The sequence below is a fragment of the Lysinibacillus sp. A1 genome (genome assembly GCF_000801965.1).
GTDB classification, from domain to species: domain Bacteria; phylum Bacillota; class Bacilli; order Bacillales_A; family Planococcaceae; genus Lysinibacillus; species Lysinibacillus fusiformis.
The window spans coordinates 1-57,321 of sequence record NZ_JSZM01000010.1 but is presented as its reverse complement, the minus strand read 5'-3'; the positions used below and the strand labels follow the sequence as shown (position 1 = coordinate 57,321).

At 37.2% G+C, this 57,321-nt stretch carries 65 protein-coding genes and 1 other annotated feature (1 of these 66 only partly in view); of the genes, 17 read left to right on the top strand and 48 right to left on the bottom strand.

Annotation, left to right across the window (positions count from 1 at the left end; translation table 11 throughout):
* From PI85_RS07500 to PI85_RS07415, 18 genes are all read right to left on the bottom strand, one after another.
* Positions 1–512, bottom strand: partial view of an ABC transporter permease gene (locus PI85_RS07500; RefSeq protein WP_036125620.1) — the 5' portion only. Its footprint begins 301 nt before the window's first position; only the first 512 of its 813 coding nucleotides appear in the window; its start codon is at positions 510–512; its stop codon lies off the left edge, out of view.
* Positions 509–1,477, bottom strand: a complete 969-nt coding sequence (locus PI85_RS07495; RefSeq protein WP_036125618.1) for an ABC transporter permease — start codon at positions 1,475–1,477, stop codon at positions 509–511. The genes PI85_RS07500 and PI85_RS07495 overlap by 4 nt, the downstream gene beginning before the upstream one ends.
* Complete coding sequence (locus tag PI85_RS07490) at positions 1,467–3,053, bottom strand: ABC transporter substrate-binding protein (RefSeq protein ID WP_036125616.1); 1,587 nt, start codon at positions 3,051–3,053, stop codon at positions 1,467–1,469. Before PI85_RS07490 ends, PI85_RS07495 begins: the two co-directional genes overlap by 11 nt.
* A 28-nt stretch (positions 3,054–3,081) precedes the next feature.
* Complete coding sequence (locus tag PI85_RS07485; RefSeq protein WP_036127906.1) at positions 3,082–3,888, bottom strand: urease accessory protein UreD; 807 nt, start codon at positions 3,886–3,888, stop codon at positions 3,082–3,084.
* Complete coding sequence (gene ureG / locus PI85_RS07480; RefSeq protein WP_008174842.1) at positions 3,881–4,510, bottom strand: urease accessory protein UreG; 630 nt, start codon at positions 4,508–4,510, stop codon at positions 3,881–3,883. Before ureG ends, PI85_RS07485 begins: the two co-directional genes overlap by 8 nt.
* Positions 4,511–4,527: 17 nt before the next feature.
* Positions 4,528–5,268, bottom strand: a complete 741-nt coding sequence (locus PI85_RS07475) for an urease accessory protein UreF (protein ID WP_235213713.1) — start codon at positions 5,266–5,268, stop codon at positions 4,528–4,530.
* The gene (locus PI85_RS07470) at positions 5,210–5,656 is read right to left on the bottom strand and encodes an urease accessory protein UreE (RefSeq protein ID WP_008174845.1); all 447 of its coding nucleotides are present in this window, start codon (positions 5,654–5,656) and stop codon (positions 5,210–5,212) included. Before PI85_RS07470 ends, PI85_RS07475 begins: the two co-directional genes overlap by 59 nt.
* Positions 5,657–5,708: 52 nt before the next feature.
* Positions 5,709–7,424, bottom strand: a complete 1,716-nt coding sequence (gene ureC / locus PI85_RS07465) for an urease subunit alpha (protein WP_008174846.1) — start codon at positions 7,422–7,424, stop codon at positions 5,709–5,711.
* A complete protein-coding gene (locus PI85_RS07460) occupies positions 7,421–7,789 on the bottom strand; it encodes an urease subunit beta (RefSeq protein ID WP_008174848.1) in 369 nt (122 codons plus the stop codon). Before PI85_RS07460 ends, ureC begins: the two co-directional genes overlap by 4 nt.
* 14 nt (positions 7,790–7,803) lie before the next feature.
* The gene (gene ureA, locus PI85_RS07455; protein ID WP_012294325.1) at positions 7,804–8,106 is read right to left on the bottom strand and encodes an urease subunit gamma; all 303 of its coding nucleotides are present in this window, start codon (positions 8,104–8,106) and stop codon (positions 7,804–7,806) included.
* 468 nt (positions 8,107–8,574) lie between these two features.
* Complete coding sequence (locus PI85_RS07450; protein ID WP_036125612.1) at positions 8,575–9,819, bottom strand: methyl-accepting chemotaxis protein; 1,245 nt, start codon at positions 9,817–9,819, stop codon at positions 8,575–8,577.
* Between the two features lie 160 nt (positions 9,820–9,979).
* The gene (gene aspA, locus PI85_RS07445; RefSeq protein ID WP_008174855.1) at positions 9,980–11,401 is read right to left on the bottom strand and encodes an aspartate ammonia-lyase; all 1,422 of its coding nucleotides are present in this window, start codon (positions 11,399–11,401) and stop codon (positions 9,980–9,982) included.
* A 280-nt stretch (positions 11,402–11,681) separates the two neighbouring features.
* Positions 11,682–12,311, bottom strand: coding sequence for an NAD(P)-dependent oxidoreductase (locus PI85_RS07440; protein ID WP_036125609.1), 630 nt, complete (start codon positions 12,309–12,311; stop codon positions 11,682–11,684).
* A 71-nt stretch (positions 12,312–12,382) separates the two neighbouring features.
* On the bottom strand, positions 12,383–12,796 hold the full coding sequence (locus tag PI85_RS07435; RefSeq protein WP_025117200.1) for an Rrf2 family transcriptional regulator: 414 nt from the start codon (positions 12,794–12,796) through the stop codon (positions 12,383–12,385).
* A gap of 113 nt (positions 12,797–12,909) precedes the next feature.
* Positions 12,910–13,116, bottom strand: a complete 207-nt coding sequence (locus PI85_RS07430) for a hypothetical protein (RefSeq protein ID WP_036125607.1) — start codon at positions 13,114–13,116, stop codon at positions 12,910–12,912.
* Positions 13,117–13,160: 44 nt separating this feature from the next.
* Positions 13,161–13,349, bottom strand: coding sequence for a hypothetical protein (locus PI85_RS07425; protein ID WP_036127901.1), 189 nt, complete (start codon positions 13,347–13,349; stop codon positions 13,161–13,163).
* Positions 13,350–13,531: 182 nt separating this feature from the next.
* Entirely contained in the window at positions 13,532–14,509 is a 978-nt protein-coding gene (locus PI85_RS07420) for a thymidylate synthase (protein ID WP_008174863.1), read from the bottom strand.
* A gap of 81 nt (positions 14,510–14,590) precedes the next feature.
* A complete protein-coding gene (locus PI85_RS07415; protein WP_036125605.1) occupies positions 14,591–15,511 on the bottom strand; it encodes a hypothetical protein in 921 nt (306 codons plus the stop codon).
* Positions 15,512–15,700: 189 nt separating this feature from the next.
* On the opposite strand from PI85_RS07415, the gene PI85_RS07410 reads away from it, so the two are divergent.
* The 3 genes from PI85_RS07410 (at position 15,701) to PI85_RS07400 (ending at position 18,928) form a co-directional block, all read left to right on the top strand.
* Positions 15,701–17,899, top strand: a complete 2,199-nt coding sequence (locus PI85_RS07410) for a sensor histidine kinase (protein WP_036125603.1) — start codon at positions 15,701–15,703, stop codon at positions 17,897–17,899.
* Positions 17,874–18,500 carry a response regulator transcription factor gene (locus tag PI85_RS07405; protein WP_036125601.1) on the top strand — a complete coding sequence of 209 codons (627 nt, stop codon included), beginning with the start codon at positions 17,874–17,876 and terminating at the stop codon, positions 18,498–18,500. The genes PI85_RS07410 and PI85_RS07405 overlap by 26 nt, the downstream gene beginning before the upstream one ends.
* A 227-nt stretch (positions 18,501–18,727) precedes the next feature.
* On the top strand, positions 18,728–18,928 hold the full coding sequence (locus PI85_RS07400) for a cold-shock protein (protein ID WP_012294314.1): 201 nt from the start codon (positions 18,728–18,730) through the stop codon (positions 18,926–18,928).
* A 577-nt stretch (positions 18,929–19,505) separates the two neighbouring features.
* Here the strand turns inward: PI85_RS07400 and ccsB are convergent.
* Together ccsB and PI85_RS07390 are read right to left on the bottom strand one after the other, a co-directional pair.
* Positions 19,506–20,675: a c-type cytochrome biogenesis protein CcsB gene (gene ccsB, locus PI85_RS07395; RefSeq protein ID WP_036125599.1), complete on the bottom strand. Its 1,170-nt coding sequence runs from the start codon at positions 20,673–20,675 to the stop codon at positions 19,506–19,508.
* A gap of 86 nt (positions 20,676–20,761) precedes the next feature.
* Positions 20,762–21,523, bottom strand: a complete 762-nt coding sequence (locus PI85_RS07390; protein WP_036125596.1) for a CPBP family intramembrane glutamic endopeptidase — start codon at positions 21,521–21,523, stop codon at positions 20,762–20,764.
* Positions 21,524–21,714: 191 nt separating this feature from the next.
* On the opposite strand from PI85_RS07390, the gene PI85_RS07385 reads away from it, so the two are divergent.
* Positions 21,715–22,452 carry a bifunctional 2-polyprenyl-6-hydroxyphenol methylase/3-demethylubiquinol 3-O-methyltransferase UbiG gene (locus PI85_RS07385; protein WP_036125595.1) on the top strand — a complete coding sequence of 246 codons (738 nt, stop codon included), beginning with the start codon at positions 21,715–21,717 and terminating at the stop codon, positions 22,450–22,452.
* 17 nt (positions 22,453–22,469) lie between these two features.
* Here PI85_RS07385 and PI85_RS07380 read toward each other — a convergent pair whose 3' ends face one another.
* From PI85_RS07380 to PI85_RS07370, 3 genes are read right to left on the bottom strand one after another with little or no spacing between them, the layout of a single operon-like run.
* Complete coding sequence (locus tag PI85_RS07380) at positions 22,470–22,898, bottom strand: GNAT family N-acetyltransferase (protein WP_036125591.1); 429 nt, start codon at positions 22,896–22,898, stop codon at positions 22,470–22,472.
* Entirely contained in the window at positions 22,895–23,383 is a 489-nt protein-coding gene (locus PI85_RS07375; RefSeq protein ID WP_036125588.1) for a GNAT family N-acetyltransferase, read from the bottom strand. Before PI85_RS07375 ends, PI85_RS07380 begins: the two co-directional genes overlap by 4 nt.
* The gene (locus PI85_RS07370; protein WP_036125586.1) at positions 23,383–23,967 is read right to left on the bottom strand and encodes an SMI1/KNR4 family protein; all 585 of its coding nucleotides are present in this window, start codon (positions 23,965–23,967) and stop codon (positions 23,383–23,385) included. The genes PI85_RS07375 and PI85_RS07370 overlap by 1 nt, the downstream gene beginning before the upstream one ends.
* Before the next feature lie 179 nt (positions 23,968–24,146).
* Between PI85_RS07370 and PI85_RS07365 the strand changes: the two genes are divergently transcribed.
* Entirely contained in the window at positions 24,147–24,701 is a 555-nt protein-coding gene (locus PI85_RS07365) for a GNAT family N-acetyltransferase (RefSeq protein ID WP_036125584.1), read from the top strand.
* Between the two features lie 163 nt (positions 24,702–24,864).
* On the opposite strand, the gene PI85_RS07360 is transcribed toward PI85_RS07365, so the two are convergent.
* Positions 24,865–25,422, bottom strand: a complete 558-nt coding sequence (locus PI85_RS07360; RefSeq protein WP_036125582.1) for a histidine phosphatase family protein — start codon at positions 25,420–25,422, stop codon at positions 24,865–24,867.
* Between the two features lie 905 nt (positions 25,423–26,327).
* Here PI85_RS07360 and PI85_RS07355 point away from each other — a divergent pair.
* On the top strand, positions 26,328–26,498 hold the full coding sequence (locus tag PI85_RS07355; RefSeq protein WP_025117185.1) for an aspartyl-phosphate phosphatase Spo0E family protein: 171 nt from the start codon (positions 26,328–26,330) through the stop codon (positions 26,496–26,498).
* A 160-nt stretch (positions 26,499–26,658) separates the two neighbouring features.
* Positions 26,659–27,129: a hypothetical protein gene (locus tag PI85_RS07350; protein WP_036125579.1), complete on the top strand. Its 471-nt coding sequence runs from the start codon at positions 26,659–26,661 to the stop codon at positions 27,127–27,129.
* A 109-nt stretch (positions 27,130–27,238) separates the two neighbouring features.
* Here PI85_RS07350 and thrS read toward each other — a convergent pair whose 3' ends face one another.
* The 8 genes from thrS to PI85_RS07310 all read right to left on the bottom strand — a co-directional run bounded on the left by thrS (position 27,239) and on the right by PI85_RS07310 (position 33,246).
* Positions 27,239–29,152, bottom strand: coding sequence for a threonine--tRNA ligase (gene thrS, locus PI85_RS07345; protein ID WP_036125576.1), 1,914 nt, complete (start codon positions 29,150–29,152; stop codon positions 27,239–27,241).
* A gap of 598 nt (positions 29,153–29,750) precedes the next feature.
* Positions 29,751–30,107 (bottom strand): hypothetical protein, encoded by a 357-nt coding sequence (locus tag PI85_RS07340; RefSeq protein ID WP_036125574.1) that lies wholly within the window; start codon positions 30,105–30,107, stop codon positions 29,751–29,753.
* Between the two features lie 12 nt (positions 30,108–30,119).
* Positions 30,120–30,710 (bottom strand): hypothetical protein, encoded by a 591-nt coding sequence (locus PI85_RS07335; protein ID WP_036125573.1) that lies wholly within the window; start codon positions 30,708–30,710, stop codon positions 30,120–30,122.
* Between the two features lie 133 nt (positions 30,711–30,843).
* Entirely contained in the window at positions 30,844–31,353 is a 510-nt protein-coding gene (locus tag PI85_RS07330; RefSeq protein WP_036125571.1) for a hypothetical protein, read from the bottom strand.
* A 134-nt stretch (positions 31,354–31,487) separates the two neighbouring features.
* On the bottom strand, positions 31,488–31,952 hold the full coding sequence (locus PI85_RS07325; RefSeq protein WP_036125569.1) for a hypothetical protein: 465 nt from the start codon (positions 31,950–31,952) through the stop codon (positions 31,488–31,490).
* A 51-nt stretch (positions 31,953–32,003) separates the two neighbouring features.
* The gene (locus PI85_RS07320; RefSeq protein WP_036125568.1) at positions 32,004–32,486 is read right to left on the bottom strand and encodes a GNAT family N-acetyltransferase; all 483 of its coding nucleotides are present in this window, start codon (positions 32,484–32,486) and stop codon (positions 32,004–32,006) included.
* A 14-nt stretch (positions 32,487–32,500) separates the two neighbouring features.
* Complete coding sequence (locus PI85_RS07315; RefSeq protein WP_025117177.1) at positions 32,501–32,848, bottom strand: DUF3147 family protein; 348 nt, start codon at positions 32,846–32,848, stop codon at positions 32,501–32,503.
* Complete coding sequence (locus PI85_RS07310; RefSeq protein WP_025117176.1) at positions 32,848–33,246, bottom strand: MarR family winged helix-turn-helix transcriptional regulator; 399 nt, start codon at positions 33,244–33,246, stop codon at positions 32,848–32,850. Before PI85_RS07310 ends, PI85_RS07315 begins: the two co-directional genes overlap by 1 nt.
* A 300-nt stretch (positions 33,247–33,546) precedes the next feature.
* Here PI85_RS07310 and PI85_RS07305 point away from each other — a divergent pair, with 300 nt between their 5' ends.
* The gene (locus PI85_RS07305) at positions 33,547–33,882 is read left to right on the top strand and encodes a hypothetical protein (RefSeq protein WP_036125567.1); all 336 of its coding nucleotides are present in this window, start codon (positions 33,547–33,549) and stop codon (positions 33,880–33,882) included.
* Between the two features lie 173 nt (positions 33,883–34,055).
* Here the strand turns inward: PI85_RS07305 and PI85_RS07300 are convergent, their stop codons facing one another.
* Positions 34,056–34,700 (bottom strand): class I SAM-dependent methyltransferase, encoded by a 645-nt coding sequence (locus PI85_RS07300; RefSeq protein WP_036125565.1) that lies wholly within the window; start codon positions 34,698–34,700, stop codon positions 34,056–34,058.
* Positions 34,701–35,086: 386 nt separating this feature from the next.
* On the opposite strand from PI85_RS07300, the gene PI85_RS07295 reads away from it, so the two are divergent.
* The gene (locus tag PI85_RS07295; RefSeq protein WP_036125564.1) at positions 35,087–35,374 is read left to right on the top strand and encodes a hypothetical protein; all 288 of its coding nucleotides are present in this window, start codon (positions 35,087–35,089) and stop codon (positions 35,372–35,374) included.
* Positions 35,375–35,811: 437 nt separating this feature from the next.
* A complete protein-coding gene (locus PI85_RS07290) occupies positions 35,812–36,465 on the top strand; it encodes a FusB/FusC family EF-G-binding protein (RefSeq protein WP_036125563.1) in 654 nt (217 codons plus the stop codon).
* Positions 36,466–36,846: 381 nt separating this feature from the next.
* Here PI85_RS07290 and PI85_RS07285 read toward each other — a convergent pair whose 3' ends face one another.
* The 8 genes from PI85_RS07285 to PI85_RS07250 all read right to left on the bottom strand — a co-directional run bounded on the left by PI85_RS07285 (position 36,847) and on the right by PI85_RS07250 (position 43,709).
* Positions 36,847–37,056, bottom strand: coding sequence for a hypothetical protein (locus PI85_RS07285; RefSeq protein WP_025117169.1), 210 nt, complete (start codon positions 37,054–37,056; stop codon positions 36,847–36,849).
* Positions 37,057–37,272: 216 nt separating this feature from the next.
* Positions 37,273–38,271, bottom strand: a complete 999-nt coding sequence (locus PI85_RS07280) for a hypothetical protein (RefSeq protein ID WP_036125562.1) — start codon at positions 38,269–38,271, stop codon at positions 37,273–37,275.
* Entirely contained in the window at positions 38,258–38,608 is a 351-nt protein-coding gene (locus tag PI85_RS07275; RefSeq protein WP_036125561.1) for a PadR family transcriptional regulator, read from the bottom strand. Before PI85_RS07275 ends, PI85_RS07280 begins: the two co-directional genes overlap by 14 nt.
* 320 nt (positions 38,609–38,928) lie before the next feature.
* On the bottom strand, positions 38,929–39,852 hold the full coding sequence (locus PI85_RS07270) for a phosphotransferase (RefSeq protein WP_235318466.1): 924 nt from the start codon (positions 39,850–39,852) through the stop codon (positions 38,929–38,931).
* 475 nt (positions 39,853–40,327) lie between these two features.
* The gene (locus PI85_RS07265) at positions 40,328–41,140 is read right to left on the bottom strand and encodes a protein phosphatase 2C domain-containing protein (protein WP_036125559.1); all 813 of its coding nucleotides are present in this window, start codon (positions 41,138–41,140) and stop codon (positions 40,328–40,330) included.
* The gene (locus PI85_RS07260) at positions 41,133–41,585 is read right to left on the bottom strand and encodes an HIT family protein (RefSeq protein ID WP_036125557.1); all 453 of its coding nucleotides are present in this window, start codon (positions 41,583–41,585) and stop codon (positions 41,133–41,135) included. The genes PI85_RS07265 and PI85_RS07260 overlap by 8 nt, the downstream gene beginning before the upstream one ends.
* A 166-nt stretch (positions 41,586–41,751) precedes the next feature.
* Positions 41,752–41,960 (bottom strand) — a binding site (T-box leader).
* Between the two features lie 542 nt (positions 41,961–42,502).
* A complete protein-coding gene (locus PI85_RS25190; protein ID WP_144422590.1) occupies positions 42,503–42,751 on the bottom strand; it encodes a hypothetical protein in 249 nt (82 codons plus the stop codon).
* 103 nt (positions 42,752–42,854) lie between these two features.
* Positions 42,855–43,709 carry a leucine-rich repeat domain-containing protein gene (locus PI85_RS07250; RefSeq protein ID WP_235318465.1) on the bottom strand — a complete coding sequence of 285 codons (855 nt, stop codon included), beginning with the start codon at positions 43,707–43,709 and terminating at the stop codon, positions 42,855–42,857.
* A 107-nt stretch (positions 43,710–43,816) separates the two neighbouring features.
* On the opposite strand from PI85_RS07250, the gene PI85_RS07245 reads away from it, so the two are divergent.
* Positions 43,817–44,164 (top strand): hypothetical protein, encoded by a 348-nt coding sequence (locus PI85_RS07245; RefSeq protein ID WP_036125552.1) that lies wholly within the window; start codon positions 43,817–43,819, stop codon positions 44,162–44,164.
* Positions 44,165–44,229: 65 nt separating this feature from the next.
* Here the strand turns inward: PI85_RS07245 and PI85_RS07240 are convergent, their stop codons facing one another.
* The gene (locus PI85_RS07240) at positions 44,230–45,243 is read right to left on the bottom strand and encodes a S66 peptidase family protein (RefSeq protein WP_036125550.1); all 1,014 of its coding nucleotides are present in this window, start codon (positions 45,241–45,243) and stop codon (positions 44,230–44,232) included.
* 599 nt (positions 45,244–45,842) lie between these two features.
* Between PI85_RS07240 and PI85_RS23845 the strand changes: the two genes are divergently transcribed.
* Entirely contained in the window at positions 45,843–45,935 is a 93-nt protein-coding gene (locus PI85_RS23845) for a YjcZ family sporulation protein (RefSeq protein WP_080709335.1), read from the top strand.
* Between the two features lie 712 nt (positions 45,936–46,647).
* On the opposite strand, the gene PI85_RS07235 is transcribed toward PI85_RS23845, so the two are convergent.
* Positions 46,648–47,277, bottom strand: coding sequence for a LysE family translocator (locus tag PI85_RS07235; protein WP_036125548.1), 630 nt, complete (start codon positions 47,275–47,277; stop codon positions 46,648–46,650).
* Between the two features lie 271 nt (positions 47,278–47,548).
* On the opposite strand from PI85_RS07235, the gene PI85_RS24635 reads away from it, so the two are divergent.
* The gene (locus PI85_RS24635; RefSeq protein ID WP_200878311.1) at positions 47,549–47,722 is read left to right on the top strand and encodes a hypothetical protein; all 174 of its coding nucleotides are present in this window, start codon (positions 47,549–47,551) and stop codon (positions 47,720–47,722) included.
* A gap of 118 nt (positions 47,723–47,840) precedes the next feature.
* On the opposite strand, the gene PI85_RS07230 is transcribed toward PI85_RS24635, so the two are convergent.
* Positions 47,841–48,458 (bottom strand): FMN-binding negative transcriptional regulator, encoded by a 618-nt coding sequence (locus tag PI85_RS07230; RefSeq protein ID WP_036125546.1) that lies wholly within the window; start codon positions 48,456–48,458, stop codon positions 47,841–47,843.
* Between the two features lie 156 nt (positions 48,459–48,614).
* On the opposite strand from PI85_RS07230, the gene PI85_RS07225 reads away from it, so the two are divergent.
* A complete protein-coding gene (locus PI85_RS07225) occupies positions 48,615–50,021 on the top strand; it encodes a PLP-dependent aminotransferase family protein (protein WP_036125544.1) in 1,407 nt (468 codons plus the stop codon).
* Positions 50,022–50,548: 527 nt separating this feature from the next.
* On the opposite strand, the gene PI85_RS07220 is transcribed toward PI85_RS07225, so the two are convergent.
* Together PI85_RS07220 and PI85_RS07215 are read right to left on the bottom strand one after the other, a co-directional pair.
* A complete protein-coding gene (locus PI85_RS07220; protein WP_036125542.1) occupies positions 50,549–50,971 on the bottom strand; it encodes an ester cyclase in 423 nt (140 codons plus the stop codon).
* Between the two features lie 238 nt (positions 50,972–51,209).
* Positions 51,210–51,446 carry a DUF3953 domain-containing protein gene (locus PI85_RS07215; RefSeq protein WP_082011551.1) on the bottom strand — a complete coding sequence of 79 codons (237 nt, stop codon included), beginning with the start codon at positions 51,444–51,446 and terminating at the stop codon, positions 51,210–51,212.
* Positions 51,447–51,637: 191 nt separating this feature from the next.
* Between PI85_RS07215 and PI85_RS07210 the strand changes: the two genes are divergently transcribed.
* Positions 51,638–52,006 carry a DUF4180 domain-containing protein gene (locus PI85_RS07210; protein ID WP_036125539.1) on the top strand — a complete coding sequence of 123 codons (369 nt, stop codon included), beginning with the start codon at positions 51,638–51,640 and terminating at the stop codon, positions 52,004–52,006.
* Positions 52,007–52,924: 918 nt separating this feature from the next.
* On the opposite strand, the gene PI85_RS07200 is transcribed toward PI85_RS07210, so the two are convergent.
* Positions 52,925–53,110, bottom strand: a complete 186-nt coding sequence (locus PI85_RS07200) for a hypothetical protein (protein WP_036125535.1) — start codon at positions 53,108–53,110, stop codon at positions 52,925–52,927.
* Positions 53,111–53,498: 388 nt separating this feature from the next.
* On the opposite strand from PI85_RS07200, the gene PI85_RS07195 reads away from it, so the two are divergent.
* Entirely contained in the window at positions 53,499–53,945 is a 447-nt protein-coding gene (locus PI85_RS07195) for a helix-turn-helix domain-containing protein (RefSeq protein WP_036125533.1), read from the top strand.
* 343 nt (positions 53,946–54,288) lie between these two features.
* Positions 54,289–54,441 (top strand): YjcZ family sporulation protein, encoded by a 153-nt coding sequence (locus tag PI85_RS23840; protein ID WP_081937001.1) that lies wholly within the window; start codon positions 54,289–54,291, stop codon positions 54,439–54,441.
* A 596-nt stretch (positions 54,442–55,037) separates the two neighbouring features.
* On the opposite strand, the gene PI85_RS07190 is transcribed toward PI85_RS23840, so the two are convergent.
* Complete coding sequence (locus tag PI85_RS07190; protein WP_036125532.1) at positions 55,038–57,119, bottom strand: serine hydrolase; 2,082 nt, start codon at positions 57,117–57,119, stop codon at positions 55,038–55,040.
* Between the last annotated feature and the right edge of the window lie 202 nt (positions 57,120–57,321).

Genomic DNA, 57,321 nt, shown 5'->3' with positions numbered 1-57,321 from the left:
GTGCGGAACATTTTCGCCATCTGCACAAATTCTTGTTCCTTTAATCGGATAAACTCAGAGCGGACGATACGGGCCGTAACAAACCATCCAGTGATCCCCATAATCATCGCCATTCGCCACACACTGCCCTGCATAATTGCCTGTAGAGCTAAGACGATCACTAATGAGGGAATGGTTAAAAGGGCTTCGAGAATACGCATCATTACAGCATCAATGACACCGCCGAAATATCCGCTTATGCCCCCATAAATGATGCCAATTATGCTAGATAGCACAACGGACACAGTGGCAATGAGGAGCGTCACCTTTCCTCCGACTAATAAGCGCGAAAGAACATCTCTCCCTAGCTGGTCAGTCCCCAATAAATGGATAGCATTCGGTGCTTGATAAATTTGATTCATATCCATCACATTCGGCTCAAAAGGAGCTAATAATGAGGAAAAAATAGTCGTTGTACAAATGAGAGCTAAAAGCACAAGCCAAAAGATCGGGTACTTTCGCTGTTTTCTCATACAAATCCCCCTCTTCTTAATCGAGGGTTCAAGCCAATCATCAGAATATCAATGACGAATAAACAGATGACCACAACCACACCTATGATCAATATAGCTCCCATCAAAACGGGGAAATCCTTGAGCATGACGGATTTTACTAAAAGCTGTCCTAAGCCTGACCAACCAAATAATGTTTCGACCACAATGGAGCCTCCGAAAAATGATGGGATGGTCACACCAACATAGTTGATATAAGGAATGACAGCATTTCGTAAAATCATAGTTCGAATTTCACGTTCAGATACTCCATTCGCACGTGCCACTTGTACATAGTAGCTATGATTCTCTACTTTCACACTATCCTGCAAAAAACGGGCAAATATGCCAACATGGGAAATAACGAGGACTGTTAGCGGGAGTACCATATGATATAAACGATCCACGAACCCTCCATCACCTCGCACATCATTCATTCCCGAAGACGGAAACCAACCTAATGTTATGGAAAAGACCATAATAAATAATATGCCTAGCCAAAATGGGGGTATCGCGGAGCTAGCAATACTAAAGATAGAAAGTCCTCGGTCGAGTAATGAGCCCTCCCTCATGCCAGCCTGTAAGCCAAGCCAAATAGAGGCAATGGTTACTACGACTAACGTTAAAATAACGAGCTGTAGCGTATTCGGTAACCGCTCAAGTAAAATCGTCAAGACAGGTCTTCCTTCTTTAGCTGAGTACCCTAAATTACCTTGTAATGCTTCCCCCAACCAAGTCCCATACTGTAAGAGTACGGGTTGATCGAGTCCAAAGGCTTGTTCAATACGTTCCTTCTCAGCTGTCGTTAATGTTTGGGCATTACCTCCATAATAAGCTGCTGCGGGATTGCCAGGAGCGGCATGCATCATGAAAAAAGAGAGGAAGCTCACAATAATGAGGACAATTGTCCCCATTATCACTCGCTTCCCAAGCCATTTAGCGATCATTCCATTTCCACTCCTCGACATTCCATAAGAAGCCTGCTCCATGGTGACCTAAAATTCGCTCTTTAACACCGCTAATCTGTTTATCGATACCATAGACAGCATCCACATAAGCAAAGTAGGCAAACGGTGGGTCTTGAGCTAGCTCCTCCTGCAATGCCATATAGACCTTCTTACGTTGCTCAGGATCCACCGTAGTTCGACCTTCTTCTAGCAATGCGTCTACTTTTGCATTGGCATAGCTGCCGTAATTATAGCCAGCACTCGTGAGACTGGATTCTCCAGAATGGAAAAGGCTGTACGTATGATGGTCTGCATCATATGGACTTCCCCATCCAACCATAAAGGCTTCTGTTTCTTCAATGACAATATTGCTCCAATCCAGTGCAGCCACTTTCACATCTGCCCCAACAGCTTTATAGCCCTCCGCCACATAATTGGCCATATTCACACGCACAGTATCAGTAATCGGCGCGGTAATGGTAAATGTTAATTTTTGACCATCCTTATAGCGGAAACCGTCATCAGCTAATTGCCAGCCAGCTTGCTCGAGCAGCTCATTTGCTTTTTTTACATCGTAAGTATAATGTTCGATTTTTTCATTCACAAAATTATGTTTTTGTAGTGGCGAATAAGCTTCTGTGCCGTAGCCATGTAAAATACCTTTTACGATGCCTGCACGGTCCGTTGCATAGCTAATCGCCTTTCTTAGTGAAACATCCTTCCAAATCGGATACTTCATATTGAATAGAACGCCGCGATAGTCAGCGGATTCAACCTCGTACATTTTTAAATGTTCTACTTTTGATAGTTCCTCAACCTGATTTGGATCAAGTAATGCAATATCCACCTCACCCGATTTTAGCTGTAAGGCACGCACATTGCTATCAGGAATAAATTTAAAAATGACTTGTTCAATTGAAGCTATTGTACCATAAAAAGTAGGAAATGCTTTGAGTGTCAAGCTTGTCCCTTTATCCCATTGTTCAAACATATAAGGACCGGCACCGATTGGTTGTTGATTAAATGATGCAGTTCTCATTTCCTGTCCTTTGAAGGCATGCTTTGGCAAAATTGGCACAGTTAATTTGTCTAGCATCGGCGTAAATGGTTCATCTAATTGGAGGGTCATTGTCGTGTCGTCGATTTTTTTCATGCCCGTCACATGGATAAAATCAGATTTTAAATAGGAGCCGTTTGCATCGTCAAGAATACTTTCGATGGTGAAAATAATATCGTCGACTGTTAAAGCCTGCCCATCATGAAATGTCACATGATCATTTAACACAATTGTATAAGTCATCTGGTCATCTGATATATTAATACTTTTAGCAATATCAAATACAGGTACATTTTGTTCATCGAAACGCATCAAACCTCTAAATAAAAAGGCATCCAAATTCGTTTCCTCTAAAAGAGGGTTTAAACCTGCAAACTCTGACTCAGAAGCAAAAACAAGCTCATTCGCCTGAGAAGCTGTCGAAGCAGATGACTGTTTCTCCTCGCCTTGACTGGACTCTTTTGTACAGCCTGCAAGACAAAGTATTATTAGAAGTATCCATACTGAAAACTTTTTCAAATCACTATCTCCTTTATCACAACAGAAATTACAGTAATGCTGTCATATGTTCAAACATACGGTTTATTTCCTTGTGAAGTGTTCGTTGCTCTTTGGCGAGCCATCTACAATGAATCGCCTGATCTGTTAGCTTTGTTACACTTGCCTGAAGAGATTGCTCCTGTTGAATCAAAGCCTGTAAATCTCTCATGTTTATATTATTCACAAGTGGTGACACAATCCATAAGGAACCGATATAGAGTGCCTTTTCGAGCAAGCCAAGTGCTGCAAAATTCATTTCCTGTGGTTTAAAATGGATGGAATCAAATGCAATAAGTTTATTTTCTACATAAACCTTATATTTAGATTGGTAGTCTTGATAATCAAAGACTTCTCCCCGCATTTCTCGGCCAGGTGCAATAATTTCACCCCAAATTAATGTCGAGCTCTCCTTCATGTGAATAGTTGCATCCGTTTGAAACTTGGCTCGTTCAAAAGGAATAGTCACTTCAGGAAGCCATTCTAGCCGTGCCTTATCAGCAATTTCAACCGTAATAGCCTGGGTACAATGATCACCTGTATGCGAAGGGTAGATTTTCAATGCTGATTGTTGCTTAAGCCTTACTCGGCTTTCGGGTGCCAGTTTGACATTGATTTCATTGCGGTCTCCCGCTACCATTCCGCCAGAGGATTCCATCAAAAATACTGTGGCAGTTGGATCACTACCTTCATATAATTCACGGCTAGCCTTTAAGGGAGGCTGCTGATACACATGAACTAGTCGTGTATAGCCCCTCCTAGGCTCAAAGGCCATTTCTAATTTGCCGAAATGATTGATCTTTTGTTGATTAAGCATGGTTGTCAACAGCTTCGGCACCTTCAAGTAGCATATGGTGCTGAATCCATTCAACCACCTTATCTACATTCGTTTGTGAACGAACATCTGCAAAAATATAGGGACGGCCACCACGCATTTTTTTCACATCCTGATCCATTATTTCTAGATCAACCCCAACATGAGGCGCCAATGATGTTTTATTGATTAGTAGTAAGTCTGAACGCGTTAGCGCTGGACCGCCTTTACGTGGGATATCCTGTCCTTCTGCCACATCAATTACGTAAATATAGCCATGCACTAGCTCAGGACTAAATGTTGCAGATAGATTATCGCCACCACTTTCAATGAAAATAATATCTAAATCTTGGAAGCGTTTATTTAAATCATCAATCGCTGCAAAATTCATCGATGCATCCTCACGAATAGCTGTATGAGGACAACCACCTGTTTCCACCCCAATAATACGCTCTTCCTCTAAAACACCATTCGTTATTAAATATTGAGCGTCTTCCCTTGTATAAATATCATTTGTGATAACCGCTACATGATAATGCTCATGCATCACACGTGTTAATTGATCTACTAAAGATGTTTTTCCTGACCCAACTGGGCCGCCGATACCAATACGGATTGGTTTCATTGTTATCCTCTCTCTTTCTATGAAATAAATAATCTGGAATATAAAAACTCATGTTTCATGGATGCCAATTCAATCCCTAACGCATTATTCGTTAAATCATCCATCGTTAATGACATCACTGTTTGCGCTGCTTCTTCTACCGAAATCAATAGCTCATTCAATGCTTGGACACCTGTATTCTGACCAAACGGTACTGCACGTACAGCATTTTGTACTAGGCCGCTAATTGATGCATACATAAAGGTCATCACTGCGTGAAAGACATTGACACCTAGCGCCTCGCAATAGATTCCATAAAGCACGGCGTAATGTCCCTTTACTTCTTCACGCTCGATTCTCTCCTTCCACTGCGATAAAAAGGGGTATTCCATAAGCGGTGTCACAGTTCGTACAAATTGCTTCCCTACATTGACACTCGCCTCTTTAGATTCCTTAGCAAGTTTCATAGCCCCACAAAGTTCATCGAGCTCTGTAAGACGAGCAATATCTCTGTCTTTTGCTGCATGGAATGCTTCTTGAATAAGAATCGCATCTCCGTGCACTAAATTATGAAATAAATAGCCCTGACAAAATTCGATTAATTGTTCCTTTGTGCAAATGAGATCTTCTTGAATATACGTTTCCATACCATAGGAATGTGTATATGAACCTATTGGGAATGCCGAATCATGAATTTGTAAAAGTTGCAGTATCGATAAATTAGTGAGAGTGTCCACGGTATTTGAATGGCTGCTTGAAACGTCTTTCTGTTGTTTCATAGTGCACCCCTATTTCATCTAATAATGGATTTATCGTATGATCTGCTCGTACGATGATTTCATTGTTTTCAATTAGGCAAGGCGTATGACGATTTCCTAATTCGAAAGCTGATTTTCCCATTTCATGCATGTCTTTGGGCGTAATAACAATGACAGGCTCTAATTTTGTACGAATTGCTATACGAAGGTGATCATCCTCAAATAATAAATCACCATATTTTAATGGTTCATCGCCTTCTAGTCGTAAAGCAATGTCTGTACCTTGATCTGTTTCTGTGCGAAGAATTCGTTTGCTTAATTCCTCCCATTCTAGCTCAATCCATTCTGTTGTCTTTTGCTGATGTTCTTCTTCGTGGGCAATATTCCCAATAATTTTTTCGATTAACATATGTTTAGCACCTCATTGTCTTTTTATTGGCTGTTACTCTCACTTTAATTGCTTAGAATAAGAAATATCGTTGAGCCATTGGTAGTACATCTACAGGCTCGCATGTTGCTAATTCACCATCAATTTTTACTTCATATGTTTCTGGGTTCACATCAATTTCTGGCGTCTCATTATTAAGCTTCATGTCAGATTTACGAATATTTCGGCAATTCGAAACCGTCCCAATCATTCGTTTTAAGCCTAATTTTTCTGGCAATCCTTCTTCTACCGCAATTTTCGGTAAAAATGTCATGCCACAATTTTGAGGACCTTGTCCGTAAAAGCCATAAGTCTGACGCCCTTTCATTGGCTGCGGTGTTGGAATAGATGCATTTGGATCACCTGTAATACCATAAACGGCAATACCAGCCTTGATGACCACTTCAGCCTTTACGCCAAAGAACGCTGGTTCCCATAAAACAATATCGGCTAATTTTCCTTCTTCCAGTGAACCAACCTCATGGCTAATACCATGTGCGATTGCTGGGTTAATATTTAGCTTCGCCATATAGCGCTTGACGCGATAATTATCGTGTTCCTTGCCCTCATCCTGTGGCAAAGGTCCACGTTGCTTTTTCATTTTGTCGGCTGTTTGGAACGTCCGTATCGTCACCTCTCCCACACGACCCATCGCCTGTGAATCCGAAGACATGATGCTCAATATTCCTAAGTCCTGCATAATATCTTCTGCAGCAATCGTTTCAGGTCTGATACGTGAATCTGCGAATGCGACATCTTCTGGCACATCATGCTTTAAGTGATGGCATACCATCAGCATATCTAAATGCTCATCAATCGTGTTCGTCGTAAATGGTTTCGTAGGGTTCGTCGAGGCTGGCAAAATATTTGGTAAAGATGCCATTACTAGCTGGTCAGGCGCGTGTCCACCACCAGCACCTTCTGTATGGAAAATATGAATAACACGGCCATCGATGGCATTGATTGTATCTTCTACAAATCCTGCTTCATTTAATGTATCGGAGTGCAGGGCTACTTGAATATCGTACTCGTCTGCAACGGTTAAGCTTTGATCCAGTGCGGAAGGTGTTGCCCCCCAGTCCTCATGAATCTTCAATCCGATGGCACCCGCACGAACTTGCTCGATAATTGGTGCTGGGTCCGAGGCACTACCTTTAGCAAGTAATCCAACATTCATTGGAAAGCCTTCCACAGCCTGTAACATGCGATGTAGATGCCATTCACCAGCAGTTAGGCTTGTCGCCTTTGAACCTGCTGCTGGTCCTGTTCCGCCACCAATAAAAGTTGTTGTGCCTGCTAATAGGGCCGTTTCAACTTGATCGGGACTTATGAAGTGGATATGCGTATCAATGGCACCAGCTGTTGCTATAAGCCCTTCCCCTGCATAAACCTCTGTCCCTACGCCGATAATCATATCCTGATCGACGCCATCCATACTATTCGGATTGCCTGCTTTGCCGATACCAATAATTCGGCCATCTTTAATACCGATATCAGCTTTCACAATACCCGTATAATCGATAATGATGACGTTAGTAATGACTGTATCTAGCACACCTTCATTGCGTGTGTTTTTACCATTTTGCCCCATTGAAACACGCAATGATTTACCACCACCAAAGACACCTTCATCTCCATAGGATGTATAGTCCTTCTCTATTTCGATCCACAAATCTGTATCAGCTAAACGCACTTTGTCGCCAACTGTAGGACCGAACATTTTCGCGTAAGCTTCATGTGTTACCTTCATTTTTCTTCCGCTCCTTTAAAGCCACCTTCAATTGCCTTGTCTAAAATTTCATCTTTATGGTGAGTTGACCCTTCTGTTAGCTTATTTAAGCCAAAGACATGTTGTTTCCCACCAAATTCGACAAGCTCTACTTCTTTTTCTTCCCCAGGTTCAAAGCGAACTGCCGTCCCTGATGGAATATTTAAATGCATACCGATTGCATCTTCACGATTAAATTCTAGAAATCTATTCACTTCGATAAAATGAAAATGTGAACCTACTTGAATCGGACGGTCACCTGTATTGGCTACTAGAACCTTTTTTGTTGCCCTGCCCACATTGATTTCAATCACACCATTTTTTGGTCGGATTTCTCCAGGAATCATCTGCCAACACTCCTTTACTGAATTGGACGGTGGACTGTGACAAGTTTTGTCCCATCTGGGAAGGTACATTCCACCTGTACATCTGAAATCATGTCACCGACACCTTCCATTACGTCCTCTGCTGTCAGAACATGCTTAGCTTCACTCATTAGCTGTGCGACAGTTTTTCCATCTCTAGCACCCTCCATGATGAAACTACTAATAAGGGCAACAGCTTCTGGATAATTTAGCTTTAAACCGCGAGCTTTTCTTTTCAGCGCAAGTTCTCCTGCCACATGGAGGAGTAGTTTTTCTTGTTCTACTGGTGATAGCTTCAAATCAATCTCTCTCTTTCCTATATTCAGAATTATCTTTCAATAATATTTTTCGAAGCATACTTCCTTTCAATTGCATGAGCTTTTTAATACCATTTAGTTTTTTTTAGCATGTAATTGTTGTCTTACAAATTATGATTTCGCAAGGGATATGCGAAGAGAAATAGAAATGACTTGTTGACCCGGCGAACGCGGGTTGCAATAGTTGAAGTGAGTAATAGAGGTAACAGCTAGTCCATTATAAGAAACTAAATTAAAAAATTCAACATTTTTATTTATCTGTGAATTTACAAGTTTTATAAATAACTCATAAAAAAAGAGGCTTATTTTACAGAAAATTGGTCAACTGTAAAAAAGCCTCTTATCATGTGGAGTAAAGTGACAATAAAATTATACTAAAAAACTTGTAAATTTATTTGTTTAGGAACATTATTTCAGGGCTAAAAACCCTTGAAATTCCCCACTTGCCTCTTAAGCACCGAATTGATTGGTTAACTTTTGTAAACTATCAGCTTGCACACTTAAATCCTGTGTGACGTGATTGACAGCTTGCATGGAGGCAGTTTGCTCATCCATTGACTGCAAAACAGACTCTGTGTAATTCGATAAACGGCCCATTCCATCCGCAATAGTTATGACCGTTGATGCCACTTCATTTGCGCTACTGGAAAGCTGTTCGGCTGTTGCGGAAATGTCTTCAAGCTGGTTATTCATACGACTTACATGCTGTGTGATCGTCCCGAATGATTTTGTCGCCTCATCAATGACATAAACACCTTGCTGAACATTTTTCAAATCCTCCTCCACCGATGAAGCGACTTGTTTTGTATCATGTTCAATGCCTACTACTAAGTCAACAATTTGCGTAGCAGAATGCTTCGATTGCTCAGCTAATTGGCGGACCTCTTCTGCTACTACTGCAAAGCCTTTACCATGCTCTCCAGCCCGTGCAGCCTCAATGGCCGCATTTAAGGCTAATAGATTGGTTTGATCAGTAATTGCTGTAATCATATCGGTCATCGATTTAATATCCGACATTTTAGTGGATAGTTGCTGCATCAAACTACTTGTTTTGTCAGTTGACGATGAAATAAATTGCATTTGTTCCTTTGCTACATGTAAAATAGCTACCCCATTTCCAGCAATTTCATTGGCCTCTTTGGCATGACTAAAAACATCCTGTGTAGCAACGGTAATACGTTCAATTCCATCGACAGTTTCTTGCATCGCCTGGGCACTATCACTAGCAGATTGTGCAGCTTGCTTCAAGCCATCTGATGTTTTCTCTATCTGCTGATCTACTTCCTCCACAGCTAGCGTAATTTCACTCGTACTTGCTGATAGTTCTTCAATACTTGTCGATAAATCTGTAGAGCTATTCGCAATTTTTTGTGTCATTGTTCGTAATTGATTTTTCATGTTTAAAAAAGATTGTGCTAGCTGAGAGATTTCCCCATTATCATGTACCTCAATGACAACTGTATCCAATTTGCCTGAGGTAATCCCTTGTGCAGCCTCCGTTAACTGTTTGATAGGCTGTATCACTTTAAAATGGACATAGACCGTGTACGAAAGTGTAATGGCAATTCCCAAGATGGTTAAAACGGTTGCAAGCCATTCTAATGTTGTTACATTGGCCAAATCTAAAAATAAAATAATAATCATTAACACATTTAAAGCTGAAAAGCCAAGTAAACTCTTATTTCGTAAACTCATAACAAATTCCCCCAACTAAAATATTACTTCCATACCATTATTATAGTTGAATAATCCTAAAAAACATAAGAAAAAGCCCCCTTTTATATGAGTAAAGTTCTAATAATCGCATAAAAAAAGACTATAGACAGCCACAAAGGCATATCTACAGTCCATACTATTATTTTAAGTTCATGATGCTTGAGCCAGCGATACCTGGATGTGTCATTTCATAAGGATCTAAAATTAGGTCTAGTTGTTCTTTTGTTAATACACCCGCTTCAATACAAAGCTCACGGATTGAACGACCTGTTAGAATTGCTTCACGTGCAAGACGAGCAGCAACTTCATAGCCAATATGAGGGTTCACGGCAGTTAGTACCCCTACACTTTTCTCTACATATTCTTTCATACGTTCTTCATTTGCTTCAATATCTTTTAAGCAGTTTTCTGTAAACGCACGGAAAACATTATTCATAATGCTGATAGATTGGATTAGGTTAAATACTAATACAGGCTCCATAACATTTAACTCTAATTGACCTGCTTCAGAAGCTAATGAAATTGTATGGTCGTTACCAATCACTTGGAAAGCCACTTGGTTCAGTACTTCTGGCATAACAGGGTTTACTTTACCTGGCATGATCGAAGAACCTGGTTGACGAGCTGGTAAAAGGATTTCCCCTAAGCCGGCACGTGGACCAGAAGCCATTAAGCGTAAGTCATTTGCAATTTTCGACATATTAATCATACAAATTTTTAACGCACCCGATACTTCTGTATAAGCATCTGTATTTTGTGTAGCATCAACTAAATGTGTCGCACCCTTTAATGGTAAACCTGAGATTTCTGCAAGATGCTCATCGACAGATTTAATATAATCTGGGAAAGCATTTAAGCCTGTACCTACTGCAGTTGCGCCCATATTTACATCATATAAGTTTGGACGTGTTTGACGAATACGGACAATATCACGGTTGATGACACGGCAATAAGCTTCGAACTCTTGTCCTAAGCGAATTGGCACTGCGTCCTGTAAATGCGTACGTCCCATTTTAATGACATGAGCAAATTGCTCTGCTTTTTGATGGAAAACGGATTGCATATAATCCATCGTTTCTAATAATTCATCTATTAAATTTAACACAGCGATATGAATGGCTGTTGGGAAAGCATCGTTTGTTGATTGTGACATATTGACATGACTGTTTGGACTTACTGTATGATAGTCACCTTTTTCTTTCCCTAAAATTTCTAGGGCACGGTTGGCGATGACTTCGTTTGCATTCATATTGATGGATGTACCTGCTCCACCTTGGATTGGGTCTACAAGGAATTCAGCATCCCATTTGCCATCAATTACTTCTTGTGCTGCTTCGACAATTGCCTCACCAATTTCTTTTGATAATAGGTGTACTTCCATATTACTTAACGCAGCTGCTTTCTTCACAATCCCCATCGCCTTAATAAGTGAAGAGTGAATTGTGTAGCCTGTAATCGGGAAGTTTTCCGTTGCACGTAGCGTTTGAATTCCGTAATAAGCCTCTGCTGGTAATACGCGCTCACCTAAAAAATCTTTTTCTATACGTTGTGTTGACATCATTGTCGTCTCCTTTTATGTAATACTCACACTTGATAGTAGCTAATAAAAGTCGTATTGTAAACAGTCATTTTTCTGTAAACGAAAAAAATCCTTCAAAAAAGCAAAGAAATCGCTAAAAACCGAGCACATTTTAATAATGCCCTAGCATTATTAGCCGATAAAGGTTCGATACAAAATAATTAGGCAGCTGTATACGATGGCATTAAAAATTTCATTGTGAATCAAAAAAACCAATAGAATAACCGATTAGGTCCATTCTATTGGCTCATTCATTCTTCTATTATTTATTCGATGTTACAGTAAAACGGCTATTTTGGTGTTGAGGATTTTCAAGCTCATCCAATACTGCCACTGCATAATCTGCGTAGCTTACATAACTTTCACCAGCTTCATTTACTAATAAATGATCGACTCCTGTTGTATAGTGACCTGTACGTGGACCTTCTGGATCAAAAAATGCAGATGGACTTAAAAATGTCCAATGGATAGCAGATTGTTGTAGGTCCTGTAGATTTTGTCCTTGATTTTGCGCAGTTGCTAGGAACATAGCTGGGAAATCAGGTGTTTCCATTACACGGATTTGTTTTTCAGGGTCTACAAAAAGACTACCTGCCCCTCCCACAACCAATAATTTTGTATCAATGCCTTCGAAAATTTCGATTAAATGACGACCTGCTTTCACATGTAAATCTTCCTGTCCAGCTGGTGCGCCAAACGCATTCACTACTGAATCGAAGTCATTTACGTCATCCTTTGTTAATTGAAACACGTCTTTTTCTATTACGGGAATAGCTGTTGTTACTTTTGCGGCAGAACGAACGATAGCTGTTACTTCATGACCACGCTGCACCGCTTCCTCTACTATTTTTTGTCCTGCTTTACCTGTTGCACCAATGACAGCAATTTTCATTGTATGTTCCTCCTTAATTTATAGTTGTAACCATTTTAGTTACAGGTTAGATACAGATAGATCATCTTCGCTTAAGTACGAAGCTGATCTAGCACATCCTGCAAAGTCTGTGCCTGTAGCTGTGCTTCCATTGCCTGCCAAATAGATGTGTACACATCTTCCAAAGTATGTTGGATTTCTCGTCCCACTGCACACGCTGGATTCGGCTCATCGTGAATCGCAAAAAGCTGTTCTGGCCCATCGATTGCTTGATAAATTGCTAAAAGTGTTAAATTCTTTGGCTCCACTAAAAGCTCATACCCAGCAACCCCTGAATGTGATAAAAGTAAGCCTGCCTTTTTCAGAACACCAATCATACGTCTTACAACCACTGGATTTGTATTTACACTTCCAGCGATAAAATCGGACGTAAGTAAGCTTTTATCAGATGTTGTAGCAATTAGCGAAAGAATATGGATCGCCACCGAAAATCGACTGTTCACCATATGTATCACCACCTGTTGTAACTATTATAGTTACAGGTAAATAAAAAAGCAAGCACATTGCTTTTCGCTACCTGCTTTTATAGTTCCATTTCTTGACTTATCTATACATACAATTAGATTTTATTGACATAAATCACTAGTTCCTGGCGTATTTGCCCATTGTCCTCATAAAAATCTAAATTATGAAATTCATATTTAAAATGACCTACTGGAAAAGTCACGCTTTCCCCCTGTACTGCCGCAAGTATACCTGCCACGTCGTGTGATACCATGTGTAATAATTCATCACCCGTGACTGAATCTATAAAGATTACGTTCATAAAAAACACCTCCTCAGCCATTATAGCTTAGAAGGCGCTTACATTTATAGTCTTTCTTTATAGCCATTCATACGGATTTCTTCAATCACTTGCATCATGTCGAAAAGTTGTTGCCGGGATAAATTGGAGGTATTAGCGTCCTGCGCTTGTTGCTCGGAAACCTTTTTTCGTTCTAGATGATCGGACTGTTGCTCATTTTCTTCTACTTCCTGAATGACCATTGTTTTCTTCACAACTTTCACCTCTACCATAAATTTGACCGACTACCCATTCCAAATAATGCTAACAATCCCACAATTACTATAATCAACTTCCTAGCTATCAGTCATCCAACTACTAGCCTATTTAGCAAAACATATATTTTGACCTAGTTATAGTGCCAAAAAAACAGCAACCAAAATGGCTGCTGCTTATGTTAGACGGCAATCGGAGCCTTAATAGCAGGATGTGGATCATACCCTTCGATTGATAAATCCTCAAGCTCGATATCAAAAATCGATGCTTTATTTGGATTGATGTGTAACGTTGGTAGTTCCTTTGGCTCCCGAGCAAGCTGTTCTTTTACTTGTTCCACATGGTTCGCATAAATATGCGCGTCCCCAATGCTATGAATAAATTCGCCCACCTCTAATCCACACTCATGTGCAATCAAATGTGTTAACAATGCGTACGAAGCTATATTAAAAGGACAGCCTAATAATGTGTCCAAGCTTCTTTGCATAAGCTGACAGCTTAATTTGCCATTAGATACATAAAATTGGAACATGACATGACATGGTGGCAATGCGGCTTTACTGCCCTTCGCACCTGCATTGATAACATCCTCAGGGTTCCACGCATTGACGATAATACGGCGTGAATCTGGATTATGCTTGATTTGATGAATGACATCCTGCAACTGGTCGATACTTTCCCCAGTAGAAGTTGTCCAATGACGCCATTGCTTGCCATAGACATTGCCAAGCTCTCCGTATTTTTGAGCAAAGTCATCATCTGCTAGGACACGCTCACAAAATGAGGCTAACTCTTGCTGATACAATGTATTAAATGCGTCATCCACTAAACAACGTCGACCAAAATCGGTCATATCTGGTCCTGTATAGTCATCTGATTCAACCCATTTTTTAAATGCCCATTCATCCCAAATATGATTATTATGTTGCAATAGATAACGGATATTCGTATCCCCTTTAATGAACCATAATAATTCGCTCGCGACAAGCTTAAAAGGTACGCGCTTTGTCGTTAAAAGAGGAAATCCTTTACTTAAATCAAAACGCATTTGATAACCAAAGACGCTATATGTACCCGTCCCAGTTCGATCCTCTTTTTTCGTGCCATTTTCTAATATATGTTGTAGTAAGTTTAAGTACGCCATTTCTGGATGCGTCATTTTTCTTCAACAGCTCCTTCCAGTTTGCTGTTGACCATTATACCATTTCATCACGTATTTTCGTATGAAGAAATTATTTCATTAGTAGCCAGAATGAGAGGAAGTGTTCTTCAGCTCTCTAGAAATTTCACTCTCTGTTGTGACAAAAAAGGTAGGAAGCAAGATGATATTTAATAAAACAGGTCCAACAATAACTAATAAATCGATACCAGGACTAAAATAAAGACCAAATGCCGTAATCAACCCCGAAAGTACAAGGAATACAATTTGCACAACAATAATCATGATTGGCAATGATTGGTACATGTAATTTAGTTTACGGAACTGATGTAAATTGGCTGGATTGTTGATGACTTTCCTTTTTAATCGTCTCGATAAAATAAAACAAGCTAGCAATTGGACTACCATAAAACTAAAATAGATGACCGCGTAAAGAATAAATGGACGTTTCTGAATCGTACCATCAAAATGACCTACTCTTTGGTTCAATAAATCATTCACTGCTCCATCATAAACATATTGACGTTCACTTAAAAAAGTAAAAGGTTCCATAAAACCAAGCGCTGTCCAATCCTTCGTGTTCACCGTCCAATTCGATAGCTTACTCGCTAAAATTTTCAATTGAATCGGATCTTGCTCTCCAAACATCCCTACCAAAATACTATAGGGAATGGCAACTTTTAGCTGCCCATCTTGCTTTTCTTGGAATAAGTCCTGAATGTAAAAAGTATAGGAAACATCCGATTTATTCATATCGTAACGAGCTTCTTCAATTTCCCAATGACTGGCTAAAGATGCTTGTATGCCATTTCTCATCTCCGTATAGGGTATATCTTTATGTAATCTCTTTGGAATTTTATAAACAAAATGGTTATCACTACCGATTAGACAAATTTCAACCTCGACTTTATCTTCATGAACCATTTTAGCCTTCGTGGTCAATGGGATCGTAATCAAAGCGATTAAGAAAAAAAGAATTAGTGTTAAAACGCCTTTTTTCACGTCATCGTCCCCCTTTTCGTCATAATTATTAAACTTACACTATCATAGCCATGTCCGAAAAAACTATTTCGTCATTCCGAAAACGCAATAGTGGTTTTCCGAAAGCCTCTATTTCGGTATTCCAAATTTATCAATAATTAGCGATAATATATAGGAGTTTATTATCATCTAGCAAACAGAGGTTTCAAAATGAAAAAATGGACATATTGTATTTTTCTTACCTATTTAATGCTCGGCATTTACGTATTAGCAATTGCCATAAAAACACCGTTTATTAGTCTCACCCTTGATACAACAAATGGGCAAGCAGCTATTATGGATAGCTACTACACTTCATGGGCTCATCAAAAAAATATTGAACAGGGTGATATTGTACTAGCTATTGATGGGCAGCCAGCCTGGGAAAATCGCTCTGTGCGATTGTTCTCACTGATTAGAAGTGCTAAACAACTAACTATCCAAAAGACGGATGGGACCATTCAAACAATTGATGTAAAGCATATTGATATGCCAGAAGAATTATATTTGCAAATTCTATTCCCAATGTTTTATTTTCTTTTAGCTTTCGGTGTGGTCATTTATTTATGGCGACGCAATAAAGATAACCCTCCGACATTTTTATTGACTTTATTTTTGTTAACCTGTTCGTTGGCCTATATTAGTACAGGGGCATCGGCAAGGGGCAATCTTATTGGCCAAATTGTGATTGGCATATGTATTATTTTATGCATGGTACTGTTCATTCATTTTTTACAGCACTTTTTCTGCTACCTTCAAATCAAATGGGCTTATATAGACAGCAAATGGCTTTATTTTTCAGCACTGATCATCCCAGTTTGCTACTTACTGGAAGTTTTCAATCCTTCATTTCGAGAGATTACGCCTCTCCTGAACTTAGGTATATTCGCCATCCTAGTGCTATATGCTATTTATATTTTATTAACTAGTTATTTACGGACAAAATTGGCTAAAATTCGGTTGATTGCCATCGCCTTTATCGTTCCATTTTTGCCATTCCTGATTTTTTTTGTGACACCTGAAATTTTAGGTCATAAGCCGTTATTACATGCTGATATTGCCGCGTTATTTTTATTATTTATACCTTTTTCATTTTTGTTCATCCAAGTGAATGAACGATTATTTGATATTGAATACCAATTATCACGATTACGTTATTATTCAACGCTGGCGTTTTTCAGTGCCCTTCTACTGACAACTGGCATCGCCCTCTTGTTTATGGGTCAATTATCTATTGTCCATGGTACAAGTATTTTTTTACTAGTATTCATGGTGATGATGGCTAGTTTCTATATTAAGGAACGTATTGATTTTAAGTATCGAAAAATTATTTTTTCTTCTACTGGAAATTATGTACATAATTTATATGCCGCCGTGCAACGTATGGGCAAGGCTAAAAATCAACAAGAATTATTGGAACGCTTTAAGTATGAAATTACTGAAAAGTTAGGCACGACAGCCTTTCTTATAAGTACGGTCACAGAGGATACACCAGCTCCCCTGCTCGGAAGCCACTACACAAAATTGCTACTGCATGATGCAGGTGACGAAAAAATAATGTTAGAAATAAAGCATACGCTACAAAAGGAAGAACTACTGTGGCTAGAGCTACTCGCACTTTATGTTTCAATGTCTATTAATAATTTACAGCAAATTGAAGATTTAGTACTCGAAGTTCAACATATGAAAAACACCAGTGATACACCACTACCTTGGCTTGATAAACTATTATGGAATATTATTGAGAAGGAAAAAACTATTTTAGCACAGGAACTACACGATACGATTTTGCAGGAGCAGCTACATTTAGCAAGAGAACTCGATGTCCTTGCTGGCACTCCTATTATTCAAAAGGACACCATATTGGATATTCGTGAACAGCTCCTGAATGCCACAAAGGATCTACGAGAGTATTGTGAGAATTTAAGTCCACCATTACTCGATACTTTCGGCTTACAAATAGCCCTAAAAAAATTAATACAAAAGGTAAAAATACGGGCTGACTTTTTAGTAAGCTCTCAAATTGAACGAGTGGAATTTCAGGATGTCACGCTCCATCTAGTCGTCTATCGCCTAGTACAGGAGCTATTAAATAATGCGATTAAACACGCTAATGCTACAGAAGTTTCATTAACTCTACGAGCGATACCTCAAGGCTTTATTCTACAATATGATGATAATGGAGTAGGCTGTGATATTGAGGATTTAATTCAGTCCTCAGCTTCCATGGGCATTAATGGAATTCGTGAGCGTGTCCGTGCCTTTAACGGGGACATCACCATCCAATCTAGCCACAATGAAGGCATGCATATTTTTATTCAAATACAAGAGGACGGGGATTCATATGATGAACATACTTATTATAGATGACCATCCTGTCGTTTTAGATGGTACAAAAACATTGTTACAGGATTTAGTCAATGTCCAGATTGAAACAGAGCAGGATAGTGCAGCAGTTTTACTAAGAATGGATACGGAAGCCTTTCAGTTATTTCTCATTGATATTAATATGAAACCGATCAACGGTATCCAACTAGCAGAAATGATCAAGAAAAAACAACCAGAGGCCCTCATTATTCTTTATACAGGCTACGAGCTTGCCGATTATTATGAGCTATTAATTGAGAAAAAGATTGATGGCTTATTATCAAAACTAGCAACAAAAGAGCAAGTCATCCAAACGATTCAAGCAGCCCTACGTGGCGAAATATTACTGGCAGCAGACTTCTTAGATTTTGTCCAGCAACGATCCAATTTGCCGAATACCCAGCAGGAAGTATTACTCAGCGATAAAGAACAGGAAATTTTACAGCTCGTAGCTCAAGGCTGTACAAATAAAGCCATTGCTTCTGCTATCGGTGTGACCCAAAGAACCGTAGAGAATTATTTATCGAAATTATTCGTTAAATTAAACGTTGAATCTCGTGCAGAGGCAGTCATTGTAGCAAAGGAAAAAGCATGGATTGACTAATGCTAGAAGAATATTTCATTACTAATACATTACAATTGTAAATTTTTTCTTACTAAAAACGGAATTTACTGGATATACAAACAATTCTGTACTATAATAAAACTAATAATTACATTACTTCATTGCTACGATTAAAAACTTGTATTCAAAGGCAATATGGCCTTTAAACACGCTTTTTATATGTATTGAAGAAATTGATTGTTGAATTTTTTTGGGAGGGTGTTTACATGACACAAGGGACAGTAAAATGGTTTAACGCAGAAAAAGGTTTTGGCTTCATCGCAGTTGAAGGTGGCAATGATGTATTCGTACATTTCTCAGCTATTCAAACAGATGGCTTCAAAACTTTAGAAGAGGGCCAAAAAGTTGAATTCGGCGTAGAAGAAGGCAACCGTGGACCTCAAGCAACGAATGTAGTGAAACTATAATATTCACCTAACATAGACGAGCAAATGAAAGAGACATCCCCTTTAAGGATGTCTCTTTATTCATGTCCTCGCAGCAAGACTCATGATTCCAATATACAACGGATAGCTACCAAGCATGACCAACAGAATAAGCCCTTGAACAGGTACTGGCATATCTTCTGGATCGGAAATGGGAAACAGATAGGTAAAAACCATAGTGAAAATCACAGTATACGGTAACCATAAAATCATTGTTTCATAAATTCAGCGACGATGCTCAAGCCATGTAATGGCGAGCTTATATATAAATATCGTCGCTACGCTAAAGCCCCTACTAATTGAACTATAAGCAAGACATGATCCAAATTGTCCGCTGTCCAGCCTGTAAGTCGTAGGAATCGATAATAATTGAGTTGTAATGCTATACATATAAAGAAAATCAAACTATACAACAGACTAACAATATTCAATTTTAGAAGAAAGGACATGGTCATCGAGTTTTCCCTTTCATCGTATGGCTTCGCTTGAATAGATTGAAGGCGTCCCTTCTATTTAAATGCGTTGCTACTACATCTAATGGCAATTGAGCAAAGGATCCCTACGCATAAGAATGCAAGCCTGCAATCACTAGATTAACAAACACCTGGTTAAACACAATGATTCCGAAGCCAATGATGGCAAGCCAGGCTGTTTTCTCCCCTTCCCACCCTTTGGATAAGCGGAAATGGAGAAAGGCTGCATAGAATAAAAAAGTAACGAGAGCCCAAACCTCTTTAGGATCCCATCCCCAATACCGACTCCAAGCTATCTGTGCCCAAATCATGGCAAATAACAGACCACCTAATGCAAATAATGGGAAGCCAATGACAACTGCTCGATAGGAGATTTCATCCATTAATTGTGGCTGAACGCGACTTGTCCATGGCTTTAATGTAGCACTCACCGATTTCCTTGTAACCAAACGAATGGCAACATATAAGAGCGTACCCATCATAAATGCCCAGACAATCGAATTTGACTTTTTAGCATCTATTTTATTTGTTATTTCGATTAAACCAACTGCCTCACCATTTTCTGTGACTGCTCCTTTATTCACGATTAAGGGTTTCATGGAATAGACTACTTCTTCTGATTGACCTTGAGCATTCTCGAATTGTACTTGTAGGTCATTCGCTGTTAGGCTGAAAAAAGTCGAAATGCCGATAAATCCAATTACGACAACTAAGCAATATAAGACAAATTCTAACGAATATGTACGGATGGATTTTTTGGAAACATCCAATGTTCTTAATAAAAATATTAAACCAGTGGCAAAGGACACTGATAGAATCGCACTGGAAAAAGCGACGGTCATCACATGTATCGTTAACCAGTGACTCTGCAAGGAAGGTACAAGTGGTGACACTTCTTTAGTGAAAACGCTTCCATAGCCAAGAATGATTAAGGACACAGGAATTGTAAATAAGCCCACAACAAGTTGCTTGTATAAAAAATGGATGATGAGATAACTCCCTGTGAGCATGATGCCAAAGAACGTCATAAATTCATACATATTGCTGACGGGTGCGTGCTCTACAGCTACCCATCTCACCACAAAATAAACGACTTGCAGGACAAAGGCAGCATAAGTAAGGAGTATACCTAGCTTGCCAAACATCTTCCCTTTCGATTTGACTGCAAGCCCTAATGGCACAATCGCAATCAGTAGTAGAATGAAGGCAATAAATAAGGCATTGCTACTAAAGGATAATAAGGTTTCTTGATTCATCTAAATCCCTCCAACGTCTTTTAATACGGAATTTGCTTCCAAATAATAAGAACGCTACAGATGACAAGAAGTGCCATATTTTCCTTTTAAATTTTTTGATTTTTAAAAATTGTTACATTTTTATGGCAAAAAAGGAAGAGGAACAAGATGATGACAAGACATTTGACGATCTCTTGATTATCGGGAGAAACGGTCATATTCTGTCCATCCCCTAAGTAAAAGACATTCATCATTCCATGAAAAATAGCCACAGGCACAATAGATTGACCTACTTCTCGAATGATTGAAAGCACGATGGATAATCCAAAAAGGAGCAACAAATACGTAGGTATTCCAACAGCTGGCATCACATAGGGCTTATATAGTACAGCTATAGGTAGATGCCATAAAGACCACCCTACTCCAGTAAAGATAGCGGTCTGCCAAAAGCTATAGCGTTGCCGCAAATATACATGAAAATTGCCTCGCCAGACGACTTCTTCTAGTAAAGCCGAGCCTGTACTAATGGTGAGCCCTATTAGTAATAACATACTCAGTTGAGATGGAGTGATAATGAGAAAAGATTGATAATGCGTCAAGTAAAAATAACTATGTACTAGGACACCTAACGAAAAAGGGGTGAAAATACTGGCTAGGAGCCATGACCATTTAGGCTTTGTGAAGGAAAACGTTGATAAAATGGGTAGCTGGGTGAAAATCTTTTGAACAATAATCACTGATAGTAGTGGGATGATCATGGTAACACCAAGAAATGCTCTACCATGCTCTAGGAAAGTCAGAAAATAATGCGTCAAAAATGTGAGGCTATATATACAAAACATCGTCATGAGTAGAACATAATTTTTCATTAGTTTCCTCCTCAAAAAACAAACCATATATTTGTTAATATATGGAATTCAATCGTTATTAAATGATGGCATGCCTCTATCTACATCTTACAAAAAATCGGAATATAAGTCTATTTCTTTTTTGTCTCGCATGGGAAAATAAGAGTGCGCACAAATGACATAACGTTATGTTTCACAAGCTGGAGGTTAAAATGAAACAAAATATTTATGACAACCCTGAATTTTTCCATCAATACAAGGCATTACGGCAAAGACCATCTAATTATAATCACTTATTAGAGCAGCCTACCATGAAATCATTACTGCCCTCTTTAACGAATTTAGAAATGCTCGATATTGGCTGTGGCATGGGTGACTTCGCCCAATACTGTATCCAACACCACGCCAAGCATGTGACTGCTTTGGACGTTTCCAGTAATATGCTATCTATCGCTCAGTCAGAAAATGCACATCCACAAATTGATTATCAGCTTCAAGCAATTGAGGATTACGATGCATCCACCAATCGTTTTGATTGTATAACAAGCTCACTTTCGCTTCATTATGTTAAAAATTTTGAAGCCGTCATTGGACAAATTGCCCAAATGTTACGTCCAGACGGCGTTTTTATTTTCTCCGTGGAGCATCCGATTGCTACTGCTCGCCGAACGACGGAGGATAATTGGATTTATGATGAACAAGGTAAACAGCTACACTATGCAATGGATGATTACCAAGAAGAAGGCATACGACAGCAAACATGGCTGGTAGACGGAGTGGTCAAATATCATCGCACTATTGCTACAATCATCAATACATTAATCGACCATGGCTTTTCGATCGACAAAATGGTTGAACCTCTTCCAAGCGAGGAAGCTATTCAACAGCTTCCCTCTATTAAAAAGGAACTTCGCCGACCATCCTTTTTGTTTGTAAAAGCAAAAAAATAAAGACAAGCCTCACCCTACTACAGTGGTGAGGCTATTTTTACATAAATAATTTCTGGGTCACCGTCATCCAGATTATTAATAACGCCGCTTTTGACAAACCCTAAGGTCTGAAATACATGTTGCATACTTGTATTTGATTGATTCGTGGAGGAAAAAACCTTTACCGTTTTGCTTGTTTTTACATAGGCATTTATTAAGGCCGAGGCGATGCCCTTTCTTCGCGCTGATGGCTTAACAATGACTAAGGAAATAAAGTCATAGCCAAAAAAGTCCTCAGTAGAAATTAAGAATCCTGTAATATCATCAGCAAAATGGTGAAGCAGACAACGTTTCTCCTCGATGGCTTGCTGAATTTCATCACTTCTGGATGCGTTTCCTATCACCTCTTGATCGATTGCACATAGTGTCTGCAAATGCTCCAACCCTGCCACTTTTATATTGCTCAAATGTCCACATCCTTCATATAATAACTCATTACCTTTAGTTCTTCACCAAAGCCCGTCGCCTGTTTCCCTTCATCTACAAACCCACATTTTATATAGAGTGCCTGTGCCGATACATTTGGGATATTTACGCCTAGTACTAGCTCATTCATCAATGGAAAATGCTGACGAACAAAGTCTGGTAACAATTGGAGAGTTGCCTTTGCATAGCCTTTGCCCTGCTCATGATAATCGGTCGAAAATGAGCGAATTAGTAGCGCCCGTTCATTCGAGGAATAAGGCTTCACCCCTTCTTTTTCATGTAACACAAAAAAGGTTACGAGCTTGTCTCCATCTAAAGCTAACACAGCATGTCTACTGTCATCCTCCTTAGCAAGTTCGATGCTATCCTTTGGCGACTTTGTATAGCGAAGCTGCTCCTCAGTAATGGTGTATTGATCTACTAACGATTGAGCCTTGTCCTCATAAAACTTCAATGTCAGAGCCATCAAAACTCCTCCTCGTAGAGAGCTGTAAACTCATATTCCCCTTCAACAAGCTGCTGTAAATATTCATCAAATGAAGAGGCGATGACCTCAAAGCTATCGGGATCATGGACATATCGAACCACTTGCCCCATTTTTCCGCCTTCAGCTGGCGAAAAATCAAGATACAAACTGGATGTTCCTCCATTATTCATGCAATCTGCAAAGCATAATCGTTCATTCAACGGTACGTGCATATTGACCCTTTTATCTATGTCCACATACTCTAAAAAGTCCTGATAACGCTCAAAAATCGTTTCACGCTGATGTTGAGCATCTGCTAGTATTTGCTCAACTGCCTTTAAATAATACGGATAATCCCCCAAATCGGAACCTAGTACAAGCACACTAATCGTTTCTTGTCCATGCTTACAATGGTAAGTACCGTTGACATCCTGTAGTAGTTCAATGAAGGATTGCGGACTTTGTGGAAATATTTCTAGTAAGCTTTCAATTTGTGCATCTGTGGCACCATTTGCTTTCTGTAATTGTTGTTGCTCCTCCTGCGGTAAATATTGTAGTAAATTCTTAAAATAGGCTGTATGCACGGCTATTTCTTCCTCTCTAAAAAAATATTCCCCGAAATTGGTAGACATGGTACAATTTAAGCATTCAAACTAAAGGAGTTGTGCCTATGAGTGCGAAAATGGCAGTAGACGTTATAGCTTGGCTATCAATCTAGGGGTTGTAACGTTACTTGCAGCCCTTATTAAAGGGAGAATCATACATGGATCATTATTTAAAAACATTTTTAACGGGTCAATCCATTACTTTACAGCAAATGGCCCCCGCTGACTTAGAATCATTTGTAGCCATTGAAAGTGAGACAAAAACATTACTACTAGCTAATGATGAAATTCCCTTCCCCCAAACGATGGAGGACCATTCCACATTCTTTCGCTCTATCAGTGGGAAAAAAGATGAATTCTTCTTTGGTATATATGAAAAAGCGACTCACCAACTGATTGGTTCCTGTGGTGTTTTTGCCGTTAACTGGCAAAATAGCACCTGCTCTGTCGGCATTTCAATTGGACAGCTATGGCAAGGAAAAGGCTATGGCACGGATGCAATGAAAACACTTATTGAATTCATTTTCCAATACATGGCCATTCAAAAAATCAAACTGCAAGTATTCAGCTTTAATCCGGCAGCTATTCGCTCCTATGAAAAATGCGGCTTCACGAAGGAAGGCCATTTACGAAATGAAATATTCCGCTTCGGCACCTTCCATGACCTCATAGTATTTGGTTTATTACGTTCGGAATGGACCCAAGTCAAATAGTAGATGTTCCCCTGAGGAGATACTTAAATCATGTCTTCTTTGGGGTTCTTTTTTTACATCAACTCAGACTGGATTTAACGAATTCATCCACGTTGTTCTATCCAACTGCCTCCATCATAGTCAATTACCTGGGCGCTCCCATAAGACCATCACTAGTTGTCTGTCAGCCCTTTTGCCATACTCGCTCCACCTCTAATAAAGTCAGCTCACGGAAAGATAATCGGTAGATATCAGGCATAGACAGCTTTTGCCAAAATGCATAATCATACTGTGAATCAAAGGATTGCATCATTAGCACCATTATATTGCCATGTGTACCAATCACAATGCTGTCATGGGGGTGAGAAAGAATGATAGATTGTAAGCTCTGTACAGCCCGTATCATTGCCTGCCGATTGGACTCTCCACCAGCCCATGCAAAACTCGGCTCTTGCCAAACTCGTTGCAGTGCTTCTTGAAAATTTTCCATCGCTCCATCGGCAAGCTGTCGTTCCTTTAGTGCATCCACAATTTGAATGGGTACATCATGATACCTAGCAATACCCTGTACTGTTTGAATGGCTCTTTTATAAGGGCTCGAATAGATTGCATCGATGCGTTGACCGTTAAATAAAGATGTCACTCGTTCTACATCCCTATTTCCTTTTAATGATAGTGGACGATGATATTCATCCTCGGAATAATCGGCATGTGCATGTCTCACAAAATATAATTCTGTCATTCGTGTCTCCTCCACTCATCCTTCGCTGAATTAAGGTAAATGTAATTACCATACAATGATTGCTGGCTATCCATTGAAAATTTCCAAATAAACATCCCTATCAGAAAGGCTCGTTTCATTCAAGCTATTCGTTCAATGCATCAAACAAGCCAATCCATTTCAAGCTGCTGCTCAAATATTTCTTTTATTGTATTCATGATTGCTATATGTAATTGCATATCATTCATTCAAGCGAATCAGCATTTACTCAACTTTTTGCCAACGTAGCAATCAAGTTAAAAAAGATGATACGTTTCTTATTTTTAGTATAGGCAATTCGAGCGGCTGGTTCCGGTGAGGGCTTCTTACCTTACCTTCACATGCTGCTAGTTTTTTACTAAACGACACAAAGTCACCCTTTCCTCCCCCTTCCATTATTCCATTAATTTCAAAAATTCTCAATAATTCTCCACACTCAATGAAATGTCCACATTTCTAAACAACATTAAAGCTTATTTGATAAAATGTGACAAGATACGTAAAGCGCCATAAATTGTTGGAAAATTCAATATCAAACAACAACTTTTCTCATAGTATAAATGGTTTAAGTAAATTCTTTTTCTCACTTAATTTTTTCTAAATACAAATACGCAAACAACCCCAACAACTTCATTGTTAGGGTTTTTATACTTATATTTTAATCAATAATTGGAATTTCATCTATAACTTTTTAACTATTAAAGGAAAATAGTTTGTTTTTCGCATAACAGGATGAAGGTCCCTATCTGTGACTAAATTACGAATTTGAGTTACGATACACAATATGACATTTTTTTTAATATAAGTGATATACAATGAAAAAGTTGAATCGAGGTCATAGAACATTAATTTTATGAATAAGGAAAAAAAATTAGGAGGAAAATATCTTGGTAAACTTATTGCTTAAACAATTCTTGAAGGCGGAAATTGAGATCAAACGTAGAATTATGTATAAAAAAGCAAAGGATCTTGGTTTCACTCATCCGGCTGTAGTAGATTACAGTCAAGAATTGGATGTCCTACTAAATAGATATTTAAAACAAGCACAAGCTTCCTAATCATAACGAGGCATATAATAGAAGAAAGTATAGATATGGGTAAAGCCAGACCTACATTCTGGCTGGTTTTATCTTTGCATTCGGCTAGCCAACCTCTACATGTATAGATCACAACAAAGTAGGCGATGTTTTTGTTAAGAAGACATTTGGAGGTTGAATAATGCATGTATTCATCTTAACTTTTATGGTTGTTTCCAAAATATTATTGCCACCCCAACATTCAGTAGACCATACGGCACCCACACTTTGCACACCAACTGAAATAAATACACTATATCAATATCCAAACAACCAATTTCAATCGTTTCGTGATGAGGACGAATTTTATCAGCAGCTTAATCGTACAATTTACGAGGAATATCCCTATGCTTCATGGAATATTCGGCAAAAAATGGCCTTTAGAGATATAGCAGAGGCGACAGAAAATTTTTATTTACAAACTAATAGTAAACAAGAAACATTAGACCTCTCTCAACATACTTTTGTTCATCCCAATCGACAAGTTTATTTTTTAGCATCTTTTCAGCACAATACCGATGAGACCTATCGAAAATTTCTAGTCATCGACGCTGAAACACAAACCGTTTTACTTGGTCAATCCCAATTCCAAGAGAGGACCAAGGACCTTTAATTCATTGTATGCATCGCATCTAGATTCTAGTAGTCATTTCAAAAAAATAGAAATTATTTTTTTAAAAAGCTTGCCTTGAATAGTAGATCTATTCAAAGCAAGCTTTCTTTTATAAGCTCTTTTGTTTGATGGCTTCTGTCATTTCCTCTATTAATTGGGGCACCGAATATTCAACAGTGGCTTGTTGTCCATGTCTACGGACAGACACATTTTGATTGGTAGCCTCCCGATCCCCGATAACAAGGATATACGGTATTTTATGCAATTGCGCCTCCCGAATCTTTTTACCGAGCTTTTCCTGACGATCGTCAAGTTTCACCCGAATTTGTTCATGTTGTAGGGCTTTTACTACTTGCTTGGCATAGTCTTGATGTGCATCAGCTACTGCTATGACTTGCACTTGTTGTGGTGCAAGCCAAATGGGGAACGCCCCTCCAAAATGCTCAATGAGAATACCTAGGAAACGATCAATGGAACCAAACACTGCCCGATGGATGACAACCGGTCGAACTTTTTCATTGTGTTCATTAATATATGTTAAATCGAATTTCTCAGGTAGCTGGAAATCGAGTTGTACTGTGGCACACTGATGACTTCGTTGGATGGCATCTTTAATATGAATGTCGATTTTCGGTCCGTAAAAAGCCCCATCCCCTTCATTAATCGTATAGTCGATGCCTAAATTTTTCAGCACATTTTTAAGTGCCTCTTCTGCCTGATCCCATAACGACAATTCTCCCATAAAGTCATCTGGACGTGTCGATAGTTCTACCGAATATTGGAAACCAAATACATTGTACACCTCATCTATTATTTTTAGAGCCAATGCAATTTCATCCTCAATTTGCTGCGGTGTTGCAAAAATATGTGCATCATCCTGACAAAATGACCTAACGCGTAACAATCCATTCAGTGCACCGCTAAATTCATGGCGATGCACTTGGCCAAATTCCGCCATTCGTATCGGTAAATCTCTGTAAGAATGTAGGTTATTTTTGAAGATGAGCATATGTCCTGGGCAGTTCATTGGCTTTAAGGCAAAGCTTTGATCATCCACCTGTGTAAAGTACATATTGTCTTTATAGTGATCCCAATGACCTGACTGTTCCCATAAGCGCTGATTCATCATTAGAGGTGTCCGTACTTCTCGATAGTCATATTTTGCTTGTAAATTTCGCAAATAGGATTCCAGCTCATTTCGTAAAATTTGACCATTTGCTAAATAAAAGGGCATTCCAGGCGCTTCCTCTGAAAACATAAACAATGACAGTTCTTTGCCCAGTTTACGATGATTTCGCTTTTCTGCTTCGTCTAAAAACACGAAGTATTGTTGAAGTTCTTCTTTTGTTGCGAAGGCGACCCCATAAATACGTTGTAGCATTTGATTGTCGCTATTGCCTCGCCAATACGCACCCGATACATGCATTAATTGGAAGTGTTGTAACTTCCCCGTAGATGGAACATGGGAACCTCGACATAAATCATAAAATTCCCCCTGCTCATAAATTGTCACAGTTTCATCAGCTGGAATAGACTCCAACAGTTCCAGCTTTAACGCATCATGAGTAAAAAGCTCCTTGGCTTCATTCCGAGAAACCTCTCGTCGCTTGATTTGTACATTTTCCCGCACAATTTGTTTCATCGTTTTTTCAATTTGTTGTAAATCACTTGGTGTCAGTGTATCTGCAATGTCTATATCATAATAAAAGCCGTTTTCAATCACAGGTCCTACCCCAAACTGTGCATGGGGGTATAGACGTTTGACAGCCTGTGCTAATAAATGGGCCGTTGAATGACGAATAACTTCAATTCCTTCCTTAGAGCTAGCATCATACAATGTAATTTGAGCATCTTCCATAATCGGGCGCGTCAAATCAACGATGGTTCCATTGACACTCCCCGCTACTGCCTTTTTGCGAAGCTCAGGACGAATCGCTTGGGCAATTTCGGTTAGTGTCACGCCTTTTGTAAATGCTTGCTGTTGACCATCTGGAAATTGAATGTGAATAACTTGATTTGACATGTTCTCGACTCCTTTAAGTTTTATCAATTTTGCTCTGGTGTCATAGAAGTCCTAATTGTGCATACAATTTGAAAAACTATGGACCTGCCAAAGACATGGTCCTCATTCAGCTTTAGAATGGGGACCAAAATAAAAAAACACATATCCGCCCCTATATAGGGACGAGTATGTGTTCATTACCCGTGGTTCCACCCAAATTCCCACTAGTAAATAGACTAGTGGCTCATTGATTTTGCTGTAACGTTGCAAAAGACGGTGCAAGTTTCCAAGCACAGCTCCAAGGTAGTAAGAAGGGATCACAACATTAGGAAGCTTGCAGCAAATGCCTCCCTCTCTGAAAATGGTTGATCAAATCTCTTGTCCTTATCATGGCTCATTTCATTTTTGCATGAAATTGTTAATTACTATAACGAATCCTGTTTTTTTTGTCAAACCTTGAAATAAAAAAATCATCCGTTTTAATGACCACGGTTGTTCGAGTCGAAATTTTATAACGCTTACATTTATTTCAACTACATACATAACGCGTCATACACGCTATCTCTCTAACAAATGAAACAATAAGACCAAAAGTTCAATATCGAATTATTATTATCCATTAATGATTCTTTATTTCTAAAGACTCATTTTCAGATAGCCACTGCATATGAATAATTGGCTTAGCATTCCGTTTAAAAAACTTCTCACTTTCTTTTTTCGTAAAGGAATAATACCCCTCTTTATTTAACTCCACATCCACTATATTTTGGGATTCCTTTTCCCCTTCAATGGTGATTTGTAAGGGCCCTAAATCATCCTTCTCATCCAGATAATATAAGCGTAATCCTTGATTAGAATTACTATGGTAGATCGCTTTCCAATGCTCACTCTTAGCGATATAATGCACTTCCTGCTCAGGACTCTGACAGGCTGTTAGCAGAAGTAGTAAAATCATTGGCACTATCCATTTCTTCATATTTTATTCCCCCTAACAATGCATGGTGACAGTCAACCCTGTTGGCTTTTCTTCAAACATATCTTTGTATTCTGTAAAAATAAAGCTGAGTCCTTGTATGTCATCTGGTAATGGCGGTGTCACTACATATCTATTACTTTCATGCTGGTCTGAGCCGCTTGCTCCTGTATGGTGGCTTTCATAATGTTGGTCTATAAATAACCCTAAATAATGGCGATTTAATCTTTGACGAATATCTTGATAGGAATCTTCCTCATCATCCCAGTCTATCAAAAGCTGTACAACACTTGCATTTTCGTATTGCCGAACATAGGAAACCGTATAGATTCGATCTCCTACTTCCTGCGATTGTAATACTGGAATATATTGACGAAATCCGACTGGCTCGACACGTGATTGATAGTATTTTTCTGATTTAATCACACTGAAAATCATGGCTAAAAATGTGTCATCGAAACCATATTTTTGTGCCCATTCCTTCATCATTTTATCTGTTGGGCTATCTTTTGTATGAGCAGAGAGCTCTTTCCGTTGACATAAGAGCGCACATAATTGCTCATCTATTGGCAATCGTTTTTGGTGTATGCTGGGCATTTCGTTCATCTACATCCTCCTCCATCCTACAAGTCCCTCTTCTTTTTATACGTTATTCCCCTCATTTAGTTCCATAATCAGCCTAATTTTACTTTTTAGCACTAATAAAAAAAGCTACCCTATTTGGATAGCTTTTTTCTAGTTAATTGATGACAACCTCATTATGCCAGCTAGTGGAATCTGATAATTGATATGTAATCATATTGGCCGTGACGGCAAGGATGACACCTGCTCTAGATGATCTATGGGAAATATCGGGATTTTCCAATACAAGAACAGCGTACCCTTCACCTCGCCCTTGATCATCAATTGCATTGGGTGCATGAATCTCAAAGGTTGAGTAGGACTGATTTTTTGTTGCATAAAGTAGTCTCTCCTCACGATACACACCATTCTCCTTTAGATTATAGCTAACAGGCATCCACCCATCAGACCATTCAACACTGCCAAGGATTTGACGTTTCCTACTAGCAAGTTTGCCGATAGAATACGTAAAATATATTTTCATTATCGCTTGATCTAATTCATTTTTTCCTTCTGAGGTGGCCGTTACTTCAAGCATAATTTCATTCTTCGAAAACTTTCTCATTAACACTAAAGCCACAGTGATAACACAGATAAATAGTACTATACCCATTATGATAATTGCCATTAGGTCCCTCCTAGTATCACGATTGCTATTACTATAATATTACCATGATTTAGGAGGAATTAGTGCTTTTCAGCAAACAATCTTAGGAAATGACACAGGCATAAATGATAAGACAAAATTAGCGTGTAGTCTGTCTATTGACCTTGTTGAAGCTCCGCGGTTAGGGTAAAAGGTATCCGTAAATATTCATATTGAATCTTCACCTTTTTGATGTCGGCTGCTTTGACTTGAACCGCGTAGTGCTGTGGCTGCTTGCCAATGGCTTGTTGATCTATGTATGAACGAGGCAAAACTTTAACTTGCGTTAATTTATGAAATGACATATTGGGATTTCCCTCTAGTTTTGTTTCGACCTCAAATGGTTCAGACTTACTAACGATAAGCTCAGCACTGTCAGGAAGTTTTTCATTGACGAGTAGTTGTGTAAGTTTAATTTCACGTAATCCTTTATTTTCAATCGCAATGATCTTGACCGCTTCATTACCCTGCTTACTTGTGTAACTTTGAATGACAAGCGGTGGGTTACTCTTAAGATAAATCATAAATGCGGCGCCCACCACAAGCACACTTAGTAATAAGGCAAATACTATTTTTTTCATATGTTCCCTCTCTTTCCACTTTCTCAGTATAACAAAAAACAACCTGACTTTTTAGAAGTCAAGCTGTTTTTGTAGTCGTAATTCATCTCGTATCGCAATGCCATCATTGCCGATAAGTGGAATGGAAGGCTTATAGGCTCTTGCCTTTTCCACCGCATTAGGCAAGATTTCGATGAAGTAATATCCTCTTTTTTGATAAAACTTTAGGGCATGTAAATTATCATTCGTTGTAATAAGAGTAATGCTTGTACAACCGTTATCTAAAGCTATTTGTTCCACTGCTTGTACAAGCGCTGAACCGATACCTTTGCCTTCTTCAAGACTATCGAGAGAAATGATTTCACAGTCTTGCCTACGAAAAATGTAAGTAACAAGCCCTATCATCTCTTGACGGTCATTGACAAAAGCGAAGCCCTCTAATTGACTACAGTCATAAACGCCACTTGAAATGACCATTTCTGTAGTTCCCCAATGCTCCTTAAAAAAATGAAGCACATTTTGTTGTGGTAATTGTTGAATTTCAATGATTGTCATGTCAGAACTCCTCGTTAAATGGATAGGTGAAAAACACCTGCAATGGCCTTTTGAATGCCTAAGAAAACTGCCCAGGAAAGAATACCTAGACCAATAGCAAAGACAATATGAATAGAGGATTTCATCGCCATGTAAATAACAAACAGCATGCACATGGTTGCCGGTAAACCAATAATGACACCAACTGTAAAGCGTTGAATATGCTCGCTCGATTCACTTTGAACCGTCAGCCAAATGATACTTAAAATACTCACTAAAGGTAATGCCGCAATAATTCCGCCATAGGAAGGAAATCTTCGCGCCACTTCTGTGACGACACCAATAATGGCTGCCGAGCTAAGAATTTTAAACAATGTATACATTATTTCGCCACCTCACTTAGACGTCGGAATGCCTGTAGGATGGCCTGCTGTTCCTGTTCTGTTAGCTGATTAAGTGCATGCTTGAGTTTCTCTTCATCTAATTCTGAGTTTTTCTTCAGTATTTGTAAGCCCTCTACTGTCAAATGAAGAATAACCTTACGTTGATCGTCACTCGCACGTTCTTTTGTCACCCAGGCATGTCTCTCTAGTTTTTTCACATGCTCTGACGCTGTATTAGGAGAAATATTTAATAACCCTGCAATATCGCGTACTGTTACCTCTTCTTCCTTTTGAATCATCTGTAAAATTCGCACACTTTGGTGAGAAATCACATCTTCATGTGTTGTATGTAGATGATAAAATATCGTAGTAAAATACTCATTTATATTTGTAATCATGTTGGTACCCCTTCTATATATCGTTGAATACGATTATATCGTAATTAACGATATATTAAAAGTACTCCCCATAAAGTTTATATTTTCAGATAGTTTACTAGAGCAAAAATGGCAAATGGAGTCTATGAGAAGAACCAACTTAGAAAGATATGATGATTCTCGTTAACAAAAATATGCTATTTCATTTTCATAAAAATCTAATTTTTTGCGCATCTTGCTAAAATATCATCGACTGCTACGTGTAGACATGGATGTTCTACAGTATTATTACTCTATTCTGAATTTAATTGAGGGCAATCTATGTTATACTTTCTGTATTTTTTAGTAGGCGGCACCATCATGGTGTTAGCGCTACTACTAAGCCAATCCAACTATTTATTTCTCTCAGGTGTCATTACGGCCCTGCCGATTTTGACATTGATTAACATGGGCATGCAAATGAAAAATATGAAAGCTTCTACCTTTCATACGGTCCTACAAAACACCGTATTTGGAGCGATCGGCATGCTGTTATTTACTGTACTCGTCTTCCTCTTAACGAACTGGTTTAAGCCTGGTACTTCGGTTATGAGTGCGCTAGCAGTCTATGCTGTGTTTATGCTTTCTGGCAAATATATTTTATCGATGTTTGCCTAACAAGCAAAAGGAGCTATCTTTTGACAGCTCCTTCGCATTATTTACATTAGCCCTATCTGTTATAGACTAACTTTTGATGATTCTCACATAAACCTTTTAATCGTTGAACAGGGGCTGACTGAATAAGTTCCTCTAGCACACCATCTATTTCGAATTCTCCATATAAAACGTCTTTAATCTACCTCAGCACAATTCGATATTACAAAAACACCACCACAATGCGAGATTGGGTAAAAGTGCAGCTGACAACGATCCTGCAGGCTAGTTTTTAGCTCCTCATGGACAAAATAAAACTCATCATCATCCCAATAGCCTTTGCTAGCCTGACGGCATTGTTCTAGCTGCTCTCTTGTTTGAAAGGCAACATCGCCTATTAAAATTTTACCTTCGGGTGTTAGTTGCTGTAATAATTGCGTGATATACGTAACCTTCTGCTCATCAGTAAAATGATGCAGGGCATAGGTACTAACAATCGCATCATATTGTTTATTCATCAGTGTTGCAGGTAGACCATTCGATAAATCCCATTCAAGTAAGTTAGCATGTGGCATTTTTGCCTGTGCAATAGCCATCATCTTCGAAGAAAAATCAAAACCATCGATCTTGTGCCCATGCTCATAAAGTTTAGCTGTTAAAACACCTGTCCCAAAGCCAATATCTAATACAGTCGATGCAGAAACTTGCATGACCTCATTAAAAATTTTATTTAAAATGTCTTTATAGCCCGCAAATGGGTATTGCTCATTTTCTTCACTAAGTTGAACGGTTTGGTCATAGCCATCCGCCCAGAGATCAAAACCTTGTTGATTTAATAGCATAGTGCCTCCTAAATTGAATAAATTCTCCAAGCATTGTTTCGTTGACAATTCATTTTCTGTGTCATCACAATTCCTCCTTTATTAACCAATTCATTCAATTATAGCAATCTTTTATCTATCGAACAATTCAGAAAATATATAGGTCAATAAGCAAATATTATACTTTTGTTGAAATTCTCTAAGCTCTTGTTCAGCTGTAGATACTTCTTCCTGTGCTACTGGCACATACGCATTAACATGATGCAAAAATTCATACTGAAAATGAAGCTACTGCTACTAATAGTGGTTTTCTCATCATGTAAAACATTATTAATTTACAAAATATTACATATTATCTTTTTTATGATACAATAATTATATTGGGTAGTTAAAAATGAGGTGGCTAAATGCAAGTTACAAATAAAAAGGGGATATTATGGATTAGCATTATCATGACCTTATTGTCCATTTTCTTTGTATCCTATGGTACCAATAAATTTGGAGCCCCTTTTCAATTTATAAGTTACATCGGTGAGAATGAGTTACCATCTGCATTTTCTTTATTTACCAAAAATGGTATTACTTCAATTCAATTTAATATACTTTATTTTTTTATAGATGTTACACTTATTTACTTTATTCTTTTTTATGGTAGAAAAATAATTAGTTTATTAAAAATAAGCAAACAATCCTAAGTTTTATCTTAAGAAGCTCTGGATTTCAAGATCGACGGGCTGTTATTTAAAGTATAAACGATCTCAACTTGATAAATTTACATGGTCTTAGACATAACTTCGATCCATATGCCATAGTTAATGAAAGCAATTGGGTCATACATGTTTAAATACGTATCACCACTTCACTGGTCATTTGACTATTGAAAATCAAGTGTAACATTTGATAAAATTAATAAATCAAGATCATTCACTTTTTAGACTAAAAATAAAAAACTTATATAAATCAACAATCCTTAAGGGAGGGATCGAAATGTCCGCATTCACTTGTAATGCATGCTCTAGAACGGCTTCTGAGGTCAAAGAGGTCTAAATTAAGTTATATCCATAACAGAAATTGAATGATCTCTTAGGCCAAATGCTTTTAAAATTAGCCTATAAAACAGGAGAGATTTCAAATGGAAAAACAAACTATTCAGCCGTTCTTAACGGTCGCAAACTATCACTTACTGGAACAGCAATTAAGTAAAATTTTACATGCTCTTACCACAACGCAGGACAAAAGTGTCATTCTTGCAGTACGCGGGCTTGTTGAAACGGAAATTACTACCAAATTAGAGTTATCCATTGAGGAAACACAGCTTGTTGAACAGCTTTTCACCGTCACAGACCGTGCACAGGGCGATGCCTTGTTAGAGCAGTTAAAGCCCTATGTCATACCGTTTAAGCCAGTGACAGCTAGCACGCTCAAATCATTGTTTAAAAAGGAGAAAAAGCTGAAGCTACCTAATTTAGATGAACTTGATTTTCAACAAATTTGTTACCTAGCATGGGATGATGTTGGGACACATCGAAAATACGTTGTCCTCGAACAAGACGACAAACTACAGGGGATTAAAGGGATATTTTCCAACAATACTGTTCGCGGTATTTGCGCCATCTGTAACCGTCATTCAGATGTTGGCTTATTTACGACTTCCATTAAAGGGCAAGTCGTTGGTACATTTACTAACCATAGTAATTATATTTGTGCAGATAGCCAAACATGTAATGAGCATGTATCAGATATGAATAGAACGCGCGAATTTTTCCAACGAATAACCAAAAAATAAATGAAACAAGGGCAGGAATGTTGTGTAGGCAACATTTCTGCCTTTTTAATGGCTAGCGCAATTTGACTTTTGTAGTGGCATAGCTTAAATGAAACATGACACTTTCCCCTTCTCTCCATTCCAGATGTTCAACACCCAAAACAGATAAACCGTCTTGCTGAAGATTTCTTTCATGACTAATAAGCGTTACTGTATCTTTGTCTACCTTTTTGATGACACTATCCCCCTCCCACTGCTTGGAAAAACTTCAGAAATAATTTCAGACACAAAAAATCACCTCCTCTATAAAGGAACTATAGGGGGAAGGTGATTTAAATCAAACTCATATAAAATTATTATACTATAGGTCACATAAAGCTTTATTAAATATCGACACTACGTTTAACGTGACTCTTTTGGTGGCTGGCATACATCACATTTTCGTTGATGTTTATTTTTAAATTTAGTAAATGTTTTTTCAAAGTTACTACCACATGCACATTTAAATAGTAACTTTTGAGAAAACCCGTGATATTCCGTTGATAGCAACTTACTTTCCGAATTGTTCTCAACAAATTCTTTAATTTTACCAATCGTCCAACGTTTATTCATTTTCTTACACCTCCATACTTTCTCGTTCTGCGGAGGCTTTTCTTGGCATCCGTTCAAGGTCTTAATTAACTTAAGCTCCTCATTATAACATGAGCTGGCATACAAAAAATAGATCGAAGCTATCTTATTCAACGTTCGTATTCGTCAATGTGTTCTTTTCTTGGACTAGCTAAAATGATTTAAGTAAGATGGAGTGATGGAAGATAGCAAAAAGAATTAACGGATTCGAGCCTTACGGAATCCATCAAATATATTGATGGCTACAGATAAAATAAATATGATGATTCCCCCGCTAACTACCCATAGTTCAAATTGCTTCGTTGTTGTGCTAAATAAATTACTCATGCGAGTTATAAATTCTTGGTTCATTACATTCGGATTACTTATTATCACAATAAAGACAACCGTTGATAAAAGCTCAAGAATAGCATGAAAGATAGCTATTTTTTTCGTCCATTGTCTTTTGAATAATTTATAGAGTGCTAACCCAATTTCAAGTGCGATAATAACTATTATAATAGGCCAATAACGAAGCAAAACATCCTGATTAAATGCTGGAGTTACGAATTCGAGTCCATTTCTCCCGCCTTCATAGATTCCTAAAAGGTAATTGGCATTAAAGTAAAGAGTTGCCCAAATCGCCGTCCACATTAAATAGCCAAATACTTCAAGCCTCGTAATCGCCTTTTTCTTAGGAATATAAATGACGTTTTTCAAATCGTCAGGGGTCCACTTTTTAAGACTCGTTGACAATGGATGCTGGTCTTTTTCTTTATCCGTTCGTTCAACAATAACAAAAACAAGCGTTAGCCAAAAAAAGACGTGGATTCCTACTTCGATGATTCTAAATATGCCTTCACCTAAAAGTGTGAGGACAGCATTGATAACCTCTTCTTCTCCGCCAAAACCAATAAAATATTCAGCCACCATCGAGATTAACGCAATGACAGCGGCAATTGGTAAGATCATTTTTAATAACGATAAATATACATCAAAGTAGCGTGGGCCAATTAAATGCATAGGTTGATCTCGATAACCACTCGCTAATTCTGCTGGATTCCCTAATTTTTCAAGAACATCCTTTACATCATCATCCCTGTAATCATCAGACAACATATCGCTAATTGTTGAGCGTAACTCTAGTGCGATATCCTCACGATTTTTTTCGGGCAACCTCCGTGTGACCTCTTGAATATAAATATCAATCAGATTCATCTTTATCCTCATCCCCCTTTAATAACTCATAGAGTTGTTTTGAATTATTAATCCATTCACTTTTTAATTGCAAAAAGATTTCTAATCCATATTCACTTAATACATAGTACTTTCGCGGTCTACTCTCAGATGTATCCCAGCTGCTCGTCACTAAATCCTGTTTTTCTAATCGGCGAAGCAATGGATATAAGGTGCTTTGATCAATATTAATGCCCGAATCTTCCAATAACTGAACAAGGGAATACCCATACTGGGGTGTTCTTAATTGACTCAAAACGGCTAATGTCAGCGTTCCTCTCCTAAGTTCTGTCGATAATGAATTCAGTAGTGTACTCATTCATCCACCTCAATTTTTATACTATATGACATACAGTGTATAATTCATACTATGTATCGTACACTATTATTGTTACAATAACAAGCGAAATTAAACACTATTGTTGCTTTGAAATAAAGTTAGAGCAAAAATGGCTCCCTAACCCTTATTTAAGGTTAAATAAAAAGAATCCCTTTTGAAAAAAGATTGTTCAAAAGGGATTCTTTTCTAGAGTTTTAAGTTAGATTTTATAAAAAAGATTATTTTCTATCTGTGTTGCTCAAAATCCCGCCCGATTGTTGAAGAAACGGGATAAATAGTTAGGTTTCTTTTCGCACTTCTTATATGAGTTTATAGGCAGCACTATCCATCACAACACGAATTAAGCTATTGAACAATTTTTGTTGAGAAGAATTTTGCCAATCCTCTTCATACTCAGCCATTAACCACATTACTTCATCGAGAAAGACGTGCTGTTTCGCCTTGTCCCAATAACCTTTTTCATGATCAGTTAAAACAATATATTCTTTATAGCCTTTTAAAAATAATGCCCATTCATCTATTGTAAAAATCTGGTCTGGTGCTTCTTCATGTTCATTATGAAAAAGTAGTAATGCCAAAGCTAGGTCAAAGATCCTTGGTATCCAAGTAGCGTTATCCGGATCAATTAGATATGGTTCAGGGATTAAAACCAAATTATTCGCTTTAAAATCATGCGGCGTAGAAACATGTGGTAATCCTGCATGGTAGAGTTCCTGTTGACTTGCAACACTTTCTAGTAATTTTGTTTTTAACCCTGTATCAATTTCAACTCCAGCGTTGTCAGCATGTTGTATAATTGCTTCCATACTCTCTTCTACTTCTAGTTCATTAAAATCATAAACATCGTAGTCAAGAAGATTATAGGCATTTGAAGAAGGTGAAAAACTATGAATTTGTCCTAACAGCTTTCCAGCTCCATAGATTTCTTTTTCTTTGCCTGAGTATTTCTTGCCTTCTATAAATGGATAAACAACAAGATTTGTATCCTCATACTTTTGTGGGTTATTTACTTGTAACTTAACTGGTGTTACAACATTTACCCCTTTATCTTTTAGCATAGTAATATAAGACATGACATTCTTTGCTCTTCTTTGCGTACGTTTTACAACAACATCCTTATCACCATATTTTACTCGATATACTGGTGAATATGGATAAATGCTTTTAGGCTCTTCACTAACTTCAAATCCAAATATAGTTAAAATTTCTTTTCCATTCATCATTTTTAACCACCTATTCATTTTTTCAAAAGCATCCGATTGCTGAGGTTAAAAGCATGAAAGCTGCAAGATAATATCTCAGGTAACCCTTTTAAAATTTTAACATAAATATCCAATATATTCTGATATTATTCCATGAAATGGACCTATTCATGAAGAAAGACGCTCATCATTAAAGAAAAGCGCCCGATTGTTGAACATCGTTTTCAACTAAACCCCCTGTAATTGAAGTATAGAAACGATTAAATATTGCAGGTTTAAAGCGTTAAATTTACTGGTTTTTATTCAGCTAACTCTTAATAATTTTGAAAAGTACTTTAGTAGACATGTTTCTATATTTACATAAAAAGCTATATACAATATTCAAACGAAAGTCTAACAAATGTTGGTTTAACAGCATTTTTTGGATTTCGGTTTCTTTCCAAACTTTGGTTTGGGAACGTTATTTAGATTTATTTTGCATACTAATTAATATATTTTACTGATTACTAGGGATTGTGGCAGTCTTCGAAATATTTATCTTCCAGGAAATAATTGTTGTACTGTCTCTAACATTATTTTCTTGGATGTCTCGTAACATTTTCCAAATACTACGCTCATCATCTAGGTTATTAACTGCATTATAAATATCTATCACGTTTGCATAGGGTTCATTCGGGCATTCCGTTATTCCATCCGTTGTAAGGAATAAATGATTTTCTCCTTTTCTTAATTCCCTTCTTCCAACTGTATAGCAAGGAACTTCTTGTTCAAAAGTATTAACCTGTCCTATCCATTCATAAAATTGCCTTTGATTCAATTGATATTGACCTAATGCAGCTAATTGTGGATGAAATAAACAAAGAATACAATCTCCAACGGAAAACCACCATACATATTTATCTTTCCTGACTACAATTAAGCAAGCTGTTTCTCCCTTGATTTTCCGACAACTAGATAGGAAATACGCCGATTGAAACATACTTAAAATCTTATCTTCCATCCTATTAAAAAATTTCATATTTACAGGTGAGGATAATAAATTTTTGATGGTACATTTTTCTTTATTGAACTGCTCTAAAATAATTTTAGCGCTCTCTGTTGTATTATGTGCATCAAGGAGAATCACGAACTCCCAATTTTCTTTGATGTTATGCCAAACTAAGCAACCATCTTCATTCTTATATTGTCCTGCATTAGAATTACCACCGTAACGACCAACTAGAATATGATTTAGTTGAAGAATGCTTGGGTTGTCTACGAAGTTTTCTTGACTACCGATCCAACTAAAATCTTTACTCTTATTATTCATGTGGATTACCATCTAGATACGTTTTAAGACGATTACAAAGCGCTATAATAGCATTATTATCACCCATTGGAGCATCTTTCCAATCGTAAACTTCAGATGGTCCCCAGTATTTTTTTGGCGTATTTGGATAACGAGCTACTAGATGCATATGAAGATGTGGGACTGAATTTCCTGAAACAAATGAGTAGATGTGTTCAGCATTTTCTGACTCTGTTAGAGCTTTACTAATTCGAGCCATAATAACTCCAAACGCTTTTGCTTCTTCCATTGTCATATCGGCAAGTGTGGGAGCGTGTCTTTTTAAATCAATCATAATATGCCCAAGATAGTTTGGATTACCATTTCTATCAATATGTCCAACAAAAACATATTCGTCCTCGTAAATCATTATCCCTGCGGTATGAATATTTCCAGCGTGTTTATTACAAATAAAACAATCATTCATAATATTTCTCCCCTTTCGGTTAACACATTGAAAGTTAATATTTATTGCTGTAAATATTATTGTAATAACCTTTTACATTCGAAATCTTCGTTCACTTTTTTAACTTCTCTCATAATAGTTTCATTTCATGGCTCACCCTCCTAAAAATAAAAAAACTTCGCCTCAATAAAGAGACGAAGTTATATTCGCGGTACCACTCTAATTGATTAATTAAACATTAATCCACTTAAGCTATAACGGTAGCTGCCGTTTATACTTACTTTAGTTCAGCATAAATACTCATGGACGAGTTCAGAAATTTATTGACTGTTTTGCACCATCCAACAGCTCTCTATACAATAATTGTTCCCTACTACTTCCAATCATTGATTTATATATTGATTTAAATCATATTAAATATTGAAAATTTTGTCAATTGAAAATTCCCATATCATCGTTTTAGAACCTTTCATTAAAAAATGTTATTCAAAAATTCGGCCCTTTATGAGTACGAAAAGTTATTGAAGAAACAATGCCAAAAAGAATCCCCGTCAACTACCCCAAATTCAGCGATTGACTAACACCGATGAGAGCTCCGCCAATCCCGATGCTCAAACCCGGACTAAATGCATCAATAAGCAGGAGACTGGTGGATATTTCTCCCTCTTCACCTGATTTAGCGTGTTGAACGCAATCGCTCCAGTGGTAGGTTGTGCTAAACCGATACCAAATCCAGTAAATAGCTGTGAGATTACTGTAAAAATGATTCCTCCCTCTGAAAGATCAACAGCCAGTATTACCATAATAACTCCAGTAATCATAATCCCTAGTCCCACCGATCCCCGTTTCTTCCGCCCATTTCCATTATCTTTAGCATCAAGTTTTGACTGTAGTCAAACCGCAGTCGACCAACTTAATGCACCTGCGGCCCCAATTAATCAAGCCAAATCTGCAGGAAGCATTTTCACTTCTGTCAAAGTCAATACAACATAACTTTCGGTCGCTCTTGAGGCAATCGTAGCAGGCAAACCTCTTCTGGCACTTAAGATACACTCCGGCAGCAGCCTTTGGAAAGGCTGCATCATGATAAATAATCCTACTACCGAAAGCATAATCCCTTTCCAATCGGTTATGAAACTTAGCCCAACTAGCAATAATAGCCCTCCACCTTGGATTGTGGAAGGCAAATAAAACCCTTTTTTTATTTACGATAAAAACGTTTAGCGAGAACTATTCACGTGCTTTTCGAACTTTACTTATATGGTCAAAGCATACTCAACTGTTCTAATTCTACAAATATACGATACAGCCTCTTTCCTCTAATTCGTCTAACCAGCTCGGGATCTTTAATTCATGATTCCACCTTAAATCTAGTCGTTCTAAGCTTTCCATTGCCAATAATGATTCCGGTACTTCCTTTAAATCATTACTTCGTAGATCTAATTCTATTAGATTTTTCAAATGACCAATCGATGCCGGCAATGTTTTCAATTTATTTTGTCTTAGATTTAACCGTCTTAATTTTATACATGTAAATAATGAATCAGGTACTTCCTGTAATTGATTGTCTTCTAACTCTAAAACCCGTAATAATGCTAGTTCTCCGATTTTTTCAGGCAAAATGGTCATGCTATTTTTTTTCAAATGTAATTCTCTTAAATTCGTTAATCTACACAAACTTTCTGGCAACTCCGTTAATCGATTATTCATTATTCGCAGTTCTACCAGTTTATTCAAATTCCCTATTTCCTCTGGTAGTTCACTCAACAAATTATCACTTAGGTTTAAATATCTTACTTTTGTAAGCTGGCCGATTTCTGGAGGGATCGATTGCAATTGATTATTATGAAAATACAAATAGTCCTCCATATTCACTAAATGACCAATTTCAGGAGGAATGAGATCAATATGATTATGCCCTGCATCTAACATTCTCAGATTCTTTAAGTTCGTGATTTCTGCTGGCAAATTGTTAATTTTATTGACTGAAATATTCAGTATTTCTATACTCGTCATTTCAAAGATTTGTGTAGGTATTTCCCTCAAATCGTTATCAAATAGATTCAAATCCCTTATCCCTTTTATTTGGGATTCCTTAAAATCAGGTAACGTTTTTAAATTCATCTGTGCTAAGTTAATTTTCATGTTCATCTTCTCCATAATTTAATTTTGAAGCTAATGTAAAGAGAGTTTTGGACGATAATAGGATATGTATGGTAAATACTAAAAAATTAGGAAGGTGGAAACTTTTTATGATAACATCGAGAAACTCATCATCAACTATGCAATATTTAATGACACGTCGATCTTATAAACAAGGTCTCACACAACAAAAGCAAAACAACCAAAACAGTAACGACATTAACCGTACTTCTAAAGAGAAACAAGAGAGAATCGATAATGTGAATAAAATTATTGAAAGCAGCAAAACCTCTAAACTCACAACTAAACAAATTGACACACTTAAAAATGCGGCTAAAGATGGTTTGTTGGGCTCTAATAGTAATAAATTAGGACCATTAGCGCAACATAATCTCCAAAATATATTATCAAAATCTAAGTACTTCACCACACAAAAAGCTTATCGAAATTCCATCTAATCGCATAACCATACAAACAACCACCCTCTAAATCTTTTAGAGGGTGGTTTTATATTGGGAAATCCTTAAATAAAGTGTTGCACAATAGTCCCTTTACCGTTATATGATTCTATTTCTGCATATGCTCCGTTTATAAAAGTGATTTGTGGTGGCACATGCCCACAATCAATGTCATAGATTATAGGAATTTGTAGCTCCTCGGAAAGTTCTTGATAGACATCTTCAATTGTATAATTTCCAACGGATGTATTCGCAGCACTTCTACCAAATAGAATACCTGAACACTTATTAAGCCATCCAGCTAATTTCATTTGTACAAGGAATCTGCGTAGATCAGTCGTGGATAATTCGCAGTTTTCCAAGTACCATATAATAGATTCACCTTGAATATGCGTTTCTTGAAAGCTTTGAACATCACCGAATTTCGTTCCAATTAAATGTCTGATAGTATCTATACATCCACCAAGTAAACGCCCTTTAATTTTCACCCTCTCCAGTGATGTAGATAGCCATTTCGTTTTTTCCGTAAAATTAAAAACATATGGCGAAAGGCTATCGAACTGCCATTCTTTTTGATAGTAGTCTGACGAATGCTGTATGATGGATTCGCCTTTTTTTAAAGATAAAACGGATTGCCACATGGCAGTTGTATCATCAGAATACTCTCCTCTTAAATCTACTAAGTTCGTTCCATGTGCAGTAGCGATACCCGTTGTTAATGTAATTGCCAACAATAGTAGACTAACATCTGAGTACCCTAATACCCATTTTGGCTGAATATTGGAGAAATCAATATATTCGAGTATTTCAATAAGAAGCTCTCCACCCCATGGAGGAATAATAATATCGATATCATCATTAGCCATCATGTGATGAAACTCTTCCGCACGCTTCATAGCCGGGGCAGATTTTGCCTTATCCTGAGTCCAAGCAGTTTCTCCACAAATGACTCTAAACCCCTTATTTTCCATACGAATGCAGGCTGTTTTCAATAAATCATGAAGTTCAGCCTGTACACCAGAGGAAGGTGCTGTAACTCCAATGGTCACGTCCTCTTTTAAAAATGGATAGTTGATCAAATGAATCACCCCTTAATTTTGTATCATTTTAACACAAATTGTATCCTGTTTTTAAAACAAAATTTATATCTTTAGAGCTGTGAGTAGACCTTTTACCGTGTAATTACATGTCCATCTACTAACACTCTTGGATTATGTTTATTTATTAAGCCGGCTGGATTCTCATCAAACTTGATATCTGTAAAAAGATCCATTACATAATAGATCAAGTTTATTTCCCTTTTTTAAATGTTCTCTTTATGCTAGCAATCATTTCACTACCAAATGACGCTCCCTGTACAGCTTTATTTCCTCGGTAATTCGTTCATCCGCTGTTATTTCATATGCTGCCATGATTTATATTTCCCTAATCAATTGGGTTACTCGCCTAGGAAATAAGAAAAAAATTTCCCGGGTAAGCGCAGGAACTGACATTATCGATTCATATTACAGCACTAAGCGACTGATTTCAGCAATCTTCTATTTGCATGAAATAAATAGGAACTTTATGGACGAAATATTCATATTAAATTTTTCAAAAGAAAGGATTGATTAGTTGAATAGCATCTCTCCTATCTATAACTTTACATATTCTAGATGATAGAAAGGAGGGATTTATAATGGGTACAAACTATGACAAACACGATAATTTATCATTCGCACTAATCGTTGTCCTATTCATACTTTTAATTATTGTCGGCACTAGGCGCTAGCTTTGTTCAACATCCATGTCGGGCAATAATAAATAGTCTCCATATAGCCTTCCTTCTTCGAGATAAAATAATCATAACAGCCTTTTCTATGTTTACCATAAAAGGGTCGCCCCGAAAATTGACCCTTTTTTTAATTTTCATTCCTCTTTTTCCTAACAGCCCAACAACAATAGGATTTCGTACTTCACGCTAGGTTACGAAGTACGGAAAATTTGTGAAATAAAAAGACCTGGACTCTAAAAACGAGCTCTGAGCCTGTTGCCACTAAATTCTCTTGTTATTGTATGATGGTTGGTAGTATGAATAGTAATAGAGAGCAAGCCATTCATACAAGAGTTACTTTTTGGGGTAATACTTTTTGATGGGGGCCTTCATAAAAGCCTGAGAATTGTAACTTATTACGATACAGAATGAATAATATGATGTATATTGCTATCCCGCCAATATCATGATCCAACTTTGTTTGTAAAGTGGTATAAATGAGTTGTACCGCTCCCCACATAAGACATCCAAAAACTATAAAAAATTCTTATTAATTTAAGAATACACTTCTTATAAACGCCCTTCTCCCACTAACTTTATTCACCCTCTATATGCCTTTTCGAATAGTCGAACAAAATGCCGTTGTAGGAATGCAAATTTTAGCCCATTTGTATAGACAACGCCCACTGCGCCCGAATCTTTCATTTCATTAAGAACTAGTTATCAAACTTTATTTGCGTTGAAATACAAGATTAACAGCAAGACATGTCAAAACACTTGCCATGAACCATCGTTGGACCTTTATCCAAGTAGGACGTGTGCCCAATAATTTGGCAACTCGACTAGCTACCAAAACAATAATGAGATTGACAATAAAACTCACGGTGATCTGTGTTAGCCCCAATATCCCCCCCTGAATCAGTAAAGAACCCTTTGTGGGATCTTCAAATTGAGGTAAAAGTGATACATACAAAATGGCAATCTTGGGATTTAGCAAATTCGTCATAAGTCCCATTAAAAATAGTTTCCTTGGTGGTTCTATAGAAACTGTCCGAGGTTCAAGAATAGATGTTGCGCCAGGTTTTATCGAATTCCAAGCGAGCCATAATAAATACATGGCTCCTGACCATTTCACCAATTCATATAAAAATGGAACCGTAATGAACAGCACTGTAAGTCCAAACATTGTGGCAATTATGTAAATGATAAAACCTAGCATTATACCTAATAATGATATGAATCCTGCCATCCGTCCTTGTGTAATAGAGCGAGAAATGAGATACATCATATTCGGTCCTGGCGAGCAAACCATCCCAAGTGAAACAAGTGCAAAAGCTATCAAAGTACTAAAGGTTACCATACCTATGTTTCTACCTCTCTGATCTAGAAAAAAACTTACTGAATGAATTTCAATAACCTAATTTCTTTATCCATAAAATTATGCCTAAAAGAACTAATGGTATTGTACCCTTTCAATCTACGAAATGAATAGGAGAAATATCATGGACCGCTAAATTCTTTTCTCGATTGAAATAAGTTAACGAATTATTTTCCTTTTCCTAAAATTCACAGATTGCTTTTCATTCATCTCTTTTCGCCATATACTTAAATCACTAAAAGGAGGTTAGACAATGAACCATCGTCCTATACACCAATGGCAAAAAGAACATCATCATCGAGTAAAAGATTTCCATAAAAATCATGCGTTAGCATTAGAAAATGGCGAGAATGGAAATGGGCTGTTAGCTAAGTGGGAAAGATTTGTATACAAAAAAGGAAAAGCACTTTTTAAATCTGCTAAATAATTTTACTAGTTATTAGCTGTTCTATTATAGGACAGCTCTTTTTTCTTTTTAATCTTCTCTTTCTTCAGTTACATTAAAAGGCAGAAACGCTCTTAATACCTCGTTTCTGCCTTTTGTTTTAGTCATTTCTGTTTTTCTTCATTGCCTCAGCTACTGCAGAAGCATGTGGATCGTTTTCTTGATAAAGCTCTTTAATAATATTGGCGTAATCCGTACTATTTCGATTTTGACTTAATTTATAGGCAGCCTGAACCTCTTCTACTTTTATTTTAAATCCTTTTATTCCTTTTATTTCTTTTTGTAACATTTCAGGAGATAGCTTTTCCCACAGGACAGGGTTTTCACGGAATTTCTCATATTTTTCTAGTAATTTTGATAAATCCTGTTCTAATTCCTTACCTTCCATAATATTTGCTTTCCCATAAATATGAACCGCTTGATAATTCCAAGTGGGTACATTCTCTTGTTCATACCAAGACGAAGAAATATAAGCATGTGGACCATTAAAAATAGTTAATAGTTGATCCGTCTCCTCAAAAGTTTTCCATAACGGATTGCCGTAAGCTAAGTGACCTGTTAGGTAATAGTCATCCTGATCTTGATTAAGCAGTAATGGAATATGGGACGCTATGGGTCTCCCCTTACTTATCGCCACAATTGTCGCAAATGAATTCATTTTAATAAATTCTTGTATTTCTTTCATATCTGTTATTTTATAATACTTTGGGATAAACATATAAACCCCTCCTCTTTACATTCATTGTGAAATGAAAAAAACGATCGTCTTAATTTGTTTACAGTTTCCCTTTCACCATGTATTTTGATTATAAAAGGTTGACTGCACCTGTTAACAGAGCCAAATATGTAATTTTGGAAGGAGCCAGTGAAACGTATGATTGAAATTACCCCCATTTTAAACAATGAAGAACCACTTTATTTTCAGTTATATAAATATTTAAAAGTTGAAATTCAAGCTGGCAACATTGTCGCTAAAACCAAGCTGCCCTCTCAACGAAGTCTAGCACATCACTTAAACATTAGTCGTAATACTGTAGATACAGCCTATCAACAACTCCTTGCAGAAGGTTATGTGGTAAGTAAGGAACGACAAGGTCTTTATGTTGAAGAGCTGGAGAAGCATTATTTCCAAGGTTCTGTTTTAGAATCCATGGAGATGCCCCAAAAATCTAACCAAATAAAAGATAGTTCTGTCATTAAGTTTGATTTTAAATATGGAGATATTAATGTAAAAGATTTTCCCTATAAAATTTGGCGTCAATTGAGTATGCACAGCCTTCATGAAGAACAGAGTCACCTTTTTATGTATGGCGATGCACAAGGTGAGCTTGAATTACGACAATATATTGCAACCTATCTTTATGAAGCTAGAGGAGTTAAATGTTCAGCAGATCAAATTGTCATAGGAGCTGGTTTACAGTATCTTTTAGGCGTGCTATGTAACATAATTGGGAGAGATGAGCTTTTTGGGATGGAAGATCCAGGGTATCATCGAGTTCGTTATCTATTTAAAGATCATCATATCAAGATGAAGCCCATACCATTAGATGAAAAAGGATTGAGTATTACTCATTTACGAAATAGCCACATAAAAGCCATTTACGTCACACCATCCCATCAATTCCCACTAGGTCATGTGATGCCTATTTCCAGAAGACTAGAATTATTAGAGTGGGCAAAAGAAGAGAATGCCTACATTATAGAGGATGATTATGATGGAGAATTTAGATATGCTGGTAAACCAATACCCGCACTTCAAGGATTGGATTCATATGATCATGTAATTTATATGGGCACCTTCTCTAAATCCTTAATTCCTTCTATCAAGATAAGCTATATGGTATTACCTAAAAATTTAATAAATGTATATCGTAAAAACAGCTATTATGTTCAAACCGTATCGAGATTACATCAACATACTTTACAGCTATTTATGGAAAGTGGTCATTGGGAGAGACATCTCAATAAATCGAGAAATAATTATAAGAAAAGATATGAGGCCCTCATAAAAGCCATTCACCAAATATTTGGCGATAAGATGAAAATCTATGGGGACAGTGGTGGTCTGCATATACTGCTAGAGCCCAATAATAATATGAGCGAAGATGAACTAATTGAAAAAGCATCAATCAAAGGAGTAAAAGTATATCCAACCTCCATTTTTTACGCTACCCCTACAGAAGAATTATCTGCAAAAGTAATGCTTGGATTTGCCAACTTAAATGAGGAAGAGATCTTTCAAGGTATTGAGCTATTGAATAAGGCTTGGTATGAATGCTAGGGAAAAATGAGTGTTTTTTCTAAAACTTTTTGTGTTACATGTCCTTTACATAAATTGTTGGGGATTATACGGCGTACTTCCTTTCCCCTACCTCTCTTCCTCTGCATGGTAAAATAAGTTTATCTAGGCGGGTATATAATGGATGCTTAATTCAAATTGCTTTAAAAAGATAGAAGCTTATGGGTAAAGGACAAAGGATTGATTAGAGCTTTTCGTTTTTTTAAAATGAATCCAATAAAAAACTACACATGTTACGTCTGATATGGACGCAAAGAAATGGGGAAAGTAGTATGTTTATAGTTAGAACAGTTATTTTATGGATGATTATATCAACTATCATTAATGCCTATTTAATGACATTACCCATACCTGTTTTACGAAAAAGAAATTATCCGGCTAACTACCTTCCCCTAAATATGATAAACAATCTGATTGTATGAGCCTCAACAGCAAGTATCAACGAATACGAGGCGAGAAATTGTTGAATACTCACAGTTCTGAACAAAATAAAAACACCCCGAAGGATGTTAATTATTCGTATTGCGTTTGAGTTGGTTTTCAATACCAGCTCGATCAATTTGTATCCAGTATTCTACTATTTTTTCATCTTCTATTCTATAAACCGCGCTCGCTATTTCAATAACCGGAAGATTGGTTGGCTGATAACCATCGACCTCTCCAACATGCTTACCAGCTTGTTTCCAACGTACATATACTTTATGATCTTGTACCATGAATTCTTGTATTTCTAATGAAAAATCGCCATATGCGTCTATCATTTCTTTTACATGGTCAGCATAATCCTTTGGCGTTCTTACAACCGTTATTTCTTCTTCTGAAATAACTTGGTGTGCCAATACTTTGTCTGCCATTAATTCAGTTGCATAATCTGGATTTTTTCCTGAACGTACTTCTTCAAAAAATTTCTTAACAATATGCTCTGGTGTCATTTAAACCCTCCATTATTATCCATGATGGCGAGGAAACCTACATCTCCCATACATTATCATAATGCAAAAATTACCGAATTGGAATCTTATTCTACCAAGCCCACTCATAACCACACCAAACTCTCCCCTCTTAATTTGGAGCATGTCAGCTGTTGGATGCCGTTTCAAAGCACAAGAAAATGCCTCCACCCAAAGGTGAAAGCTTAAAAAATCGAGGTAACTTTATACCTCCTGTTTATTAAAAGATACTAGAAATGGACACAAATACTGAAAATAAAAATACCCCAATAAAGAGCCAGCCATTAACTTTTCTCTCTTTTTGAAATTCTTTCAATCCTAAAATTAAAAGCAATACACCTAAGAACAATATCATTAAGAAATTTAACCGATAATCACCTGTGATAATTCCGTAAGTTGAAAATGATACTACTAGGATTGAAAAAACAATTTGTAAGATTGTTAGCAAAATGACCATCACCTTTTAAATAATGTACTTTTATTATACAATACAAAAGAAAATATGGATATAATTACCACTATCAAACCCTTTAATATTAATGAAAATTTTTACTATCACCGTAATGTGTCTCCCTATTACTCTATACATTTCACAATTGAAAATTTAGGTTATAATAGAAATCATTATAGTTAATAGGGGTAATGAAAATGAATATAAAAATAACAGAAGTTAACGGACAAAAAATAGCACTCGTTCATGAAGATACTATTTTATTGAAAGATGAACAAAGTGCTTTGGACTTTATTATGACAACTAGCTATGAAACAGGCAGTAATCGATTGGCACTAAATAAGGAAGCCATTTCAGAAGATTTTTTTAATCTTAGTACAAAGCTTGCAGGTAATATCCTTCAAAAGTTCGTTAATTACCATATTAAGTTTGCTATTATAGGTGATTTTTCAGTTTATAGTAGTAAAGCACTGAAAGATTTTATTTATGAATGTAATAAAGGAAACCATATATTTTTTGTTTCCACTGAACAAGAAGCGATTGAAAAATTATCTAATGCAAAATAAAACATTAGCATAATAAGTTTCAAATAACCGGGAAATTCTTTCCCGGTTTATCACCTTTTGCTTAAAAAATACTTATTCTACTGCCCTATACCTTTCAACTAACTAGGTTCTTCCTCCCTAACACTTTACCAGCTCTAACCTCAATTTGTGCCGCCATGTTGAACTTTATCTAAAATCTCAACCACGATACGAGACAATTCCAAAAAAACTGATGCCGTTCTTTCTAAAAATTGAATAGTTTTTTAAATATAAGGATTTTTTAGTGTGAAAAATACCCTACTTCAAAAATTAAACAATTATACTTTTACCCCCGCCCTTGCTTAAATCGGGGTTTGCTTGTTTGAAAATTAAATAGCATTTGTATAGTATTTTTATTTAGTGTGAGAGATACATGGCAAAATTAAAAAGCCACCTAACTAGGCGACTTCCGATTAAAATTACTCCAAATTTCATCTAGACTTACATTATTTAGTTGCCTATCATAAAAATGAGGTGATACTTTGTCGGTCATTTTTACATATACCAAATATATTCTTATGATTCTTTCTGCTATTCAGTTAACAAGGTTCAGTCCTGAATATTTAGAACCAATACTACTTTATGAGTATCTCATTTTGATAGCATTTTGTTTTTTTCTTGGCCTATTGGAGGATTTTTTTAAGCCAAGTAAAAAAACAAATATTTTAGTGCGCCTAGCCATTACCATTGGTACTCTTGTTTTATTGTTTACATCAGTTTCTCTCAAATCCACCGCTACCATTATTTTTTCAATCATTATGTTTAGTGCATTCAGTTTCTCAGTATTTTTAGAAATTAAGCAAAAGGATTAAAACCTCTTTTGCTTTTCCCCTCTTCATACTTCACAAACGTTATCACAACGTTTAATGGCTTTACCTCTTTGGAATCTTCATTGAAAGCTTAAACTATCTCAAGTTTCAAGGTATTTCGATTGACTATGATATATTCACCTGTTGTTTTGTTCATCACTTGAGAGACTTCCTTGGTATGCGTTATCTCTAACCAATCATTTTGTATATCCACTAAAATTTTTATTTCTACATCACTTTTTCCATATTTCAAACCACTATAGGAAATTTTCGACATCATACTCACCCCTATTCTAAACATTTGACCACTGACTGCTGGTCACTATCCTAATGTATATTGCTAGAAACTTACACATGATAAAATACTGATCAATCAATATTTATAAGGGAGTCTTATTCGCTTGCGAAATGCTCTCCCTTTAATTTTACTTTTTTTACATTTCGCAATCAACAACAGAACCCGTTATTATAAGATACAGACAAAATGGTTTGTTCACGAAAATTCCACCAAACATCTTTTTTGTAATAACACTATATAAATAAAGGACTATACACAGAAATAAGCGCATTTTCCAAGGGGAAACTAATAGTTTACACCCTATGCAACGATGCGGTTCTTTAGTTTTTAAATGCAAATAAATATACTGTGGATAGGAGTTGATCATATGTATTTTTCTTCAAAAATAAAAGAAGAACGTCAAAAGCATAATATGTCACAACAACAGCTTGGAGAAAAACTTACTATTAGTAGACAATCTATCTCTAAATGGGAACGTGGAGAAAGTTACCCTAGTATTGAATTGTTAATTAAGTTAAGTGACATTTTTGATATTACGCTTGATGAATTAGTAAAGGAGGATCATTCTTTGAAAGAGAAACTCATCAAAGATAGCCAAAAATTAGTCTATCCAAGATGGAAGTTATTTTTTGATATTCTTCTAATCATTGGATTCTTATTCATACTGGCTAAGATATTCATTGTCATAGGAAATAAGTTATTTGATTTAAATATTGTGTTCCTAAAGGATTCTCTATTCTTTCAAATTACACCATTTTTTATGACGATCATTGGAGCAATTGGCAGCGAATCTCTAGCTAAAAAATACAAATAACCATTTCAGAACTATCGTCATACACGAATCGTATAGGAGAGTCCCTTCAAACTATCTGAAGGGGCTTTTTTCAGTATATATCTTCTTCAAATTTGCTCCGACAGTTTTTGAATTGCTTTACCTATTTTCATGATTAGTTATCACATTTATGAATAGTAAGGTAAAGCTAACCTGATCACACATACCCTAATTATCTATCTAATGATCGCTCCTATCCCAAATGGCTTTATTATTGTTTTGTCTAACAAAAATATACTTTATGTAGCCCTATAATTGATAGGTTAACACCCCCATCCTTGTCTACAGCTAACATACTATGTATTGTAGAAAGGAGGGATATATTATGGGATACTGTGGAAATGTAGGCGGCATAGAAAATGGAGGCTATTATGGCGGCGGATCTAATAATGGCTCAACATTTGCCCTAATTGTTGTTCTATTTATTCTTTTAATCATTGTCGGTGCAACTTTCTTAAAAAGAGAAGAAGACTGTTAATACAACCAACGAGCTGTAGCGTGTGTACCGCTACAGCTCTTATTTCTAGAACATCTATCTGAGTTGAACGCTTCTATCACAAAACTTTTGATACATAAAATAACACATAGAACATCCTATTCCTAAATACTAAATTAAAAGGTGTTCCTGTTAATTTCAATGGAGACCATATAATTTTTATTTAAAGACAATTAACTAAAAAACATAGAATATCAAATCATATATATAATAGTATTAAGCCCTATTGTTTAGCTTCGCGTATCCCATTTTGTACCCTTATTCTAATTGCCCATTATGCCATTTCCTATTATGGAAATGGCTCAATTTTTTAATTTACTTCCCTCCCAGAATCAATTGACCCTATCTTGCAATGTGTAGGATGCTTCTATGGAATATTAGTAAATGAAGTTCAGTAGGTGTATCTTTTCACTATTAATAGAAGAATAAAATGAAAATCACTCATTATTTTTCAAATGAGTGATTTTTGTGTGTATTAATTCTTATGTTCTATCTATTTCATGGCATAAAATAAGAATGTTATCATGTGGGCAGTGGTTTAAATGTATATTCAGAATACCCATCCGATTGTAGTAGTACTAGTTCAACGTAATTGTAAATTCCGAGTTCGGTGCACCCGCAAATACAACCGTTCCGTTCTTCGGTAGCTTTACTTTGTTATTGCCGCTCACAACAGTAAAATTGACGTATAGACCTTCCTCATCATACACTGCGAACGAACTTTTTGCTGGTAATGACACTGTCATCGTTTTCCCTGCTGCCGCTTGCGGGATCGTAAACCATTCCGCATGACCATTTGCTTGTAGCTTCACTTTGGATGTTTGATCTGCATCAAGTGATTTTACGTTGGACCCACTTACGTATAACAATCCGCCCATCTCCATATATTCATTACCACCTTCTGTATAGAAACGAGCTTCTGACGTATCACGACCTGCCGATACAGGGATCTGAAGCTGATGCGCAGCCGTGTTTGGACCTGTAATTTTTCTGCCATTCCAATAGCCATCTAGACCTTCATTACGATTAATTTGTGTTGTCAGCATCATTGGTAAGAGATATAGAGCAGAACTATATTTTTCATTTACGAGATAATACTTAACCCCTTCCCTTTGTGCCCATGCGACAGTCGTTTCCTTCGATAGCATATTGTCTTCTAATTTCTCGGCTAAATATTGAGTAACCGCTACTTGCCCTAAACCTGGTAACGAAATAAATGAGCTCTCCACCAAGTATGTTCGGTCATTCTTTTCTTTGATGAAGTAGAGCTTGGAAGTGCCTGTTTCATGAATGAAGCTTCCATCTGCAGTATAGACATATTTTTCTTCTGAATTACCGGGTAAGAGTAGTTCTCCATTTTTCGTAATTTCTATGTTGAAATGACTGAAACTATTGCCGTAAAAACCCGCTTTCTTTGCTATATCTTCAGGCATCTTGGCCTTGACCGGCTTGCCAAAGGATTTGTTCGGCTTGATATCCTTTATTACGCCCTTTTCTTTAAGCGCTGCGAGCAGTATTTCTGTCGCCATCAGTTGATTTGTAGAGCTACTACCGCCAGATGACAACACAGCCACTGCCATCTTCTGCTCAGGAAGTACGACCAATGAAGCATGTTGTAGTCCTGTATCTCCACCTTTAGCCAAGCCCTTTATCCCGTATTCACTGAATGGATATAGTTTCACACTATCCCAGCCAAGACCATAGTTGATAATATTATCCCCATCTCCTGGCCACATTCCTTTTTTATATTCCTCTTGCTCCATTGCCTTGACTGCCTTATCAGAGAGAATTCCTTTTCCCTGTCCCATAAATATTTGTGAAAAACGCACCATATCTTCTGCTGTGGATGAGATTCCTCCCGTTCCAATCACATTCACCGATTCAGCAGGAAGCTGCCCTTCATATGTTGGAAAATAAAGTCCAGCAAACTTGTCGTTTTTCCCTGTGTTCTGCGGTGTTTTCGTATGATTGAGCTTTAAGGGTTCCGTAAACTGTTGATGGATAAATTCGGTAAAGCTCATTCCACTTACTTTTTCCACCATAATCTCAGCCAACGTAAAGCCGTCGTTGCAGTATACCGAGAATGCACCTGGGTCCGCTTTTAAGCTCTGGTTGGACAATTGTCGCAACAAATTATCATGGGCATACGTATCATTATCATCAAATAAAAAGCTATTACCGTACCCAGTACCTTGCAAGCCGGAGGAGTGGTTCAGCAGCATACGTGGCGTAATGCGTTTGTAACGCTCGTCTTTCATCTGAAAATCAGGAACATAATGAACGACTGGAACATCTAAATCAACTTTTCCTTCGTCGACCAATTTCATCACAGCCGCCGTTGTATAGATTTTACTAACTGAACCAATCCCGTAAAGGGTATTTTTAGTCAGCGGCTGTTTTCCTTCCATATCGTTCTTGCCTGTTTGACCCGACAAAATAACTTTACCGTTATCAATTAGCGCATATTGCACACTAGTCGTCTCATAGGACTGCGTGAGTAGATTTGCCTTCTCTGCTGCAATTTTTTTCAGTTTATGGTTTGCAACTTCTTGGCTCACTACAACCGTAGTCTGATTGTCAGAAACTGCCATAGCTACTGTTGGTAGGCTCATCGTTAACGCTAAAGTAGCCGCTAACACCCCGGATAATTTATTTTTCATAAAAAAAATTTCCTCCTTAGTGAAGTAATAGATATTAAGAAAATATTTCTTAGAAAAAAAGAAATATTTTCTATAAATAGAATATCGTAGTATACTATGTTCGTAAATACAATGATAGACTTATCCCCTTTCAGGCTTAAGACCTATAATTAACGACGTAACTTAAAAAGACCAGCTTGGCTAATTTTGATATGCTCCCTAT

What these genes read in the sequence shown, in the direction of transcription:
- PI85_RS07495 (WP_036125618.1), bottom strand. Translation starts at nt 1,477, where the DNA reads ATGATCGCTAAATGGCTTGGGAAGCGAGTGATAATGGGGACAATTGTC.
- PI85_RS07485 (WP_036127906.1), bottom strand. Translation starts at nt 3,888, where the DNA reads ATGCTTAATCAACAAAAGATCAATCATTTCGGCAAATTAGAAATGGCC.
- ureG (WP_008174842.1), bottom strand. Translation starts at nt 4,510, where the DNA reads ATGAAACCAATCCGTATTGGTATCGGCGGCCCAGTTGGGTCAGGAAAA.
- PI85_RS07475 (WP_235213713.1), bottom strand. Translation starts at nt 5,268, where the DNA reads ATGAAACAACAGAAAGACGTTTCAAGCAGCCATTCAAATACCGTGGAC.
- PI85_RS07470 (WP_008174845.1), bottom strand. Translation starts at nt 5,656, where the DNA reads ATGTTAATCGAAAAAATTATTGGGAATATTGCCCACGAAGAAGAACAT.
- ureC (WP_008174846.1), bottom strand. Translation starts at nt 7,424, where the DNA reads ATGAAGGTAACACATGAAGCTTACGCGAAAATGTTCGGTCCTACAGTT.
- PI85_RS07460 (WP_008174848.1), bottom strand. Translation starts at nt 7,789, where the DNA reads ATGATTCCTGGAGAAATCCGACCAAAAAATGGTGTGATTGAAATCAAT.
- PI85_RS07450 (WP_036125612.1), bottom strand. Translation starts at nt 9,819, where the DNA reads ATGAGTTTACGAAATAAGAGTTTACTTGGCTTTTCAGCTTTAAATGTG.
- aspA (WP_008174855.1), bottom strand. Translation starts at nt 11,401, where the DNA reads ATGATGTCAACACAACGTATAGAAAAAGATTTTTTAGGTGAGCGCGTA.
- PI85_RS07440 (WP_036125609.1), bottom strand. Translation starts at nt 12,311, where the DNA reads ATGAAAATTGCTGTCATTGGTGCAACAGGTAAAGCAGGACAAAAAATA.
- PI85_RS07435 (WP_025117200.1), bottom strand. Translation starts at nt 12,796, where the DNA reads ATGGTGAACAGTCGATTTTCGGTGGCGATCCATATTCTTTCGCTAATT.
- PI85_RS07430 (WP_036125607.1), bottom strand. Translation starts at nt 13,116, where the DNA reads ATGAACGTAATCTTTATAGATTCAGTCACGGGTGATGAATTATTACAC.
- PI85_RS07420 (WP_008174863.1), bottom strand. Translation starts at nt 14,509, where the DNA reads ATGACGCATCCAGAAATGGCGTACTTAAACTTACTACAACATATATTA.
- PI85_RS07410 (WP_036125603.1), top strand. Translation starts at nt 15,701, where the DNA reads ATGAAAAAATGGACATATTGTATTTTTCTTACCTATTTAATGCTCGGC.
- PI85_RS07405 (WP_036125601.1), top strand. Translation starts at nt 17,874, where the DNA reads ATGATGAACATACTTATTATAGATGACCATCCTGTCGTTTTAGATGGT.
- PI85_RS07400 (WP_012294314.1), top strand. Translation starts at nt 18,728, where the DNA reads ATGACACAAGGGACAGTAAAATGGTTTAACGCAGAAAAAGGTTTTGGC.
- ccsB (WP_036125599.1), bottom strand. Translation starts at nt 20,675, where the DNA reads ATGAATCAAGAAACCTTATTATCCTTTAGTAGCAATGCCTTATTTATT.
- PI85_RS07390 (WP_036125596.1), bottom strand. Translation starts at nt 21,523, where the DNA reads ATGAAAAATTATGTTCTACTCATGACGATGTTTTGTATATATAGCCTC.
- PI85_RS07385 (WP_036125595.1), top strand. Translation starts at nt 21,715, where the DNA reads ATGAAACAAAATATTTATGACAACCCTGAATTTTTCCATCAATACAAG.
- PI85_RS07375 (WP_036125588.1), bottom strand. Translation starts at nt 23,383, where the DNA reads ATGGCTCTGACATTGAAGTTTTATGAGGACAAGGCTCAATCGTTAGTA.
- PI85_RS07365 (WP_036125584.1), top strand. Translation starts at nt 24,147, where the DNA reads ATGGATCATTATTTAAAAACATTTTTAACGGGTCAATCCATTACTTTA.
- PI85_RS07360 (WP_036125582.1), bottom strand. Translation starts at nt 25,422, where the DNA reads ATGACAGAATTATATTTTGTGAGACATGCACATGCCGATTATTCCGAG.
- PI85_RS07350 (WP_036125579.1), top strand. Translation starts at nt 26,659, where the DNA reads ATGCATGTATTCATCTTAACTTTTATGGTTGTTTCCAAAATATTATTG.
- thrS (WP_036125576.1), bottom strand. Translation starts at nt 29,152, where the DNA reads ATGTCAAATCAAGTTATTCACATTCAATTTCCAGATGGTCAACAGCAA.
- PI85_RS07340 (WP_036125574.1), bottom strand. Translation starts at nt 30,107, where the DNA reads ATGAAGAAATGGATAGTGCCAATGATTTTACTACTTCTGCTAACAGCC.
- PI85_RS07335 (WP_036125573.1), bottom strand. Translation starts at nt 30,710, where the DNA reads ATGAACGAAATGCCCAGCATACACCAAAAACGATTGCCAATAGATGAG.
- PI85_RS07330 (WP_036125571.1), bottom strand. Translation starts at nt 31,353, where the DNA reads ATGGCAATTATCATAATGGGTATAGTACTATTTATCTGTGTTATCACT.
- PI85_RS07325 (WP_036125569.1), bottom strand. Translation starts at nt 31,952, where the DNA reads ATGAAAAAAATAGTATTTGCCTTATTACTAAGTGTGCTTGTGGTGGGC.
- PI85_RS07320 (WP_036125568.1), bottom strand. Translation starts at nt 32,486, where the DNA reads ATGACAATCATTGAAATTCAACAATTACCACAACAAAATGTGCTTCAT.
- PI85_RS07315 (WP_025117177.1), bottom strand. Translation starts at nt 32,848, where the DNA reads ATGTATACATTGTTTAAAATTCTTAGCTCGGCAGCCATTATTGGTGTC.
- PI85_RS07310 (WP_025117176.1), bottom strand. Translation starts at nt 33,246, where the DNA reads ATGATTACAAATATAAATGAGTATTTTACTACGATATTTTATCATCTA.
- PI85_RS07305 (WP_036125567.1), top strand. Translation starts at nt 33,547, where the DNA reads ATGTTATACTTTCTGTATTTTTTAGTAGGCGGCACCATCATGGTGTTA.
- PI85_RS07300 (WP_036125565.1), bottom strand. Translation starts at nt 34,700, where the DNA reads ATGCTATTAAATCAACAAGGTTTTGATCTCTGGGCGGATGGCTATGAC.
- PI85_RS07295 (WP_036125564.1), top strand. Translation starts at nt 35,087, where the DNA reads ATGCAAGTTACAAATAAAAAGGGGATATTATGGATTAGCATTATCATG.
- PI85_RS07290 (WP_036125563.1), top strand. Translation starts at nt 35,812, where the DNA reads ATGGAAAAACAAACTATTCAGCCGTTCTTAACGGTCGCAAACTATCAC.
- PI85_RS07285 (WP_025117169.1), bottom strand. Translation starts at nt 37,056, where the DNA reads ATGAATAAACGTTGGACGATTGGTAAAATTAAAGAATTTGTTGAGAAC.
- PI85_RS07280 (WP_036125562.1), bottom strand. Translation starts at nt 38,271, where the DNA reads ATGAATCTGATTGATATTTATATTCAAGAGGTCACACGGAGGTTGCCC.
- PI85_RS07275 (WP_036125561.1), bottom strand. Translation starts at nt 38,608, where the DNA reads ATGAGTACACTACTGAATTCATTATCGACAGAACTTAGGAGAGGAACG.
- PI85_RS07270 (WP_235318466.1), bottom strand. Translation starts at nt 39,852, where the DNA reads ATGATGAATGGAAAAGAAATTTTAACTATATTTGGATTTGAAGTTAGT.
- PI85_RS07265 (WP_036125559.1), bottom strand. Translation starts at nt 41,140, where the DNA reads ATGAATAATAAGAGTAAAGATTTTAGTTGGATCGGTAGTCAAGAAAAC.
- PI85_RS07260 (WP_036125557.1), bottom strand. Translation starts at nt 41,585, where the DNA reads ATGAATGATTGTTTTATTTGTAATAAACACGCTGGAAATATTCATACC.
- PI85_RS07250 (WP_235318465.1), bottom strand. Translation starts at nt 43,709, where the DNA reads ATGAAAATTAACTTAGCACAGATGAATTTAAAAACGTTACCTGATTTT.
- PI85_RS07245 (WP_036125552.1), top strand. Translation starts at nt 43,817, where the DNA reads ATGATAACATCGAGAAACTCATCATCAACTATGCAATATTTAATGACA.
- PI85_RS23845 (WP_080709335.1), top strand. Translation starts at nt 45,843, where the DNA reads ATGGGTACAAACTATGACAAACACGATAATTTATCATTCGCACTAATC.
- PI85_RS07235 (WP_036125548.1), bottom strand. Translation starts at nt 47,277, where the DNA reads ATGGTAACCTTTAGTACTTTGATAGCTTTTGCACTTGTTTCACTTGGG.
- PI85_RS24635 (WP_200878311.1), top strand. Translation starts at nt 47,549, where the DNA reads ATGAACCATCGTCCTATACACCAATGGCAAAAAGAACATCATCATCGA.
- PI85_RS07230 (WP_036125546.1), bottom strand. Translation starts at nt 48,458, where the DNA reads ATGTTTATCCCAAAGTATTATAAAATAACAGATATGAAAGAAATACAA.
- PI85_RS07225 (WP_036125544.1), top strand. Translation starts at nt 48,615, where the DNA reads ATGATTGAAATTACCCCCATTTTAAACAATGAAGAACCACTTTATTTT.
- PI85_RS07220 (WP_036125542.1), bottom strand. Translation starts at nt 50,971, where the DNA reads ATGACACCAGAGCATATTGTTAAGAAATTTTTTGAAGAAGTACGTTCA.
- PI85_RS07215 (WP_082011551.1), bottom strand. Translation starts at nt 51,446, where the DNA reads ATGGTCATTTTGCTAACAATCTTACAAATTGTTTTTTCAATCCTAGTA.
- PI85_RS07210 (WP_036125539.1), top strand. Translation starts at nt 51,638, where the DNA reads ATGAATATAAAAATAACAGAAGTTAACGGACAAAAAATAGCACTCGTT.
- PI85_RS07200 (WP_036125535.1), bottom strand. Translation starts at nt 53,110, where the DNA reads ATGTCGAAAATTTCCTATAGTGGTTTGAAATATGGAAAAAGTGATGTA.
- PI85_RS07195 (WP_036125533.1), top strand. Translation starts at nt 53,499, where the DNA reads ATGTATTTTTCTTCAAAAATAAAAGAAGAACGTCAAAAGCATAATATG.
- PI85_RS23840 (WP_081937001.1), top strand. Translation starts at nt 54,289, where the DNA reads ATGGGATACTGTGGAAATGTAGGCGGCATAGAAAATGGAGGCTATTAT.
- PI85_RS07190 (WP_036125532.1), bottom strand. Translation starts at nt 57,119, where the DNA reads ATGAAAAATAAATTATCCGGGGTGTTAGCGGCTACTTTAGCGTTAACG.